Consider the following 55,531-nt stretch of genomic DNA (forward strand, 5'->3'; position numbering starts at 1 on the left):
CCCCCCCCCACTGTGAGAGGAATAAATACCTGACTGGCAACGGCTTTGACTACATCTTCCATGGTGTCGCGATTGTCATACGTTGCAGTGATATCCAGAAATGTCAGTTCATCGGCACCTTGCTCGTCATAACGCTTAGCAATTTCAACTGGATCACCGGCGTCTCGAATGTCAACAAACTGAACGCCTTTGACGACACGACCAGCATCGACATCAAGACAGGGAATAATGCGTTTTGCTAAAGCCATATCAGAATTGCATTGGTGGATTTAAACGATCAGCCAGCGCCTGACCCTCTGCCAAATCAATGGTGCCCTCATAGATTGCCCGACCAATGATTGCGCCCATAACACCCTCAGACTCGTAGTGACAAAGTGCTTTGATATCATCGTAATTTGTCACGCCACCGGAAGCGATGACCGGAATATTGATAGCGCGGGCCAAATCTCGGGTGGATTGTAAATTTACCCCTTGCATCATGCCATCACGGCTTATGTCGGTATAAATAATCGCTTCTACACCATCCTGCTCAAACTGTTTGGCAATATCTATCACATCGTGATTAGATAATTTTGACCAACCATCAATGGCCACTTTGCCATCTTTAGCGTCCAGTCCGACAATGATGTGCCCGGGAAATTCTGCACAGACATCCCCGACAAAATGCGGTGCATTAATGGCTTTAGTACCGATAATGACATAACGCACACCGGCATCAAGATATGTTTGGATGGTATCTTCATCGCGAATTCCGCCACCTACCTGTACATCGAGATCCGGAAAAGCGGCACAGATCCGATGAATTACGTCAGCGTTAACCGGATTACCAGCAAATGCACCATCCAGATCGACCATATGCAGACGTTTAGCGCCAGCTTCAACCCACTTGGTTGCTACTGCCAGCGGATCTTCTGAAAATACAGTGTTATCTTCCATGCGTCCCTGACGCAATCGAACGCAGTGACCCTCTTTAAGATCAATGGCAGGGATTAATAACATAACGCTTTCTCCATCAAACAAGTGTCAGGACTGACCGTCCCAGTTGATAAAATTTTTCAATAATTGCAAGCCAGCATGCTGACTCTTTTCAGGGTGGAACTGTACAGCAAACAGATTCTCGCGTGCCAAAGCGGCAGCAAAAGGCAATGCATAATGGCTGCGACCGGAAACGTGGTTTTGATCATCTGGTTGAACATAAAAGCTGTGCACAAAATAAAAACGGCTGTTCTGTGCAATATTCTGCCATAGGGGATGATTATAGGTTTGTTCGACTTCATTCCAACCCATGTGCGGCACTTTCAGACCCGCTTCAACCGCTTTATCAAAATACACCACATCACCATGAATAATATCTAAACCTTCGGACCCTTGGTTTTCCTGACTGTGGGTTAATAAAGCCTGCATACCCAGGCAAATTCCCAGAAAAGGTTTCTGCTGAGCCATTTCAATAATGATCTGGTCGAGTTCCAACCTTTTGAGCTCCGCCATGCAGTCCCGAATCGCGCCAACACCGGGAAAAACGATGTGATCAGCAGCACGGATTTCGATTGGATTAGCCGTTACCAGAATTTGGGTATGATTATCAGCCACGGCTTCCAGAGCTTTGGAGACTGAGCGTAAATTACCCATGCCGTAATCAATAACTGCAACGCAACGCATAAAACAAAGACCTGAGGTAGTAAGTGAGAATTATAAATCGTTAACCGATTATAATGCGCCCTTGGTAGAAGGCAATTGCTGCAAAGCGCGCTCATCCAACGAGACAGCCATTCGCAGTGCACGACCAAATGCTTTAAAAATGGTTTCGGCAATATGATGCGCGTTACGACCTTTCAGATTATCGATATGCAGTGTAATACCAGCATGATTAACTAATCCCTGAAAGAATTCATAAAACAAATCCACATCAAACTCACCGATTTTGTCGCGGGTGAATGTGACATCAAATTCAAAACCTGGTCGGCCGGACAAATCCAGTACCACCCGTGATAAAGCCTCATCCAGCGGTACATAGGAATGTCCGTAACGAATGACACCTTTCTTATCTCCCAGCGCCTTTTTTAATGCCTGACCAATAGTAATGCCAACATCCTCAACAGTATGGTGGGCATCAATATGCAGATCGCCTTTGGCTTGGATTTGCAGATCAAATAAACCGTGACGGGCAATTTGTTCCATCATGTGATCAAGGAAGGGCACGCCGGTTTCGGATTGAAATTTTCCGCTTCCATCCAGATTAATAGAAACCTCAATTTGTGTTTCGAGCGTGTTACGCGCAACAGTGGCGCTACGAACGGTCATTTGCTTTCCTGAAAACTGAAATAAAAACAAATAATAACTGTTTCAGTGGCCGGTTTGAAGCGTTATCATGTCATGTGACTTTTTTAGGGATAATAAAATGACACAAGCTCGGATGATAACGCCATTATTTGTGGACCTGGCCAAGGTTGAACATCATCATCAGCTTGCCTGTCAATCATGTGCTTTATATCGGCTCTGCTTGCCTTTGGGGCTGCATCGGGATGATTTATCCAAGCTCGATCAAATCATAAAACGCAGTGCAGGTTATAAACGCCATCAGATTCTGTTTGAACCCTCTTCTTCCTTTAAAACGATCTACATTGTTCGCTCAGGTTCTTTCAAAACGACTATTTCAGCGGCCGATGGACGCGAGCAGGTAACGAGTTTTTATTTTCCAGGTGAATTTATCGGTATGGATGCCATTTACCAGCAACGCTATTTATCTACAGCTCGGGCACTAGAAGCCAGCAGTGTTTGTGAATTGCCTTATGAACGTCTGCAGGATTTCAGTTCAAAAATACCAGAACTGCAAAATCAGTTAATGACGCGTTTGAGCAAAGAACTGTCATCAGATAAGAATCTGTTATTGTCCTTAGGTAAGAAAACAGCTCAGGAAAAGCTGATCAGTTTTTTACTGTCGATGTCACAGCGTTTCAGCGAACGTGGCTATTCCGCAACATCATTTCAATTAACCATGTCACGAGGTGATATTGCCAATCATCTGGGGTTGGCTATTGAAACTGTCAGTCGACTATTTACACAGTTACAAGAACAGCAATTGTTGACAATTCAGGGAAAGGAGGTCGCCATTTTAGACCTGTCAGCCTTAAAACAACGTTGCGGATAGCCTAGCCTTAACAACACTTTATTGACCTGGATCAATGTGTGAATCCAGGCACTCCGTATGATCTGAAGCCATGTACCACAACAGATCATTATTCGGAGTTGTCCTATGAAAAAAATCCCCCTGATTTCCTCTGTTCTGCTGGCTGCTGGTCTGGTCAGTCCTGTTTCTACAGTTATGGCCTATGAGGCTGGCGACTGGTTGATACGGGGGCGTGTAATCAATGTTAATCCTAATGATAGTAGTGGCACTCTGTCCATCAATGGTGTTGATCAAGGGACGAAAGGTGTAAAAGTCGATAGCGATACTGTGCCTGAATTAGACATTACCTATATGCTCAATCAGAATTGGGGTGTAGAGCTGATTTTAGGGTATTCCGAACACACAGTATCCGGCGAGAAATCCTGGGCTGTGTTAGGAGATGTTATTGATACAAAAGTCTTGCCGCCCACGTTGACCCTGCAATATCATTTTTTGCCGGATTCTAATATCCGTCCTTACATTGGTGCCGGGGTGAACTACACCTATTTCTTTGACGAGAAAGTACCCAGTAGTTCAGCTATAAGCAGCCCAGGCGATAAGGTAAAACTGGATAGTTCTTGGGGATGGGCAGCTCAGGTAGGAGTGGATATTGCGATTAACCAGGATTGGTTTGTGAATATGGATGTGAAATATCTGGACATTGATACCACCGCGAGTTTCAAAAACATTGCGGTTGGAACGGCAAAAATTGATGCCGATATTGATCCGTTTGTTTATGGTATCGGTATCGGTAGACGATTTTAGGCTCGAACGCTAATGTTCTGCCAGAAAGCCCTCCCTTATGGAGGGCTTTTTTATTGGTGACTGTTTGGTGAAACCAGTGTTCGCAGTCTAACTCCACAAAGTGTCAAAGTGATAAAGTAAGCCAAGGCTGATGCGGCAATAAGACCCATCAATACGCTAAATCGGTACCAGCCACTCCAGCTTATCCATTCACTGTTGATGGGAGTGAGCCATAACAATAATGCGACTAATACGAGATTGGCGATAATCATACGGATAAAAAATATGCCCCAGCCAGCAATCGGCTGGTAGACCGCTTTCTTACGTAACATGTAATAAAGCAAACCCGCATTCAGCAGCGCTGATAAGGTTGTGGCCAAAGCCAGACCGGCATGCGCCAGGGAAATCATTAACACAATATTCAGACCCATATTCGCTATCATCGCAATAATGCCAATTTTGACCGGTGTTTTGGTGTCTTGCCTGGCATAGAAGCCTGGTGCGAGTACTTTAATAAAGATAAACGGCAATAATCCCAACCCGTAAGCCATTAGGCTCAAAGATGCCTGGTGGGCATCATGAGGTGTGAACTCGCCATATTGAAACAGCGTCAGCAGTAATGGTTCGGCAAGAACAATCAATCCGATAGCGGCGGGTGTACCAATTAAAAATACCCAGCGTAAAGCCCAATCAATTGTATGAGAAAACTCTTCCATAGAGGCCGTGGCATGTTTTTTTGAAAGGTTAGGCAGAATTACAGTTGCCAGAGCTATTCCTAGTATTCCTAATGGAAACTCCACCAGCCGATCAGAGTAATAAAGCCATGAAATACTACCCGTGATAAGAAATGAGGCCAGTAAGGTGTCCAGTAACAGATTAATTTGGGACACAGACACCCCAAACATGGCCGGTATCATCAATCTCAGAATTTTTTGAACACCCTCTTCTTTCCAGCCCCAGCGTGGTGTCGGCAGACTGCCAATTTTCATTAAAAAAGGCAGCTGAAATAATAGTTGCACCACACCGCCAATAAACACACCCCAAGCTAACGCTTTCACCGGCTCATCAAGGTACGGTGCCAACCATAAGGCGCAGCCGATCATGGAAATATTAAGAAAAACAGGGGTAAATGCCGGCACAGCAAACTTACCAAAGCTGTTTAAAATTGAACTGGCAAGCGCGGTAAGAGAGACAAACAGAATATAGGGAAAAGTGATGCGTAATAACTCATTAGCCAGCTGAAGTTTTTCGGGTTGATCAATAAAGCCTGGTGCAAAAATGATGATGATGAGTGGGGCAGCTATCACGCCAATCAAGGTAACGAAAAATAATACGCCGGCAAGAGTGCCACTGGTTGCTGCGATTAGTTGTTTTAGATCCCGGTCTCCCCGTTCGCGAAACTCTGCGAGGACAGGAATAAAGGCTTGCGAAAAAGCGCCTTCCGCAAACAGGCGGCGTAGAAAGTTTGGAATTTTAAATGCTACAAAAAAGACATCTGCGCCCATGCCTGCCCCAAGAAATCTGGCAATAACAATATCTCGAACAAATCCCAAAATTCGGGATAAAAAGGTCATTAAACTGACAACCAGAGTAGACTTAAGCAATTTCTCTTTCATAGTCACTTTTATTAGTGAAAAAAACCGTTAGCGTGTCGCGGAGAGCAAACGATGCAGAATATGTTTAAAAATGTCCATTCTAAGCGTTTTTTACTGACATATCTTGGACTGGTTGCCTTATTGTTATTGTTTTTTTTAATGTTGAGCGAAGATCCGTCCCCTGTGGAATCGTCCACTGAGAATGAGTCGATGTTGACATTGTTTGAGCCGCCAATGGAAATACCTCAGCTCTTAGGGTATGACATGGATCATCAGGTATTCACTAATGACACATTTGCTGGAAAGTGGAGTTTTATTTTTTTCCACTCGGCAGATTGCATTGATTGTGAGGCTATTCTCAAAGTCTTAAGTAATTTAAAAGCAGGTCTGGCAAACCGGGCGGTGCAAGTTGTACTGGTTGAGTCTTCTACTCAGCATGCAGAGGCATTATTTTCTGTTAGCCAATCTTATAATTTAGATGCTGAGGTGGTGACGATTGCCGAGTCTGATTCTGACAAAAAAGCTTTGTTGGCTTTTTTTACCCGAAGCAGGGCATATCAAGCTCAGGACTTGGAGCATGCGGTCTTTTTAGTGAATCCAAAGGGAATGTTGACAGCGCGATTTCAAGCACCATTTACCTCCGTTTTAATGCGGCAAAGCTTTATTCACATTCGTTCTGAATATGCTCGTCAGAGTTAGAGACTTTCCTCCATTGCTGCGGTAAAACTTTGTGATAATGCTTCAAGCGTACTGGTGCGACGGAAACTGGGTCGCCACACTAATCCGATCTCTCGTTTTGCAAGTTCATCCTGTTTTAGCGGCAGTAGACTTATCTCAGCATGACGTACCATATCGGAATTAATTGCCATATGGGGGATCAGTGTTATTCCTAATCCACTGGCGACCATTTCAATTAAAGTATATAGACTTGTTGCTTGTACACTTCGACGTTGTGCAGAGGCGGGTAACTGGCAGGCACTGATTGCGTGTTCACGCATGCAATGTCCTTCAGCCAACAGTAACAGCTCATTAATAGGAAGTTGATGCGGCTGCAATGAGTCATTAGAGCTTAATGGATGATTTTTGGGTAATGCAACCCAGAAGGGTTCCTCTGCAATCACACGGTAATTCAGATTCCGCGTATTAAATGGAAAAGCCAGTATCGCGACATCAATACTGCCCTTTTCAACTTGCTCTAATAACCTCTCTGATTGTTCTTCTACGAGTAACAGCTCCAATTGAGGCAACTGTTTGCGGATACGTGGTAAAACTCGCGGTAAGAGAAATGGGCTTATTGTCGGAATAACTCCGATGCGAATTCTTCCGGCGAGAGGATTTTTTTCGGCTTGTGCTAAATCAACCAAATCATCACTTAAAGACAATATTTGTCTGGCACGTTCCGCAACCTCTTCCCCTATCGGTGTTGTGAGTACTTTTCTATTTGTGCGTTCTAACAGGCCAACTTCTAATAAATCTTCCAGATCCTGAATGCCGGCACTGAGTGTAGATTGAGTGACATGGCATTTTTCTGCGGCACGTCCAAAATGTTTTTCTTCTATAACGGCTGTAAGGTATTGGAGTTGGCGTAACGTCGGCAGTCTCATAATCGTTTCAGGCGCTTATTATCGGTTTAATGATTTGTTCTATAATCTATCATAGTTTAAATAACAAAACCTAAGCCTATAAAAAACTGGTTTGATGTAAGATGTCTTCATATTTCAACAATTTTCGCTGGAGAATTTATGCGTAAATGGCAATGTCTTGTTTGTGGTTTTATCTATGATGAAGCAAAGGGGTTACCGGAAGAAGGTATACCGCCAGGCACGTCTTGGGATGATATTCCAGACGATTGGGAATGTCCTGAATGTGGAGTTGGCAAAGAAGATTTTGAAATGATTGAAATTTAATTGCAGACGAAATTTGTCGTTCCAATAAAAGTTAAATCTGTGAAAGTAAGGCTGTTGTGTTGTTTACTAAGATCATAATCATAAAACGAAACGTTCTTATTGTTGTTTAATTTACGTGCTCACAGAACTGACGCTTACCCATTTTCGTAATATACGAAAAACAACTATATATCCTGTTTCCGGGGTGAATCTCTTTGTGGGCGATAATGGCTCGGGTAAAACCAGCTTGCTGGAAGGAATCTATTTGCTGGCTATGGGGCGTTCATTTCGTACTCGAAATTTAAAACATACAATCCAAACAAGCCAATCACAATGCCAGGTATTTGCAAGAATAAGTCCAGGTATTCCTGTTGGTTTGCAGTTTTGTTCGACTAGTGGCTTGCTTATCCGGCTTAACAACGCACCACTTAAAAAACTTTCGGAATTAGCCAGTCATCTTCCACTTCAATATATTCCAGCTAATTGTCATCAGTTTTTTGAATTAGGCCCCTCCTTTCGTAGAAAAGTCGTTGATTGGGGATTGTTCCACGTGGAACAAGATTTTTTGTTTCATTGGCAGGCTTATAAAAAAATATTATCACAACGTAATGCAGCATTAAGAAATGCAAAACCCATTAATGAAATTAAGATTTGGGATTCTTCCTTAGTAATGCATGGAATAAAATTATCTGAATATAGAAAAGATTATCTCGAACAATTATTTATTGAATTTAAGGGGTGGTTCAATAAATTGTGTCAAGATTTTGTAGATGCAAAATTTGAACTTCGATATCTGCCAGGCTGGCAAAAAGACAGCATTTTCTCAGAAGTCTTAGCATCAACGTTGGATAGAGATAGAGCACTGGGTTATACACGATCTGGTCCTCATGCAGCAGACTGGTCTATCCGCATTAATGGTCAGGATCCAGTAGAACTATGCTCAAGAGGTCAGCAGAAGTTATTTTATCTGGCTATCAGCTTGGCTCAAATATCACTCTTACATCAAACTCAGCAGAATAAAAGCGTGTTATTAATTGATGATATTAGTTCAGAACTAGATATTGTGCATCAGATCTCTGTTTTGAATGTGATTAAGAAACTCCAGGTACAAGCCTTTATTTCCACCACCAATCGGGGGCTTTCATCCGAAATTATGCACGAGGAAAATGACAAAATGTTCCACGTGGAACGTGGCGAATTTGAACCTTTATAGTCACGCTGTCAACCTGCGGCGATACATAGTAGAATGAACGATTGCATCACCTTGCTGTAAATGGATTAATTTATGACCACTGAAAATAATAGTTACGATTCTTCCAATATCAAAGTTTTGAAGGGGTTGGACGCAGTTAGAAAACGTCCAGGCATGTATATCGGTGATACCGATGATGGAACCGGTTTGCACCATATGGTCTTTGAAGTTTTGGATAATTCCATCGATGAGTCGTTAGCTGGACACTGTTCTGAAATTAACGTCCGAATCCACCCTGATGACTCAGTTTCTGTCGAAGATAATGGCCGCGGTATTCCGGTGGATTTGCATGAAGGTGAAGGTGTTTCAGCAGCCGAAGTTATTATGACTGTGCTGCATGCCGGCGGTAAATTTGATGATAACTCTTACAAAGTTTCAGGTGGTTTGCATGGTGTTGGCATTTCCGTTGTAAACGCATTATCTAAAAAACTCACTCTCGAAATAAAACGTAATGGTTTTGTTCATAAACAAAGCTATACACATGGCGTGCCGGATGCCCCGTTAACAGCATACGAAGAAACACAATCAACGGGTACAAAAATTCAGTTCTGGCCCAGCGAAGAAACCTTCACGCATATCACTTACGATTACAAAATCCTGGCGAAACGGATCCGTGAACTCGCTTTTTTGAACTCAGGTGTGCGTATCGTGCTGACAGATGAGCGCGATGAAAAAACAGAAGTATTTCATTACGAAGGTGGTATCAAGGCGTTTGTTACGCATTTAAATAAAAATAAAACGTTTGTACATGAGCACGTAATAAATATCAGCGGTACCCGTGATGATGTGGTAGTTGAACTGGCGATGCAATGGAATGATTCATACCAAGAAAACATTTATTGTTTTACAAATAATATTCCACAAAGAGATGGGGGTACCCATTTAGCTGGATTTAGAGCAGCGTTAACTAGAAGTCTTAATCAATACATTGAGAGTGAAGGGCTGGCCAAAAAGTCGAAAGTGGTCACCAGCGGTGATGATGCTCGAGAAGGACTGACAGCAGTTTTGTCAGTGAAAGTGCCAGATCCAAAATTTTCTTCCCAAACCAAGGATAAACTAGTTTCATCTGAAGTCCGGACAATTGTTGAGTCATTGGTAAATGAGCATTTTCAGGATTTTCTGATTGAAAACCCAAGTGAAGCAAAGCTTATCGCAAATAAAATGATTGATGCCGCGCGTGCTCGTGATGCCGCCAGAAAAGCGAGAGAGTTAACACGTCGTAAAGGTGTATTGGATATCGCAGGACTCCCCGGAAAATTAGCCGATTGCCAAGAAAGAGACCCCGCTCAATCAGAACTCTTCTTAGTGGAAGGGGACTCTGCAGGTGGCAGTGCTAAGCAAGGGAGAGATAGAAGAACACAAGCAATTCTGCCGCTGAAAGGGAAAATCCTAAACGTTGAACGAGCACGTTTTGACAAAATGATCGGATCAGCCGAAGTGGGTACGTTGATTACCGCATTAGGCTGTGGCATTGGTCGTGATGAATATGATCCAGAAAAACTTAGATATCATCACATTATTATAATGACGGACGCTGACGTTGATGGATCTCACATTCGTACACTGCTGCTGACATTTTTCTACAGACAAATGCCCGAATTAATTGAACGTGGACATGTCTACATCGCTCAGCCACCGCTTTATAAAATTAAAAAAGGCAAACAGGAGCGTTACGTAAAAGATGATGCTGAAATGGAGCGATATCTGACCGAAGTCGCTTTGACTAACGCGGTACTCTACCCAACCGCAGAAGCATCACCCATTGAAGGGAATGCTTTGGCGCAACTGGTTAACGAATATCAGACAATCAGAGCAATCATTACTCGCTTAGCCAATCACTATTACCCGGCTTTTCTTGATGAATTAATTTACCAAACGGCTATTCCAGATTTTGCTGATAGTTCAGCGATGAAAGAATGGTTGAAAGCAATTGAGTTACGAATGAACTCAATTATGCCAACAGGCACTTACTATGTGTTGGAATTACAAAAGCACGATAAAGAACCCATGCCGCATGTCAATATCAGCTTTACTCGCCATGGCATCAGTAACGACTTCCATGTGCCCGGAGAATTTTTTGCCAGCACTGAATATCAAAAAATTATGTCTTTTTCCAATAAAATCAATGGGTTGTTTGGCGTAGGCGCCCGAATTGAACGTGGTGAAAGAAATGAAAATGTCCAACACTTCTCTCAAGCGGTGAAATGGCTGATGGCAGAAGCACGTCGCGGTCAACATGTACAGCGGTATAAAGGACTGGGTGAGATGAACCCGGAACAGTTGTGGGAAACAACAATGGATAAATCCAAACGTCGTTTGTTGCAGGTCCGAATTTCGGATGCGATTACTGCTGATGAAACCTTTAATACATTGATGGGCGACAATGTTGAGCCTCGCCGCGAGTTTATAGAAACCCACGCGCTACAGGCATCAAATCTGGATATTTAAAACCGGGGAATTCTTCCCGGCACCAGCAGTCGTAAAAGCGGCTATTCAGGTATACCTGAATGGCCGTTTGTTTAATTTTCAGGAGAAAAAGATGTCGATGAATGGCGCTCGCTACAACCAGGGCCAGATAATATTGCATTGGCTCATAGCGGCGATGATTTTTTTTATGCTTGGACTTGGCTTATGGATGGTTGGCCTGCCACGTGAATCAGAGTTGCCCCCAGGGCAGGAAAGTGTTCGCGCCTTTTGGTTCTTATTGCATAAATCAATAGGTATCACAATTGCTGCATTCATCATCCTGCGCGTTGTCTGGCGATTATCATATACCGCTCCCCCGCTTCCAGAAAGCATTCCTGGCTGGCAACAGCGACTATCTGGAAGAGTACATTTTTTATTGTATGCACTCATGATAGCGATGCCGATAACCGGTTATTTGCAATCAATGTATAGTAAATACGATACAAAGCTTTGGGGAGTACCCCTCCCACGCTTAGCCGAAGCTGATGCGGTGGCAAGAGAAACTTTTACTGATATTCATCAAGCCTTAGCTTTTTTGTTCATTGCCACACTGGTTTTACATGTAGGTGCAGCAATAAAACATCGGCTGAAAGGCACTGAGGTGACCAGCAGGATGTCATTATGGAAATAATGCAATTGTGTTAATGATCAATAAAAAAAGGCCCTTAAAAGGGCCTTTTTTATTGCAAATCAATCAGTACAAATTAATGTAATTTGATTTTAGGGTGAACACTTCGGCGGAACAAGTGTGAAAGCGATAACATCACCACACGGAAAGGACCGAATAAAGCCATTTGATGCATCTTATACAATGATAAATACATAAGGCGTGCCATCAAGCCTTCAACTTTCATACTACCTTTGCTTAAGTTGCCCATTAAATTGCCTACTGTGCCATAGCGACCAAGTGACACCAGAGAGCCATAATCGTGATAGTGGTATTCAGGCAGTTCTTTGTCTTTCATTCGATTAATAATTGATTTATACACTAATGAAGCCATTTGATGGGCTGCTTGTGCCCGCGGAGGAACATTTTGATCCTGACCAATCCATTTACAGGCACAGCAATCGCCAATAGCATAGATATCGTCATCAAACGTGGTCTGTAATGTTTGTTTAACAACCAACTGATTCATCCAGTTAGTCTCAAGTCCATCGATATCTTTCAAAAATTCAGGAGCTTTAATACCCGCGGCCCAAACTTTAATAGCGGCAGGAATATCTCGACCACTCTGTGTTTTGATTGCGGATTCAGTCACTTCAATAACCCGCTCACCCGCCAGAATTTCTACGCCCAATTCATTAAGTTCTTCATGAGCTGCAGCAGAAATATTTTCTGGAAGACCAGGTAAAATGCGATCTGCAGCCTCGATAAGAGAAAGTTTAACGTCTTGTGGTTTAACTTCGTCCAAACCATAAGCATTAAGCAAGTGTGAGACTTCGTAAAGTTGCGCGCATAGCTCAACGCCAGTAGCGCCGGCACCCACTATGGCTATATTGAGTTGGCCTTCATCCAGAGGACGGCCTTGGGTATGAGCCCGCAAATAAGATTCAAGCAACTGATTCTGGAAAAATTCAGCTTGTTTAGTGGTATCTAAAAACAGGCAATGATCGCGTACGCCCTTTATTCCAAAGTCATGACTAACACTACCGACGGCAATAATCAGATAGTCGTAATCAAAAGTACGGCGAGGAATAATTTCCAGTCCATCTTCGTTATAGGTTGGGGCCACCATAATCTTTCTGTTTTGGCGGTCTAAACCATCCATCTTGCCAAGACGAAACCGAAAACCACTGCACATTGCCTGGCTGAGATATTCAATTTCATCTTCATGGGAATCGAGTGTGCCAGCCGCAACTTCGTGCAAAAGAGGTTTCCATATATGGGTATGTGTACTATCCACCAGAGTCACTTGAGCTTTCTTTTTCTTGCCCAGTTTTTTTCCCAGTTTGGTAACCAGTTCAAGGCCACCTGCCCCGCCACCAACAACAACTATTTTTGGCACTGCTTCTGACATAGATCTGCGACTCCCATCAATCCGTTGCAAAATATGTGGTTAATTTTAACTTATATATAGCAGCCGAACCTATCTAATTTTTACTACTAAGCCAGAGTCTGGCAAAATTCACAACTTATCTTGAAGTGAGATCATCAAATGCAATCACGGCCTGAAAAGCCAAAACTGGCCTGGGCAATCACCGGTTCAGGACATTATCTGGATGAATGTCTGGAGATTATTCGAGAACTACCCGATGTCGACTTGTTTTACAGCCGAGCTGGAGAAGAAGTGATCCGTATGTATGGTCATGATCCCAAGGCCTTAAACAACAGCGGGCATGTCTATCGCGATAGAGCTGCCAGTTCACCGCCAGTAGGATTATTTTATCGTGGTGATTACCATACTCTGGTTGTCGCGCCAGCAACCTCCAATACGGTCGCGAAAATGGTTATGGGATTATCGGATACACTTGTCACAAATGTCTATGCACAGGCCGGGAAATGCCGTATACCCAGTATTGTGCTCGCTTGTGATGCCATACCAGAAGTTGATACACCAGCACCGGATCGCATGGTGCGGTTGTGGCCGAGAGCCGTGGATCTGGCCCATACCGAAAAATTGCGAACCTTTGAAGCAACAACCGTTGTTGAATCAGCGGAAGCACTATACAAAACATTGAAAATGCGTCTGGAACACGTTAACGCCGACCATGGCTGAAACCATTCTTTTTCTCACCGGTAAACTTGCTCAACCCAGTGTTGAAAAAGTTTTGCGTGAAATGGCGCCGTTACCGTTTGAGTATAAAGTCCATCAACTGGGACTGTCGGTGGCTGCGTTGATGACGGACAAAATGATTGCGCGGCGTCTGAAACCTGAGGACTATGCCGGATTTAAACAAATCATTGTGCCGGGACGATGTCGTGGAAATTTGGCCGAATTGAGTAAGATTCTGGGAATTGAAGTGGTACGGGGGCCTGAGGAAATAAAAGATTTACCACTCTTTTTTGGCAAAGCCCGAAAAATTCCGGATCTCAGTCGCTACGATGTGAATATATTTGCCGAGATTGTTGATGCGCCACAACGAGACATTGATGGTATTCTGCAAAGGGCAAATTATTATCGTGAATCTGGCGCGAACGTCATCGATATAGGTTGCTTGCCAGAAGAGCAGTTTCCCTTGATGGAACAGGCTATCGCCGCACTACATGAAAATGGATTCAAAGTTAGTGTGGACTCACTTTCAATAGATGACCTGAGAAGAGCAGCTAAAGCCGGTGCAGATTATCTATTGAGTTTAACAGAAGAGACTATTGATCTCGCCAAAGAAACCGATGCGATTCCAATTCTGGTGCCTGCGGAACCTGGTTCACTGGCTTCACTCGAGCGGGCAATGGAAGCGATGGATAAAATAGGCAAGCCATGGATTGCCGATCCCATTCTCGACCCTATCCACTTCGGCCTGACGGACTCGATTGTTCGCTATCACACCCTCAGACAAAAGTATCCGGACGCTCCCATAATGATGGGAATTGGTAACTTGACCGAATTAACCGATGCCGATACCAGTGGAATAAATGCGCTACTGTTTGGCATTATTTCAGAGTTGAAAATTACCAATGTGCTTGCTACTGAAGTCAGTCCACATGCTCGTCGTGCTATCAAAGAAGCCGATGTAGCCAGACGCATGATGTTTGCCGCCCGTGACGACAATAGTTTACCCCGTGATTTCACCGCAGATTTATTGATTAGCCATGAACGCCGGCCTTTTACGGATACAGAGCAGGAAATTCTTCAATTATCAGAAAATATAAAAGATCCAAATTACCGTATTAAAACCGCTTCCCAGGGTATTTATGTATTTAATCGAGATGGTTTATTGCAGGACACCGATCCATTTGCTTTTTATCCAAAGCTTCAGGTGAAAGAAGATCCGGGTCATGCCTTTTATCTTGGCGTTGAATTGGCCCGAGCACAGATTGCCTGGCAACTGGGTAAACGCTATACCCAAGACGAGGATTTGCAATGGGGTTGTGCCGTTGAACAGGAACCAGAAGATCTGACTGAACAGAAAGCGGAAGGCACAACGATGAAAAAACGTAACGAACGTGCCTGTGGCACGGCGGATATTGAAAAAACTAAAAAACAGGAGCGCGCCTGTGGCACGGCTGACCAGTCGGATTCATGAAGTAATTGTGACCACGCTAGCTGAAAATGGCAAACCGCATTCAGCCCCAATGGGTATATCCGAAGTAAATGGTCACTTTCATATCAAACCCTTTAAACCCTCCAGCACGTATGACAATTTAATGCGGCATGGACAATGTTCGATAAACTTTGTTGATGATGTTCGAATTTTTGCTGGCGCCTTAACGGACCATCGGGATTGGCCGACTTCGCCATGTCAGCAAATTGAAGGCGAGTATATCAGCGATGCTTTATCGCATATTGAGCTGGAGATTGTTCGATTTGATGATACCGATCCCCGTGCCTGTTTTTATGGTGCAGTGATTTGTGACGTAACCCATAAACCGTTTAGAGGATTTAACCGAGCGCAAAGTGCGGTCATCGAAGCAGCCATTCTGGTAAGTCGTCTTGATATGCTGTCTGAACAAAAAATTCACGATGAAATTGCTTACCTCACCATCGCAATCGACAAGACAGCGGGTGAACGTGAATTAGAGGCATGGAACTGGTTAATGGAAAAAATAAAAGCAGCGGGTATGGAGTTGAATCATGAGTAAATGGTTGGCCAGCGTACAGTCGCTTGAGGAGGCTAAATCACTGGAGCAGCACCTTCCCGATATCCTCGATATGAAAAACCCGGCAGAAGGCGCTCTAGGAGCTTTATCGCATGGAAACGTCAGTAATATTATTGAGTGGGTTAATAATCGTTGCCTGTGCAGTGCCACAGTGGGAGATTTACCCATGCAAGCAAAGGTTATCGCTACGGCCATAACAGCCATGGCTGGAACCGGCGTGGATTTCGTTAAAGTCGGGTTATTTGATGATGAGCATCTAGAAAAGTGTATTGAGCAACTCGCAATCGATATCCATAACCTTAAAACACCGGTGATCGCTGTTTTATTTGCTGATCAACTGCCGAAACAGAACTTAATTCCGATATTGGCAAAAGCAGGGTTTAAAGGCGTGATGTTGGACACTGCCTATAAAAACGGTAAAGGTCTTCTGGATCATTTATCAGTAAATTTATTGGCAGACTTTATCAGCGAAGCAAAACAAACGGATCTTTTGTGTGGTTTGGCCGGGGCATTAAGACTGACCGATATAGCTGTTTTACAGCCTTTACAGGCTGATTATTTAGGCTTCCGTAGTGCGCTATGTCATCAGCACCGCCGTACAAATGGACTGGATCCTTATCTTGCCAGTCAAATCCAGGCTCAAGTTAATACGGCGGCGCCAAAGGCCCAGCCGACTAAGATATTAAGCCACGGTGCGTTTCACTAAAGCCATGACCATTGGGCGTACAAAAAGCACACAAACAAACGCGGCGGGCATCGCGACTTTATAAGCCATCAGAGCATCCAATACCAAGTGTTCGTTAAAGCCCTGGTGTACGGCAGTAATAATCAGACACATCAATGCTGCCATGATTGAAGACATATAAAAGGCAAATACAACAGGCATCAGTTTCGCTGGCAATTTGCCAAAGCGTTTTTCAGTCCTGTTTTTTCTCCGAATTGAATTATTTTTCATTTGCAGCCTCCTGCTCATTTAATGCGGCTACTTTACCGATGAAAAAAGTTAAACAGTAGTTACTAGACGCTATAAAGACTCATAAGCTAACCTTAATAAAAAGTCATATAAAAGGTATAAATAGCTTATGGATACAATGCGCGGTGTCGAAACTTTTGTACGTGCAGTTGAGCTGGGCAGTATTGCTGCCGCTGCACGCCGGCTGGGAATCAGTGCGGCAGCCGCCAGTCAGAATATTGCCCGGCTTGAAACGTCGTTAGGCGCCCGGTTATTAACCCGAACCACCCGTAGCTTGGCCTTGACCGATAATGGTGAGGTGTACTTTCAGCGGGTGAAAGGCTTGCTAAACGAATTAGAGCTTGCCAAACAAGCGGTATCTGCAATACAGGGTGAAGTCGGCGGGAAGTTGACCATTGCCTGCTCTGCCGCATTTTCCCGACATGTTTTGGCTCCACTAATACCGGGATTTCGTCAACGATATCCACAAATCAGCCTTGAGCTGCTGGCCACTGATCGACGAGTTGATCATCTTAAAGAAGGCGTTGATATCAGCATACGTATTCGTCAACAGTTACAGGATGGTTTGGTCGCAAGGCGAATTGCCACTTTGCCATTTGTCTTTTGTGCCTCCCCGGAATACCTGCAGCGTGCAGGGTATCCAGAAACGCCACAGGCACTTTTACAGCATGATTGTCTGATGTTCAGAATTCCGGTGGATGGACATATCTTTCGTTGGGCATTTATCCGAGATGGTCGTCGTTATGAGCCGGATATTAAAATTACAGCGGTGAGTGATGACATTGATATGTTGGCGAGAATGGCGGTAGCGGGAGCAGGTATTACCCGACTGGCTGCATTTGTTGCCGAGCCCTATCTGGCACAAGGACAGTTGCAGCAGTTATTTTTTGCGGGACACCAGCCAGAAGTGAAAGTAGAAGCGGAGCCTCTGGAATTTTATTTTTGTGTGGCAGATCGTTATGCCAAAACACCAAAAGTGGCCGCATTTTATGATTATCTTTATGAACACTTACCTGATAAATGGAATATAAAAGCCGGATAGAGAATTGAACCTCCTCTACCCGGCTCTATTTTATGCTGCCAGTTGCGCTCTGAGAGATCTGGCAGCTGAAACCATCGCTTTCAAAGCGGGTTCCACCTCCTCCCAGCGGCGTGTTTTCAGGCCACAATCCGGATTCACCCACAATTTTTGCTGATTTATCCGCTGTGCAGCCAGCTTTAATAACGCCACCATAGACTGCTCGGAAGGAATATTCGGGCTGTGAATATCATAAACGCCAGGCCCTATGGCATTGGGATATTCAAAGTCGCGGAACACGTCCAGCAACTCCATTTGTGAACGCGAGGTTTCGATGGTAATGACATCCGCATCCATTGCTGCGATAGCCTCAATAATGTCATTAAATTCCGAGTAACACATATGGGTATGAATCTGTGTTTTGTCACTAACGCCATTGGCAGTGATCCGAAAGCTTTCTATCGCCCAGTCCAAATAAGCCTGCCATTGAGATTGACGCAATGGCAAACCTTCGCGCAGAGCTGCTTCATCAATTTGAATGATTTTTACTCCAGCACGTTCCAAATCCATCACTTCATCGCGGATAGCCAAGGAGATTTGTTTACAAGTCTTACTGCGCGGCTGATCATCTCGTACAAATGACCAGTTGAGAATGGTAACCGGCCCGGTCAACATGCCTTTTACCGGCTTATCAGTAAGTGATTGAGCGTATTGAGTCCATTCAACAGTCATCGGACTGGGCCGAGATACATCACCAAAAATAATTGGTGGTTTGACGCACCGCGAACCATAAGATTGCACCCAACCGTTATCAGTAAAGGCAAAACCTTGTAGCTGCTGGCCGAAGTATTCCACCATATCATTACGCTCTGCTTCACCATGCACCAGTACGTCCAGATCCAGTTCCAGTTGTTTATGAATGGCAAAACGAATTTCCGCCTGCATCTGTTGCTGGTACTCGGCACGTTCAAGCTGTCCCAAACGATATTGTTTACGAGCCTGCCGGATACCATTTGTCTGTGGAAACGAGCCAATAGTCGTTGTAGGAAAGTCCGGCAGCTGTAAATAAGCCTGCTGAATGGCAGCACGCTTAGCGTAAACACTTTGGCGTTTTGACAGCTCTGGGCGGATAGATTCACAACGTTGTTTGACTGCAGTATTGTGCACCCGAGTAGAGTGCTGACGACGCATAATAGCCTGTGTATTCTCATCCAGTTGTGAGGCAACACTACTGCGACCAGCATTGAGCGCATGGGCTAAAACTTGCAGCTCATCGAGCTTTTGTACGGCAAACGCTAACCAGTCGCGTATATCATCATCTAAATTTTGTTCGGAATGTAAATCAATTGGTACATGCAATAACGAACAGCTAGGTGCCAGCCATAAGCGTTCTCCAAGCCGTTTGTGGACTGGCTCAAGTAAATCGAGTGCCTGGTTGAGATCGGTTTTCCAAATGTTTCGGCCATTGATAATACCCACCGAAAGGATTTTGTGTGAGGGCAGCCAATCCACCACACGAATGGTTTCATCTGCAGCATTAATGGCATCGATATGTAATCCGGCAGTGGGTAACTCGCAAGCCAGCTGCAGATTTTGCTGCAGTTGACCGAAATAGGTCGTTAACAAAAGCTTTACACCGGTCTTTGCTAACGAAAAATAGGCTTTTTGCAAAGCCTGTTGCCACTCTGGAGTCAATTCAGTAACCAGAATCGGTTCATCAATCTGGACCCATTCAATGTCCTGTTTCGCAAGCTCTTGCAGAATCCCGGCATAGACCGCTAATAAGTTTTCCAATAAAGCCAGCTTGTCCGTGTGATCTTTACTTTTTCCTAACCATAGATAACTGACCGGTCCGATCAGAACAGGTTTCACGTTATAACTCGCTGACCGAGCTTCAGTAACTTGTGCAATCAGTCGCTCAGGATGTGCCGAAAATGCCGTGTCAGCACTGAATTCCGGAACCAGATAATGGTAATTGGTATCGAACCATTTGGTCATTTCTGCTGCAGCAATTTGATGATCGCAGCATGATGAGCCAGCCTGACCCCGCGAGGCCTGAAAATACTGAGTTAATTTATCCGCATTTTTATCAACGCGTGCTGGCAGATTACCGAGCATTTGACTGGTATCTAATACATGGTCATAAAAAGAAAAATCACCCACTGGTAACCAATCTAATCCACTTTGTATTGTCCAATGTTGTAACCGTAGCGTTTTGCCAGCTTTTTCCAAAGCTTCAGCATTTATTTCTCCTCGCCAATAACGTTCTAATGCAAATTTTAATTCACGCTGGCCGCCGATACGCGGAAAGCCAAGATTATGTGTGCTGACCATTTATTCTTCTCTCAATCTGGTTTAAAGCCAGTCATTGTAATCAGCTGAAACGATGAGTAATAATGATGATTATTAACTTATTGATGAGATATATTCATACATGATCGAACGAGCACATTTACGTATCATTCACGCTCTGGCAGAAAATGGCAGTTTAACGGCTGCGGCCAATGCATTGTTTCTGACCCAATCAGCTTTATCTCATCAGATTCGTTATCTGGAGCAGAAACTGGAGGTCAGCCTTTGGCAACGTGATGGACGCAAGTTAAGACTGACTCAGGCAGGCGAACTGATGTTACAGGTTGCTCAACAGGTTTTACCGGTATTGGAGCAAACCGAACAAACCTTGCAGGCTTATGCTGAGGGTCGGGCAGGCATTTTGCGGCTGGGAGTGGAGTGTCATCCCTGTTATGAGTGGTTGAAAAAAATCCTGGCCGTGTATCTGCGAGAAATGCCACAAATGGATGTGGATATCGTGCATCAATTCCAGTTTTCCGGAATGGAGGGGTTGTTAAACCACCATATTGATTTGCTGGTGACCCCGGATGCGGTTAAGCAATTGGGCGTGATTTATCAGCCTATGTTTGATTACGAACTGGTTTTGCTGGTGGCTGCAGATCATCCATTAAGCAAAAAGACATACATAGATGCAGTGGCACTGCAGCACGAATTATTACTGACCTTTCCGGTCGCACATGAACGTCTTGATGTGTTTACACAGTTTTTAATGCCAGCAGGCATTCACCCACGAACAAAAGCAATGCAGTCGATGGATATTATGGTGCAGATGGTCGCTTTACAAAGAGGGGTAACCGTTTTACCCAACTGGTTGGCAATGGAGTTTTGCCAATCCTTACCGGTAAAAGCAATTCGATTGGGACAAAACGGCTTGGCCAAAACACTGTTTGCGGCCATCAGAGAAACAGATCAGGCTGTAGGCTATTTGCAAAAGTTTATTTTTCTGGGTAAACAGTCCAATTAAAAAATAATACTATCTGTTATTACTGTTCATCCAATACCCGGTAAAGGATCTCTCGAATAGATTGCGGCTCAAAAGGTTTATCCAAAATAGCAGATACCCCCGCTTGCTCGATTTGGCCGAGACGAGTCTGATTTTGCTCACTGGTGACCACCAGAATCGGCACAAAGGTATTGCCCATTTCGCGACGAATATGTTCAACCAGTGCCTGCCCATCCATTTCGGGCATATTTAAATCTGTGACCACCAAATCAACACTGTGATGTTTCAGCTTTTCAATGGCTTCAATACCATTTTCAGCCTGATGAATATGGTGGATGCCCATATTCTGAAACACCCGACAAAAATGATTACGTGACACTAAACTGTCATCTACCAGTAAAACTTCGAGCTGCTCTACTTCATAATTTTGTAACTCGATCTCGGTTGGATCAATATGCTGTAAGGTTGTGCGGATAGCCCTGTGCAAATTTGCATGATCAAAAGGCTTAGGAAGAATTGCTACAACACCTGATTGGCGTAAGGGTTCGAGCATTTCAATATTTGATTCACTGGAAATCAGCATAAAGTGCGTATTCTCCAGATTATCGATTCGGCGTATTGAGGTGAGTAACTCTGTTGCAGTCATATCAGGCAAATACATTGCGCTGATCACCAGATCGGGAGGATACTTTTGCATGGCGACAATGGCTTGAGCACCATCATGAACCCCGTCAATCTTGCTTACACCAGCCTGGCGTAATTCGCGCATGATAATTTTCAGCTGAACAGAAGAGGGTTCAACTAATAATATCGAGAGCTCTGACTCATTAAGTGAATACATGCTAATTCCGTTTTTAGCGAATAACGAGGCCGGTTTCAACTTTTCGGCGAGTCGTTTCATCCATCAATTTTTCAATAATCATCAATGCAAAGGCTATTGCTGTTCCAGGCCCCCGGGATGTGATGACTTTATTGTCACAGACTACAGCTTCGTTACTGAGTTTTATGGCTGGCCATTCAGCACCGTCAATTGCACCTGGGTAGCAACTGATTTTCAGACCGTCTAGTACACCACTTTGGGCTAAAACGATGGGAGCCGCGCAGATTGCACCTATCCATTTTCCGTCGTTATATAAACGTTTAATTAGCCTATGAATACGTGGATCAGCGTTCAAATTATTCGTGCCGGGTTGCCCACCGGGCAAAATCACCATATCAAACTCGTCAGCTATCACTGCCTCCAGTGTGGTGTCCGCTACTAATCGGACACCACGGCTGGCAGTAATTTGTAGATTTTGCGTTAAACTTGCAGCAATAACCTGTATCTCCGCCCTTCTGAGAATATCAATCAGAGTTACGGCTTCAAGTTCTTCACAACCCTCAGCAAGCGGTATGAGTACAGTTACCATAAAGAGCTAAGATTAACGGTTACTCATGATACTCATACCTTTCAGCAGGTTAAGTGCTTGAGAAAGCGGATAATCACGAAGTGCTAAAGGTTGTTTGTCTTCTTCCTCTGCAGAAGAGGTTTCACTTTTTTCTGCTTCTTCCAACAGACCATTTTCCAAATGACGGCTCAAATCCACTTCGCGCAATGGTTGGAAACCATTGTCTTCAGCGGCACTGATTTGTAGAGCATCCAATTTGATATCCGGTTCAATACCATCTGCCTGAATCGAGCGACCGGAAGGCGTGTAGTAACGTGCCGTTGTCATTTTGACAGCCGTTTCATTGGTCAGAGGCATAACCGTTTGTACAGAGCCCTTGCCAAAGGTTTTAGTACCCAAGATGACAGCACGTTTATGGTCTTGCAACGCGCCAGCAACGATTTCAGAAGCCGAGGCTGACCCACCATTTACCAATACAACAATAGGTGCGCCGTTCAGCATATCACCGGGCTTGGCATGGAATTTCTGGTCTGAATCTTCTATACGACCATCGGTATACACAATCATACCTTTATTCAAAAAGGCGTCAGATACCTCAACAGCGGCATCCAACACACCACCTGGATTATTACGCAAATCCAGAACCAGCCCGTTTAACTTGCCACCATTGTCTGTTTTTAGTTGATTAATCGCATCCCGCAGGTTTTCACCTGTTGGAGACTGGAAAGTGCTGATACGAACATAACCATAACCCGATTCCAGTGTCTCAGTACGGACACTTTTCACTTTAATAATCGCACGTGTTAACTCGAGTTTAAGCGGCTTGTCTGCGCCTTCACGAATGATGGTCAGCACGATTTTACTGCCGGGCTCGCCACGCATAATATCCACCGCTTCGGCCAGACTCAGGCCTTTCACAGGAGTATCGTCAAGACGAATGATCAAATCGCCAGATTTAACACCAGCCTCCGCAGCAGGTGTTTCATCAATTGGAGCCACCACTTTGACAAAGCCGTCTTCCATTGAGACTTCAATACCAAGACCACCAAACTCACCTGAAGTGCCTTCCCGCAAATCCTTGAATTCGCCTAGATCCAAATAGGCTGAATGCGGGTCAAGACCAGATAGCATTCCGCGAATAGCATTCTCGAGAAGCTCCTTATCCTCTACCGGTTCAACATAACTACTTTTGATGCGACCGAATATTTCAGAAAAAGCCCTGAGATCATCAATTGGCAAGTCAGGTTTTACGATAGGGTTCTTATCGGCTAGTACCATTTGGCCAAAAATCAATGTGATGCCGATAATGACACCCGCTGTTACCAGCGCAAAATCACGTTTCAAAAAGCGCATATAAACTTTATTCCTTATTTCTAATTAACCTTGCTTGCGCAGCCATTGCATAGGATTAGTCGGACTGCCTTTATGACGAACTTCAAAATATAACCCCGCGGTTTGTCTCACACCTTGATCCCCGCTTTGTGCTATCGCTTCCCCTGCCTTTACTGTATCTCCAGTAGTTTTAAGCAGACTATCGTTATTGCCATAAAGTGTCATGAATTGTTCACCATGATCGATAATGATTAATAAACCAAAGCCTTTCATCCAATCAGCAAAGACGATACGTCCATCGGCACTAGCTTTTACTGCGGTCCCTTTCTCAGAGGCTATCAGTATGCCCTTCCAGTTGAGTTTATCAAGATTACGTTGGCTACCATAGCTTGCCAGTATTTTTCCAGTTAAAGGCCATTGCAATTTCCCACTAAGACTTGAAAAACGTTGGTTTGGTTTCACAGAAGTAGCAGGCGGTGGTCTTTTTGCGGCTTTTTTGGCAAGTGAGTTCAATAATGCCTGCAAATCTTTCTCTTCTTCTTTTAAGGCGGAAAGCTGGGCATCTTGACCAGAAATTTTCTTATTCAATGCTGCTAACGTTTTTTGTCGCTCAGCAGTTTGTTGTTTTAACGCTTCTTGTTGAGCCAACTGTTGCGCTTCAAGTTCCCCCAGATTTTTCTTGACTGCGTAGATGGCTTTTTCCTGTTCAGTTAAATTTTGTAACGTCGCCTGCAATACTTTAATTTGTTCCTGGCGTGCACTATGAAAATAACGGTAATACGTATTACTGCGACTAACACGTTCTGGTGATTGTTCTGATAACAGTATCTTTAAATAGCTTGGCTGAGAATTGATAAACGCTGATCGAATCTGCGCATTCAGTGCCGCTAACTGTTGTTCCTGCTGCTGTTGAGTCTGACCCTGTTCTTGTTGAAGATTAAGTAATTCATCATCTTTAACAGCAATAGACTGTTTTATCTGGTTTAGTTCCCGATTAATTTCTGAAACTTTGAGGCTTTGCTTTTTTAATTGTTGTTGTAATTCAGCCTGGGTTTTTTTATTGAGGTTAATAGTTTTATCAAGCTCAGAAATTTCGCCACGAACCGCTTCCAGTTTTTTTGTTGATGAAGGTTCAGCCGTTAAAGTAAAAGGCAAAACAATTCCCAACAATAGAACGATAAAGCGCGTCATAAAACAGAGGTTCAGAGCAATTTTACCAATAGGTGATTGTTCATTTCAGCCGGGATCGGTAAATCCAGCAAACTCAGCATGGTGGGGGCAATATCCGATAAACCTCCCTGCTCCGCGATGGTAGCCGGACGGCCAGCATAAATAAACGGTACCAGGTTACTGGTATGTGCGGTATGAGCCTGGCCTTTTTGATCATCCAGCATTTTTTCAGCATTACCGTGGTCAGCGGTAACAACCATTTCGCCACCACATTCTTTCAGTGCTGACCAGATTTTACCTAAGCATTTGTCCAGTGTTTCAATGGCTTTGACGGTGGCATCAAAGTTACCGGTATGACCCACCATGTCGGCATTGGCAAAGTTGCAAATAATGACATCATATTGATTGCTTTGAATGGCTTTAACCAGTTGTTCAGCAACTTCTGGCGCATTCATTTCAGGTTGTTGATCGTAGGTATTAACTTTGGGTGATGGAATCAGAATACGATCTTCTCCCTCATAAGGCGCATCACGTCCACCATTGAAAAAGAAAGTCACATGCGCGTATTTTTCGGTTTCAGCAATACGTAATTGCTTTAATCCTACTGCAGAAATACATTCACCCAGTAGATTAGTGAGTTTTTCAGGTGGGAAAGCCACCGGAACAACAAAATCTTTTTTATACTCAGTTAACGTCACAAATTGCGACAATTTCGGCGTGCTTTGTTTCGGGAAACCTTCAAAGTCAGGATCAATAAAGCACTGTGTCATTTCACGAGCACGATCCGCACGAAAATTCATAAAAATAATGGCATCTCCATCTTCAATGGGAGCTGCCTCACCAATTACAGTAGGTTTAACAAATTCATCGGTCTCGCCGCGAGCATAAGCCTGTTCAACTGCTTCAATGGCATTGCTGGCGGTATAGTCGGCCTGAGCGTGGGCAACCAACTCGTAAGCCTGTTGAACCCGGTCCCAACGCTGGTCTCGATCCATCGCATAGAAACGCCCTACTACGCTGGCAAAACGTCCTTTGCCGGTTTCGTTGAAACATGCCTGCATCTTTTCGATATAAGATAAGGCGGATTTGGGAGAGGTGTCACGGCCATCAAGAAATGCATGTAAATATACTTTAGAGGCACCTCGTTCTGCGGCAAGTTTGACCATAGCTTGGATATGGCTTTCATGACTGTGAACGCCTCCATCGGAAAGCAAGCCAAAGATATGTAGTGCTTTATGATTGCGGACAATCTCGTCCACGATATCGGTCAGTGTCTGGTTAGAGAAAAATGAGCCAGTCTGAATAGCACGGCTAATCCGGGTAAACTCCTGGTAAACCACTCTGCCTGCGCCCATGTTGAGGTGACCCACTTCTGAGTTACCCATTTGTTCACCTGGTAAGCCAACACCGGCTCCAGATGCGTTAATCAATGTATGCGGGTAATCATTCCATAGCTGATCCCACACGGGGGTATTGGCAGCCATGATGGCATTATGCTGTGCCTCTTCACTATAGCCCCAACCATCCAGAATGATTAGCGCAAGTGGGCGATGCATTTGGCTCATGGAAATATCCTCTTGTAACGGGTTATGACGGCCTCCGGCTGTCAAAAACAGTGATCACTGCAAATCAACAACAATGCTGTGTATTATATGGGCTTTTGTAATCAATTACAGTTGCAATCGTATTGGCAAACACCATTTCACAAGCCGGAAGCATTCAAATACACGCTATGGACGCAGATATTGAACGTGCTGCATTTGCGTTGAAAGCAATGTCAAATCCCTTGCGGTTAAAAATTCTGTGCACTTTAGGCGATAAAGAATTGTCAGTACAGGATATTGTTGAACATGTTGGTACGACACAAAGTAATGTGTCTCAGCACCTTGCCAAGTTAAAAGAAAAAAACATTTTGGCAGCAAGAAGAGATGCAAACCGAATATTTTACCGTGTTAAAGATGATCGTCTGTTACGGTTGATAAGTATGATGTGCGAAGTATTTTGCGCAAAATAAGCATTGTTAATTATTTATAAATTTAGGGTTGTTTAATGGAAAATCTGGGCGAATTTATTGTTAATCATTGGATACTGTCCAGCTTGTTTGTTGTGCTGCTATGGTTGGTCTTCTCTGACTCATTAACGCGAAAACTCAGTGGATTTAATACTGTCGATGTCACAACAGCAGTTAATTTAGTCAATCAGCAAAAAGGCTGTTTTGTTGATGTCCGTGATAAGGCAGCGTTTGAAAGTTCACATATTGTTGATTCAGTTAATGTGCCGTTGGCAGATATTGATTCGAATCTCAAATTATTGAAAAAGAAAGAACAACCTTTGGTCTTGGTCTGTGACAGTGGTCAACGAGCCAAGTCCGCCGCAAAAAAATTCAAAGCGAATGGCTACACCAATATTCATGTGATGTCAGGTGGCTTGCATGCATGGCGAGATGCCAAGTTGCCGCTGTTCAGCTAAAAACGTGGAGCGTGTTATGAGCAAAATCATCGTTTATTCATCTGCACATTGTCCATATTGCACTATGGCCAAGCAGTTGTTAGATCGTAAAGGTCTCAGTTATGACGAGATTCGGGTTGATCAGCATCCAGAAAAACGTGAAGAAATGATGCAAAAAAGTCAGCGCCGCACAGTGCCACAAATATTTGTTAATGGTAACGCTGTGGGGGGATTCACCGATTTGGTGGAAATAGACCGTTCAGGTCAACTCGATGCATTACTAGCAAAAAATTAAATTTTAACGAGAGGGAAAATCATGGCTGAAGAAAACGCAGCATCAACAGAAGAACAACAACCCAAGTTCATTATTCAAAAGATCTATACCAAAGATATTTCTTTTGAAACTCCTAATTCACCAACGATTTTCCGTGAAGAATGGAAGCCGAAACTGGACCTGCAATTAGGTAATGAATATACCAGACTGGATGAAGATACCCATGAAATTATTCTGATTGTTACGGTCACTGCCAAGGTAAATGATCAAGTTGCCTTTCTGGCTGAAGTGAAACAAGCCGGTATTTTCACATTAACGGGTTATAGCAAAGAAGAAATGGGCCCGCTGATTGGCAGCTATTGTCCGAATACCATTTTTCCATTTGCCCGCGAAGTCATTTCTGATGTGGTTATCAAAGGTGGTTTCCCACAATTAGTATTGGCTCCTGTGAATTTTGATGCCGTTTACAAGCACCAAATCGATCAAGCACGTCAGCAAATGGAAGCAGCACAAGCTACACATTAAATCTGTACAAACGGCAATGACCGCTTCTAACTTAATGCCAACATTAGTTCTCGGTGCGGGTGCCTGGGGCACTGCACTAGCGATTGCTATGGCAAGAAACGGACATGAAGTTTGGCTTTGGGGTCGGGATAAAGAACAACTCTCGCGGATAGCGGCTGAACGGATGAACAGCCGCTATTTACCAGAGATACGTTTTCCTGAGACATTGAAAATTCAAATGGATCTGCAAAGTGCCTTGGAAAGTTGCCGTCATGTCATGATTTCGGTGCCCAGTGTGGCATTTAGCGAAATACTGCATGACATTAAACCTTTTCTTGGTGAAAACATCCCTATCAGCTGGGCGACCAAAGGGTTAACCCCTCACAATGGCCAGTTTTTGCATGATACGGCAATTGAAATACTTGGTCCTTCACATGCTTTGGCAGTGGTGTCAGGGCCCTCATTTGCTGCAGAAGTCGCTGCCGGATTACCCACCGCTTTAACGGTCGCTTCCCGCGATACAGTATTTGCCAAGGCATTGGCAAATGCGCTTCACGGGCCTGCATTGCGTGCCTACACTACCGACGATGTGCTGGGTGTTCAGATTGGCGGCACAGTGAAAAACGTACTGGCTATTGCTGCTGGGATTTGTGACGGTTTAGGCTATGGTGCGAATGCGCGGGCTGCATTGTTGACCCGCGGTATGGCCGAAATTATGCGTTTGGCCATGGTGTTAGGGGCAGAACCTGAAACCATGTTCGGATTATCTGGTATGGGTGATTTGATCCTGACATGTACCGATAATCAGAGTCGCAATCGGCAACTGGGTTTGGCGATTGGCTCTGGCCTTACAGTAGAAGAAGCTGTTCTAAAAGTCGGTAAGACGGTAGAGGGTATGCATGCTGCCAGAGAAGTATTATTGCGTGCTCAACAAGCCGGTATTGAGATGCCAATTGTAGAACAGGTATGCAAAATCCTGTTTGAAGGGTACGATCCGCGCAAATCAGTTCAGGCATTATTATGTCGCGAACAAAAAGCAGAATCTCCGGTAGTCGGAAAATAGTGATACGAATTAAATTGAGGAAAATTATATGCAAGGCATTGTGAAATACAGCAGCATCATTGCACTCAGTATGGCAATGACTGTCGGCTTGTCTGCCTGTGGCAACCCATTCAGTAAGAAGTCATCAGATGATGATGAAGTCGTTATGTCACAAAGTGGTCCGGTACTGTGGGAATCAAATCTGCAATATGTGCGCATGGTAGAGCGTGATCAGCCGGGGACCAATCAGCATCCTTTACCCATTAATCAGGATGAAATGCGTGATGTACTTTCATCACTTTATGTGAATCAGCGTGTATTAATGAGAACACAGCAGGTCCCTTTATTTTCTCCAGGTGAACTACAAATTTTAAGTTCAACATTAGCACAAGGTTTAAACCGTGCTCAGCCAAATGAAGATATTACCTTTGTCACTTTAGGCGTCCATGCTGGTGCCATTGCCGCAGAGCGTAAAACGAATAGTGGTCGGGTATTTGTCGACAATAATGGCCGTTTGAATATTATTTTTGGTCTGCTGCATCAGGAATATCGTGATAAAGATCAATATACTGGTCAAGAGATTGATCGCCGGGTAAATCCATTATTACCGGGCAACCGCAAATCTGATTCTGAGCCTGCCAGCAAAGTAGTTTTAGATAATGGTATTTCCTATCATCAAGAAGATGGTTCAGAGCGTTCAGACTGGCTGGTAATTGATATACCTACCGTATTAGCAACCGCTGCAGAACGCAAAGGACAGGATACTGGCGCTTTGACTCCTGAAATGCGTGAAGAGATTGCCAGAACCAAACGTCAAACAGATAACTTGACAGACGATGTCGCCAACATCAAAGAAATTCTGTTTGAAATGTCGGAGCAATTAGAGCAGCTCAAACAACAAATGGAAGATAAACAGTAATCCCTCCTCAGGATTGATAAATTAGGCGCTTCGGCGCCTTTTTTATTACATTCTCTTAAAGTCGATAACGCTGATCGGCCGATTTGGAACGAGGCATCTCGACATTTTTTGACAAACTGAGCACCTTGAACAATTCACCCATTTGTTCTGGCAGTAATAAGCGTTTTAATGCCGCAGCCTGCTGCATTTGCTGAAAGGGATCTGGCGCTCCTTGCTGACTAAGGTTGAGAATGTCGCCAGCCACCAGAAAATCACTCTGCCGCTGATACCCTTCTACCCGTAGTCCTTTTTGGTGGGCGGTTTCAGCTAACGCAGTAAAGTCGACATGTGCCGTAATATCCTGCAGGCCGATTAATATAAATGGATCATTATGTACCTGATGTTGATAATGACATCGAAGAGTGCCTTTGTGGCGCATGGGATGGTAATAATCATTGGCCTCATAGCCATAATCAATCAGATAAATGGCGCCTTGCTCTAGCAGATCAGCCAGGGTACTAAGCCAGGCCGTTGCCTGCACTGCAACTTCTGTCTGGTAAGGAGTGTATTCCAACAACGGCAGGATCTGTTCACAACGCGACATCAATAAAGTATCTGTCACAGGTTTTGTAAGCCAGACCAATTGATTATCTGTATGTCCTACTCCGAGCTCCACAAACTCTTCCTGCTCGAACTGTATGCGATGCACTGGCATGGCATCACAAACTTCGTTTGCCAGGATAATGCCACTAAATTTTACTGGCAGCTGATCGAGCCAGATCACAAGATTTTGATTGGCTCCAAAATGTTTAATGATTAATTGACGTTGCTTTTCACGTAAGTAGGCACTTGCTTCAATGATGTAATAATGACTGGGCAGGCGGTCGATTTTCTGTAGATATTGCAAAATAGCCACTGCCATTTGTCCGTTACCAGCACCAAATTCAAGGCAATCAGCGTGAGGTAATTGTTTCAGCACATCCGCTAGATGGTTGCCCAGCGCTCTGGAAAATAACGGGCTGATCTCCGGTGCCGTAGTAAAATCCCCTGCTTTGCCGATTTTGCTCAAGCCATTACTGTAATAACCGAGGCCGGGTTGGTATAAAGCCATTTGCATAAATTCGGCAAAGCTCAACCAACCACGGTGATTTTTTATGGTCTGAAAAATCAGTTGCAGCAGTTTATCGCTATGCTGTTGCGCTATGGGGTCAGGTGCAGGTAACTTGGCGGTATGTTTCATTTAGTCGGTAAATTTCAGTGAATAATCCCATTTTAGTAACAGGTGCCGGTAAGCGAGTCGGGTTTCATATCGCTTCCAGGCTAAAACAGGATGGTTATGATGTATTGGCACATTACCGCACTGAAACAGAGGATGTCCAAAAACTAAAACATTTAGGCATAGAAACCATTCAGGCTGATTTGCAGGATACCAGCAGTATCATGGCCTTTATTGGCAAACTGCAGCAACTCAGTCCTTCATATCGAGGTATCGTACACAATGCCTCTGCATTTACACCTACTGCAGAAGATTTAGTTGAAGCGGCTGAGCAGTACCAACATTTCTTCACAGTGCATATGCTCGCGCCATTTCTTATCAATCAGGCGTTATCAACGTGTTTAAAAGGGCCTGGAAATGATCCGGCTGATATAATCCATATCACTGACATTAACGTTGAAAACCCCACGCCACGTTTTGATATTTATGGCACAACCAAAGCAGGACTGCATAACCTGTCAGTGGTATCAGCTAAAAAGCTTGCACCACATATCAAAGTGAATTCAGTCGCCCCTGGTCCTGTTTTATTTACCGAATCCCATAGCCAGGAAGTCAGACAGAAAATGCTGGCTGAAACCCCGTTAGCCCGGGAAGGTGGGGCGGAGCCGGTTTATCTTGCTATTAAGAGTTTATTAGAAAACCCCTTTATCACCGGCGCGACTATTCCAGTGGATGGTGGTCGCCGTCTCTCCAAAGCGTAATTCAGTGGTTTCTATCAGAACGCCCGGAGGCGGACTAACTTCTGTAGTGTTGTTCAGATAACCAAGTAGCTCACGAATAATGGGATAAAGAAAATACTCATCAGTAATGCTGCTGACCGCAATATCAGCTTCATCTGGTATAACCAGCGGCCGCAATATATCTATATCCGCCGGCCGATCTTTGGTTTTGCTTAATGGATCGTCGCGATCCCGGCCTAAATTAATCTCAATCTGATTACAGAAATGTTTTAGCGCGACTTCGGATAAATCGGTTTCAACGAATACGATGCTATTGAGAAAATCGCGATGACTATTCATCCCGACGGGTGGGATTTTTAATACACGGCTGACACTCAGCTGTTTGAATTCACTCAACAGAGCGGTCATCATTGCCGTTATATTCTGCAGTGGCTCTATATTACTCCCTAGGCCGAGAAGATAACCTTGACGCTGGGTCATGAGTTTGTGCGTTCAATCACGATTTGTGCCTGATTTTGCCCATGCAACTGAACGGGTTTGGTTAATGTGAGTTTAAGTCTGGGAATAGCAAATGACTTAAGTACAAGTTGCGCGACTTCCTCGGCAAGGGTTTCAATTAACAAATATCGACTGTTAGAGACAAAGTCGACGACGACGTTGGCAACGGCACCATAATCCAAGGTGTTACTAATATCATCGGATGCTGCCGCTTTACTGATATCCCAATCCATTTCAAAATCAAAACGCAATGTTTGCTGTATTTCACGTTCCCAATCATAGATACCGATAATCGTGTCAATTTTCAGATCATTTAGAAAAATTTTATCCATGTTGTCGCTTCAATGTTGGCAAAAATAGTGGTGGTACTGAATAATACCGCTACATTTTTAAAGGTCGCATCATAACATGCCTGAATTAACTGTCATTGCGCTGCTTGCATTGCTCGGCGCTTATCTCATTGGCTCATTATCGAGCGCAGTAATACTCTGTAAGGTTTCCGGATTACCGGATCCGAGGACTCAGGGGTCGGGAAATCCCGGCGCAACCAACGTTTTGCGGATGGGCAGCAAAAAGCTTGCTGCCTTGGTGCTGTTGATTGATGTTTTAAAAGGCGTCGTACCATTATTAATCGGGCGGATGTTAGGTTTTGATATCACCATTCTGACCTTAATCGCTTTCTTTGCTTTCCTGGGCCATTTATACCCGATCTTTTTTCAGTTTAAAGGCGGTAAAGGGGTCGCGACAGCTTTGGGTGCATTTCTCGCTTTATCACCTATGTTAGCGGGTGCGGCCTTATTAACTTGGATAGTGATCTTTATTCTGAGCCGAATTTCCTCGCTATCAGCCATCACTGCCGCCGCTTTGACACCGGTTTATGCGCTTTGGTTAATTGAAGCACCCATTGCTCGCTGGATGATTTTATTTATTGCCCTTCTCTTGCTTTGGCGGCATCGCAGCAATATTCAACGGCTATTGGCAGGTGAAGAGAAAAAATCAGGTTAATAGCGGCGGCGTTAACTCATCTAACGGCCAACGCGAACGTACATTAAAAGCTGCTTCAGCTTCGAGTGTCATCGCTTGATGACGCATGGCCCCGGCGAAGGCAATCATCGCGCCGTTATCACTGCAGAATTGCAATTGAGGATAATAGACCTGCACTTTGGGTATAGCATCCAAAGCTGAACGCAAAGACTTATTAGCGCTGACGCCACCCGCCACAACCAGGCGCTTATGACCACTTTGTTTTAATGCTCGACGACATTTAATCACTAACGTTTCGACCGCTGCGGTCTGAAATGCCAGCGCAATATCTGCTTTCGCCTGTTCAGTTTGTTCACTGTTATGCCAGGTATTTAACGCAAAAGTTTTTAAACCACTGAAACTAAAATCCAGCCCAGGGCGATTTGTCATCGGCCTTGGAAAGACATGGGCACCCTCATGGCCTTTTTCAGCCAGGGCAGCTAAAGCAGGCCCACCGGGATAACCCAGCCCTAGCATTTTGGCTGTTTTATCAAATGCTTCGCCTACAGCGTCATCAATGGATTCGCCCATTAATGTGTATTGTCCTACTCCCTTAACATCAACCAACAAAGTATGGCCGCCAGAAATCAATAGAGACACAAAAGGAAATGCCGGTGGATTGGTTTCCAATAAAGGTGACAGCAGATGTCCTTCCATATGATTGATTGGCAAGGCTGGAATATTTAACGCCCAGGCCAGACTGCGGCCAATTGCGGCGCCCACCAGTAAAGCGCCTACCAGACCCGGACCAGCCGTATAAGCCACCGCATCAATATCTTTACGTTGCAGACCAGCCTCATCCAAGACCTGTTGCATTAAGGGCAAGGCCTTCTGAATATGATCACGGGATGCCAGTTCCGGCACCACACCACCGTATTCCGCATGCATTGCTATCTGGCTGAAAAGCGTATGAGCTAACAGCCCTTTTTCGGTATCATAGAGGGCAATTCCGGTTTCATCACAGGATGACTCAATTCCTAAAACACGCATAAATATATTCTGACTGGATTATTTAGTGCTGTTTATTATGCCTTGATGAGAGCTTTCTCATCCAACTAATTAGCATTTGGTCTTTTCTTTCCTAAATAGATCTCATACAATTAAGGGCTTTTCCGTCATTGTCTGTTTAGGAATGTATTGAATGCCATCTGTTAAGGTAAAAGAAAACGAACCATTTGACGTAGCTTTACGTCGTTTTAAACGTGCTTGTGAAAAAGCCGGTACTGTTGCTGAAGCTCGCGCTCGCGAAGCTTATGAAAAGCCAACAACCGTTCGTAAACGTGCAGCAGCTGCCGCTGTTAAGCGTCACCAAAAGAAACTGTCTCGTGAAAACGCTAGCCGCGTTCGCATGTACTAATTGCTGATTAGAATCCCATTCTAATGCCTCAAGAAGCCAGTCCACTCAAAGCTCGAATTCAAGATAGCGTAAAAGACGCAATGCGCGCCAAAGACAAAGATCGTCTGGCGACCTTGCGGCAAATTACAGCCGCCATCAAGCAGGTTGAAGTCGATAATCGTCAGGATATGTCAGACGATGACATTATTGTTGTGCTGACCAAAATGACCAAGCAGCGTAAAGACGCTTTATCGCAATTCGAGCAAGCTGGCCGTGATGATTTAGCGATTATCGAAAAAGCTGAGTTGGCCATTATCGAAGAGTTTTTGCCAGCAGCCTTGAGCGAAGCAGAATTGCAGGCAGCGATTGCTGATGCAATTCGAGAAACCGGCGCGAGTAGCCAGAAAGATATGGGTGCAGTGATGAATGTGTTACGTCCTAAAGTTCAAGGACGGGCTGATATGGGCGCAGTGAGCAGCCAAGTTAAGGCCGCACTCAGTTCCTAAGCTAGCCATGCCAGGTCTTTTTTCAGACGTGGTTAACATTCAAGACAGACTTCGGCCATAATTGCATTATGGCCGGACAAATCCCTCCACAGTTTATTGACGAATTGCTCTCACGAGTCGATATCGTTGATATTATTGATGCGCGAGTACCGCTGAAAAAAGCCGGTAAAAATCTGCACGCCTGCTGTCCATTCCACAACGAGAAAACCCCATCTTTTACTGTCAGTCCAGATAAACAGTTTTATCACTGTTTTGGTTGTGGTGCTCACGGTACGGCGATTGGTTTTCTGATGGAATACGACCAGCTCAGCTTTCCTGAATCGATTCAAGAGCTTGCGGACACAGTCGGGATGCAGGTGCCCGTTACGCAACAAGCTGCACTCACCCCCGCCAGACAAAACCTTTACGACCTGATGGATAAAGTCAGTCATTACTACGTACATCAGTTGCAAAACCATCCACAGCGCCAGGCTTTTCAGGATTATATCCAGCAACGTGGTCTTAGCCCGGAAACCGTGGCTGCTTTTGATATTGGTATGGCACCGGATGGCTGGGACAATGTATTACGTACTTTTGGCAATAACCAACAAAGTCAGGACCAGTTGTTTGAAGCCGGAATGTTGATTAAAAACGATAAAGGTCGAACCTATGATCGTTTCCGTGATCGACTAATGTTTCCAATTCGCGATCGTCGGGGCCGCGTTATCGCTTTTGGTGGTCGTGTTATTGATGCCGAGGGTACACCTAAGTATCTGAACTCACCAGAAACCCCCATCTTCCACAAAGGCCAGGAATTGTATGGCTTGTATCAGGCCCGTAAAGCCAATCGTCGACTGGAAAAAATTCTGATCGTTGAAGGATATATGGATGTTATCGCTTTGGCGCAGTTTGGAATTAATAATGCAGTGGCCACATTGGGAACGGCGACAACCTCGGAACATTTACGATTATTAACGCGAAACGCACCAGAAATTGTTTTTTGTTTTGATGGAGATAGAGCGGGTAAAGAGGCAGCATGGCGGGCAGCCGAAAATGCGTTACCCATACTTGGGGGCAATTTTGAATTGAAATTTATGTTTCTACCGGAAGGTCAGGATCCTGACACGATGGTTAGAGAGCAGGGGGCGGAAACATTTCATCAATTAGTTCGGCAGGCCCAGAGTTATTCCGATTTTTTCTTTGCGACATTGCTTTCCCGCGTAGACAGTCAATCGATGGATGGCCGCGCCAGACTGGTAGAAATCGCCAAACCATATCTGCGCCATATTCCTGCTGGATTATATCGAGATATGCTGGAGCAGCAGTTAGCAGATTATGCAAAAACCAATCTGGCAACATTAAACCGGCATTTGGATAAGCCGGCACCAGCACCAAGCGCTAGGAAAGTCAAACAAAATGCGATGGCGAATATGACGCCGGTAAGGATGGCAGTGATGATTCTACTGCAGCACCCGCAATTACATGAAGCTGTTCCAGATACTGCTAATTTACATCAGCTGGATATGCCCGGTTTAGCGATTTTAATTCAGCTACTTGAAACCATGCGTGCGCATCCCCATCTTAAAACAGCACAGCTTTTGGAGCGTTGGCGAGATACCCAACAAGCCCCATACATGGAAAAGCTCGCAATTCAACCTTTGAATTTGTCGCCAGAACAACTGGAGCATGAACTCATTGGAATTGTGAGTCGTCTAAACAAGCAAGCAAGAGATGAACGTTTAACTTATCTGATGAGCAAACCTCTTAGCCAACTGAGTGAGGCAGAAAGAATGGAAGTGAAATCCTTTAAGTAAGTGTTCTGTAATCAAAAATGATGCAATAACGAAGTGCTTTCACTATAATATAGTGTTACCGCCAAAAACAGCGTCACCATGCATAAAGAGGCCGAATGAAAGATCAGCAATCACGCGTTAAAGAACTTATCGCCCTTGGAAAGGAGCGCGGTTATCTCACTTACGGCGAGATCAATGACCACCTTCCAGAAGATTTAGTCGATGCGGATCAGGTCGAAGATATTGTCAGTATGTTCAGCGACCTGGGTATCATGGTTCATGAAGATGGCATGGATACCGATGAGATGGAACGTCTTGCCGAAGCGGTTTCATCCAATGACGAAGTCTCTGATGAAGAAGCCGCAGCTGTCCTGGCAAGTTCCGATGGTGAGTTTGGTCGTACAACCGATCCTGTGCGCATGTACATGCGCGAAATGGGATCAGTTGAGCTATTGACCCGCGAAGGCGAAATAGTCATTGCCAAACGCATTGAAGCTGGTCTGCGCGAAAGCCTGTTAATGCTGTCTACTTATCCACCGGTAATTTCTTCATTCCTTGAATTCTATGATGCAGTTGAAGCAGGCGAAATGCGTCTGAATGAACTGATCCGTGGTTTTGTGGCACCTGAAGAGCTTGTTGCCAGTGATGATGACGATGAAGATATCACCAGCACAACGGATTCTGATGACGCTGACAGCGACGATGATGACGATGATGATGTGGGTGGCGTAAGTGATGATGAAGATGATTCTGGTGAAATTGATCCAGAAGAAGCTCGGGTTCGCTTTACCGCATTACGTGAAGCATACAACAAGGTTCTAGCGACTGAAGGCGAGGCGATGATTGAAGCTCGTGAACAGGCCAGTAACCTGTTTATGGAATTCAAATTAACTCCCAAAACATTACTTTTCTTGAACGATTTGATGGCAGAGACCATCGCGGAAGTTCGTAAACAAGAAAAAATTATTATGGATATCGTGGTCGAGCAGGCGGGTATGAATCGTCGTGACTTTATCGACGCGTTCCAAGGCAATGAAAGCAACCTTGAATGGTCTGATAAGTTCGTTCGAGCTAAAAAACATTATTCATCCACTATCAAGAAAAATCTTGATGACATTTTAGCTGCACAAAGCAAACTGGCCGAAATTGCTGATGACCGTGGTTTGAACATTGCTGATATCAAAGAAATCAGCCGTCAAATGTCGATCGCAGAAGCCAAAGCCCGCCGTGCCAAAAAAGAAATGGTAGAAGCTAACCTGCGTCTGGTTATCTCAATTGCCAAAAAATACACTAACCGTGGTCTGCAATTCCTGGATTTGATTCAGGAAGGCAACATTGGTCTGATGAAAGCGGTAGATAAATTCGAATATCAACGTGGTTACAAGTTCTCTACCTATGCAACATGGTGGATTCGTCAGGCGATTACTCGTTCTATTGCCGACCAGGCTCGTACCATTCGTATACCGGTACATATGATTGAAACCATCAACAAACTCAATCGTGTTGCCCGTCAAATGCTGCAGGAAATGGGCCGTGAACCGACACCTGATGAATTGGCAGAACGTGTCGAAATGCCGGAAGACAAAGTACGTAAAGTACTGAAAATTTCGAAAGAACCAATTTCCATGGAAACGCCAATTGGTGATGATGAAGATTCACATCTGGGTGATTTCGTTGAAGATATCAATGTGATGTCACCAGCAGACTCGGCTATAATTGAAGGCCTGAGAGAAGCCACCCAGGGCGTTCTAAACGGCCTGACCGAACGAGAAGCAAAAGTACTGCGCATGCGTTTTGGTATTGATATGAACACCGACCACACCCTTGAAGAAGTCGGTAAACAGTTTGACGTTACCCGTGAACGTATTCGTCAGATTGAAGCCAAAGCCTTACGTAAACTGCGTCACCCATCACGCTCGGATCAACTGAGAAGCTTCCTCGACTCAGACAGCTGATTACAAAATCGGGCCTATAGCTCAGTTGGTTAGAGCAGGGGACTCATAATCCCTTGGTCCCAGGTTCGAGTCCTGGTGGGCCCACCATACAAAACAAAGCCTCCGCGTATGTTTCATGCGGAGGCTTTTTGTTTATTTATCTCTTGATACCAGCACTCATATGAAGTTCAAGCTAAAACTCAGCGCTCGGACAATAATCTCATACTGTCTTGCGCATTCATTGACTGGGCCAGGCTCATAGCTGTCATACCATCTGCTGTTTTACTGTTGGCATTAGCTCCATACGAAAGCAGTAGAGCCATAATTTCTGTTTGATTGAACATGGCGGCAAACATTAATGGTGTTTTTCCATCAGGTGTTGTGGCGTTGACGTCGGCTCCATGTTCGAGAAGTATTTTGGCGATATGGGTATAGCCTTTAAAAGCAACTCCAGCCAAAGGTGTTTGGTGACGGAGATTGGCTAGTTCAGGATCTGCACCATATTTTAATAAAAGCTGAGTCATCGCTTCCTGGCCATTATAGGCGGCCAACATGAGAAGGCTGTTACCATTGCTGTCCCTGATATTGGGCGCGAGTCCCATTTCCAGAGGTATAATTAATGCATCGATATTACCTTGCCTCACCAATTCAAAGATCTGTTGTGCAAGGGCTAACGTCTCATCATCGAGTGAGGGTTTTTGATTATCTTCAGAATGGTCCACGCATTTTCCTGATTAATTTCATGAATTAAAGATGCATCTATTTGAGTTTAGCGCTAACAGGTAATCAGCCTGTGTTATGGTTAAACACAGGTTAATGTGGACTAATGCCGTCTGTCTATAATTGATCTAAATAAATATTTAACGAACCAAAACAAAGGAACTCAATATGGCTTTTACTGCGACCGATCCCATCAAAATCCTGTTTGCTATTTTACTGCCACCTTTGGGAGTGTTTCTGGAAGTCGGTTTTAAAGGCCATTTTTGGCTAAGTATTTTGCTGACCCTATTGGGATTTATCCCAGGCATTATTCACGCACTGTATGTCATTCTGAAACATTAATATCACCCAACAAAAAAGCCCTGCTAACAGAGAGTTAGCAGGGCTTTTATTTGATTTACCAGGGAGTTAAGCCCAAAAGCCTATCCTTAGTAATTTTTATTCTCTCTAGCAGAGTCTTCAACAGCATCACCTGCTGCTTCCACGTCTTTACCTGCACCTTCCATAGTGTTGCAAGCTGCTAATCCAAAGACAAAAAACAAAGACAAAAATACAGCTGTAATTTTCATGCTAATTCCTTAGTAAATGAGTTTGTAAAAAGATCAAGCGAACCTCAACCTTCAAAATCAGAGTCTGTAGTCGTAATTGCTAAGTAAAATTTATAGCGAATTAAAACTGCTTTTTCTGAGGACCTACATTTTCTTATTGTATTTTTTCTTCACCCAATACTATTTATGCCGATAATTTTGTAAACAGTCAAACGAAAGAAATGATTATCAGACAGGAACGGGGTTAAGGTTTACCAAGAAATTGATTTCAGAACATTTTTACTTTTAGATATGGTCAAGTGGAAAAAAGTATGACAGAGTTCACATTGTAATGGTGTTGGTATTTTCATAATGCATAATCACACGAGCTTTATGATTTATCTACTGTTGAATGTGCTCACTGTAATTAGGTTTAAAAACAAAATTTAATTTCAGCTTTACCAGCTCGAACCAATGGATGGTTGCGATGAATATATCTTTCAAAACGCTTCTTGTTGCTCAATTATTTTGCAGCTTTATATTTGCCTCTACTGGTTATGCTCAAACAGTGGGTATCGTAAAAACATTGAGTGGTAATGTGCAAATAATGCGCGCTGGAGCAACGGTTAATGTAGTCTTGGGGGATAAGCTCTTTAAGGCGGATAAACTACAGACTGAAAGCAATAGCAGTGTGGGTATATTGTTCAACGATGATACCCGTGTCGGAGCGGGTCCTAACACAGCTTTTTCTATTGAAAGCTATCATTTTGATATCAAATCACAACAAGGGCAGGCTGATATCTCAATAACGAACGGAACGCTCGCACTGGTTGGTGGCAAATTAACAGCCAACAATCTTGACGCGGTAAAAGTCCATACACCAACGTCTACGCTGGCGGCGACATGTTCAACCTTATCAGTAAAAGTCGATCCCATTTTTAAAGAAGTGCCATGATGCTGAAAAAACAATTTCAAATTTTAACTGTGCTGCTCATTACGCAGCTTATATCAGGTTGTAGTGGTTATAGCAGTGCTGTGAATTCATTAGGACCAGAAACCCCGACTTCTGAAATGCGGGCGCAAATTGAAGCGCCAGTTGATGTTGCTGAGGGGCAGTCACCTTTCTGTGTCAAACCTGTTGAGGCAGATCCTGAAATGGAACCCGCGATGGCAGCATTACCGCCGGAACCATATCGTGCTCGTCTCTATTTCATCTTTGATACCAGTCAATTTACTGCAGAATCCGAAGTGGCTGCGAAACAGGTGTTTGATGAAATAAAATCCAGACAAATTGCTGAGGCGATTGTTATTGGCCATACTGATACTATGGGCTCTGAACAATACAATATCGGATTGTCAGAACGTCGCGCTGAACGGGTTCGTCAAGAACTTATACGCCGTGGTATTCCAGAGAATATTATTATAACCAAGGGTATGGGCGAATCAGAGTTATTGGTCGATACGGCTGATGAAGTGGTTGAAGAAAAAAATAGACGTGTTGAAATAGACGTTCGCTGACGGAGTGTTAGACAAATGAAAAGTAACTACAAATTATTAGCGCTTTGTGGCTCCATTTTGACCGGCTTAACGACATATCATGCACCGGTGATGGCTCAGAGCCTGGTTCAAGCCGTCGAGCAAACGATTCAAAGTAATCCCGAAATCCTTGCAGAAGCTAATCGTCGGCTAAGTGTCGATAAAACCATTGATCAGGCTCGTGCCGGATATGCGCCAACAGTGGACCTCAATCTGGGCTACGGACGCGAATATACTAAAAATCCGGCGACTCGCCCTGGCAGTGAAACACTGACTCGAGGCGAGGCAAGCATCACAGCCAAGCAGATGCTTTATGATGGATTTTATACAAAGAGTGAAGTAGACCGTACAACAGCATCTTCCGAGTCTGCCGGCTATGCCGTGACAGATATTTCGGAGCGTACCAGCTTGCAGGCTATCGGTGCCTATCTGGATGTATTACGCCGGCAGGATCTGTTGGAACTGACACGGGTCAATCTGCAATCGCATGAAACGATTTTTTCACAAATCGAACAACGCTCCGAAAGCGGAGTTGGTCGGCGAGCAGATGTTGACCAGGCACAGGCACGTTTGGCGTTATCGAAATCCAATCTTGAGTCACAGCTTGGCAATGTTGAAGATGCCAGAACCGATTTCCAACGGGTAGTTGGCTCCATGCCTGAAAATATCACTAATCCCGGTGATGATTGCTGTAACAACGCCCCCGCCACAGTAGAAGATGCGATTAAAATCGCTTACAACCAACATCCAACCTTGCGCACAGCCTTGGCAAACCATGAAGCATCGTTGGCCCAGGAAAATTCCGCAAAAGCGGCATTTCATCCTCGTGTTGATTTGGATTTAGGTGCCTCAGCAAATAATAATCTTGATGGTGAGCCGGGCCAGGACAAAGGTCTCTATGCGATGTTTCGCCTGCAATATAACTTATTAAATGGTGGAGCGGATAAGGCACGGGTTGAACAAATTGAGTTCTTGAGTGAGCAGCAAAAAGAGCTGATTAATCACGCAAAACGCGAAATTGAACTGGATGTTCGGTTGGCCTGGAATGCTCTGGAAAATGCCGAACGGCGGTTGCCGGGTTTACAACAACGTGTTGAAGCAGCAGAAAAAACTCGTGAGGCATATGCCGCTCAATTTCGTGTAGGGCAGCGCACGTTGCTGGATTTGCTGGACAGTGAAAATGAATTGCTCAGTGCTGGTATTGCCTATACTGATGTTTACTATGACCGGATATATGCGTGTTATTGGTTAATGCAAGCCATGGGTAAATTGCTGGAGACCATGGCGATTGAGCAACGTGAAGAGGCATTGACGGTAGCCAAGCAGGAAAACAAATCAGACGCTGAGGAGAACACGGATATCCAGTAGCAGGATATCCGCTTTTAGTCCCTCTAGCTTAGCGACACAGCTCCACTTGAACCAGATTATCAGTAAAAGTCGGGGCATGACCCATATCAACAAACTCTGCTGAACTGACACAATTTACGGTGCCATTATTACGTTGACGCCAATATCCCAAAGTCGCGACAACGATACCCGGGGAGACATCTTCAGTAATTTGCGCTTTGGCATCGAACCCACCACGGTCATTAAATACTCGAACAGCATCACCTTGCTGGATCTGCCTTACATCGGCATCAGCAGCACTTATCATCACAAATTGCTCGCCCTGGGCTTTGAGTTTGTTATCCATATTGGCGTAACAAGAGTTCAAAAAACCATGGCTTTTCGGTGAAATAATATTGAGTGGGAAGCGTTTAGCCAGCTCAGGGTTAGTCTGTGGTGTCTCTCTGGAAGCCACATAGTCAGGCAGGCTATCCAGCGCTTCACCAGGCTGAAAGCCATCATACATTTGTCTGAACGGACCAGCGACAAAGTTTGTTGCATCATCAATTCGGAAATGACACTTACCAGTTGCGGTTGGAAATTGACCATTTTTATGGGGAGCTCGATTATCGCGAGTACCGACGTTAAGCCGTGCATAACCGTGTTCCCGAAGATATGCTAGATCAATGCCTTCACATGCTGGTGAGTCCCAGTCCACATAGTTTTCCAGGCATTCACTATCAGTCCATTTGAAATTTTCTTCTTCATAGCCCATTTTGGCGGCAAGCCGGCGAAAAATTTCGTTATTGGGGATGGCTTCCCCTGGGGATTCAACACATTTTTCGTTATAAGTAAGGTAGAGATGTCCCCAGGACAACACCATATCTTCCATTTCCGCGCCCATCGATGCTGGCAGAACAATATCAGCAAACGAAGCGGTATCTGACAGGAAATGTTCTGCCGAAACCAAAAACAGATCTTCTCGCATCAGACCCGCGACTATTTTGTCGGTTTCAGCCGCTTGGGTGACAGGGTTGGCATTCCAGCACATCATAGATTTGATGGGAATATCCAAATCCATTTCATTAGTTAAGGCGCGGCCGATTTGAATGGCATTAATAACACGCGTGCCTTCTGGAATTAAATCCGGTCGACAAATAACATCAAACTTGTAAGGGTGCTCCCACACCGGAAACTGTAATGCACCTCCGCCAACATGGCGCCATGCGCCGACCAATGCAGGTAAGCAGCTAATCGCTCGGATAGCCTGGCCACCGCCATAGTTACGTTCCAATGCTACGCCAAGCCGGATGGCAGCAGGCTGAGTCATCGCAAATTCGCGTGCCAGCATGCGAATATCGTGAGCGCTTACTCCGGTTATTTCCTCTGCCCACTCAGGAGTTCTTTGTTTTGCTCTTTCTGCTAAGTCGGCATACCCCACGGTATAGCTGTCGACATAATCCTGATCTACCAGACCTTCTTCTATAATGGTATGCATCATTGCCATGGCGAGGGCACCATCAGTGCCTGGGCGGGGGGCGATGTGCCAGTCTGCCTCTTTAGCCGTTTTCGATTTGTAAGGATCTATCACAACAACCTTAGCACCACGCTTCTGAGCATCTTTCACAATATGCCAGTGGTGGAGATTGGTGCTGACAGAGTTGCAACCCCAAATAATGATGTACTTGGAGTGGATAAAGCTTTCTGGATCCACGCCTGCTGTCGGCCCCACCGTTAACAGCCAGGCAGTACAGGATCCTTCACCACAGAATGTACGTTCGCAAACGGTAGCCCCCATTTTGTTAAAGAAGGCATCACCGCCATTTAAACCATGAACTAATCCTTGGTTTCCGAGATAACTGTAGGGAATAATGGCTTGAGGACCATACTCTTCAATAATCGCTTTCCAGCGATCAGTGATTTCTGTAAGTGCTTCATCCCAGCTGATGGGCTCAAATTGTCCACTGCCTTTGGGACCCACTCGGCGAAGCGGATGCAGAACCCGTTCGGGATGATAATGCCTTTTTTCGTAGTCTTTGAGTTTGACGCACAAACCGCCTCGGGTCATCGGATGGTCTGGATTACCGCGAACAGAAATTAATTGACCGTTTTCGACTTCATACACCATCGAACAGGTATCAGGGCAGTCATGTGGACAGCCGCCGTGGTGGGTGGTTTTCATAAAACTGGCCATGGTAATTTGCCTCCTGACATCGACATCAATAATTTTTGACTATACACCACTCGGTCACGGGAATTTTGCCCGCTATTTGTGCGATTAACCTGAGCATACACCCTATTGTTTATATTGAAAATTTAAACATTTTCTGGGAGTCGAATAGGACCCGATGTGAACCATATTGTTGTGTTACGGCCAACGCTTAAACCAGATTATCGACTGTAATGTCTGATCAATGAGATTCGCGGGCATAAAGAGGATAAGACATAAAATTATTAACAAAGGTTAAAGACAGTCAGACGTTATCCGTCTACGCTGAAATTGATAAAAGAACGCCAGACCTAAACGTGCTTTAGCTCGATTTCAGTATGTTAGGATTTCTCGGTAGTATCAGTCTGCATTTGACTTATTACCGCTTGGGTGTAGGCTCGCTAATCTATTTAATAATCAGTAAGGAGCAATATTATGGCAACCGTCACGTTGAAAGGTAATCCATTTGAAACGGTGGGAAATTTGCCAAAAGTGGGTGACAAAGCACCGGACTTTTCGGTGGTAAAAGATGACTTATCCGATTTGAAATTGAGTGACATAAAGGGTCGTGTTGTATTAAATATTTTTCCATCAATTGATACCGACACCTGTGCCATGTCTGTTCGCCAGTTTAATCAAAAAGCAACAGCGCTTGATAACACCACTGTCGTTTGCATTTCAAAAGATCTTCCCTTTGCTTTAGCTCGTTTTTGTGGCGCTGAGGGATTGCACAAGGTTGAAGTCGGCTCAGCCTTTCGCTCTAGTTTTGGTGAAGATTACGGTGTGACAGTAAAAACCGGTCCGTTAAAAGGTCTGTTATCGCGTGCCGTAGTGGTGATTGATGAGAATGGTAAGGTGATTTATACCGAACAAGTGGCTGAAACAGCTGATGAACCAAATTATGAAGCAGCATTAAAAGTTTTAAATTAAGCGAACCAGCTCCCTTGATAAACAAAGTCCCGGCAGTTTTCTCCGGGACTTTTACAGCTAATGAAGCAAAAGTAGAACATTTTTTGTCTAGATAATGGATAAGTTCACTCAGACGATGAATGGATGATATGGATACGTTAGATCAGCTTTTTGCATCAGTCGCCGTGATAGCGGAGTTTCATCCGAAGTTGAAGGCGATCCGTTTTTGGCAAGATAGCAAAACTCTGCAATATCATTCAGCCGTCATTTTTTATGAGAGAACCTTGGCACCGCGTGAAGAGTTGGAAGCAGATATTGCCAACATTGCTACGCAATTAGCTTCAGCCGCCCTGCCTGATTATCATGCTTTTTGTCTGGATCTTGAGCACTTGTTTAATGGTGCTCAACCTTCGGGGCCGATAAAACAACTCACTGAAGTGGACTGGCGAACCTTCCGTAAGATTTCAGCTTATGCTCAGTACTGGAAGCAACGTAATCCTCTTGAAGTGAATAAATTAATTACATTTGTTATGGCGGTGCCAGTTTTCAGCCGGCTGGCAGGTCAGTTGATTGTGCAAAATCATAGCGTCACCCAAAAACAGATTATTGAACAAATAACTCAACAACAGAGTTCGTTTATCATGGGTGGAAAGCGTTTTCGAGAACTTTTCCGTCAGGAAATTGATACCGCCTATAACGAAGCCAAGCTTTTAGTCTCAACCTACCGGGGCACCAAAACTGAAGGTGCTGCCCGTATTGTGAACGGCATGGTTGATTCAATTGTGAATAAATCTTGGTGCAAGTTAGAATAAATGTTTTGGTCATTTTTTCTAAAATGACATTATCCTTAATCAAACAATAATCTTTAGCTGATAGTATCGTTACTTATACAAAGACCGATGTAGGTCTTCCAGTTTTAGATCACAACAGGAAATTCACCATGAAATTATCGATCAATGGCGAAAGTCATGAAGTCAATTTGCCTGAAGAAATGCCGATTCTCTGGACACTACGAGATGTGTTGGGAATGACGGGAACTAAATTTGGTTGTGGGAAGGCACTGTGTGGGGCGTGTACAGTCATGCTTGACGGTCAGCCTATTCGATCATGTTCCACTCCCATCAGCGCTGCAAAAGGCAAACAGATCACCACCATAGAAGCGGTAAGTGAAGATAAAATTGGCCGAGCAATTCAACAGGCCTGGGTTGAGCTGGGCGTACCGCAATGTGGTTATTGTCAGCCAGGGCAAGTGGTCTCTGCAACGGCTTTATTACGTGATAATGCTAACCCGACTGACACAGATATAGATAACGCAATGAGTGGCAATATCTGTCGATGTGGAACCTATAACCGTATCCGTGATGCTATCAAACTGGCGGCTACAAACAGTGGGGGTAAACAATGAATAAACCACTCAAAAATGAAAGTCTGCAAACTGAAATTACTAATATCAGCCGTCGCAATCTGCTCAAAGGTTTTGCCTTAACGGGTTTAGTATTAGCCGTGGGCATGCCATTTACCGGATTTGCAGAAGATGAAGAAGCGCCAAAATATGGACGGGATGCCATGCCACATGGATGGGTGGATAATCCATTGGTCTTTGTGGCTATTGCAGAAGATGGCAGTGTAACCATTGTCAGCCACCGTTCTGAAATGGGGCAGGGGGTACGGACCAGTCTACCAATGGCCGTTGCCGATGAACTTGAAGCTGACTGGGATAAAGTCAAGGTGGTTCAGGCTCCGGGTGATGAAGAACGTTATGGTAACCAGGATACGGATGGCTCTCGCAGTGTAAGACATTTCTTTATGCCGATGCGTAATGTCGGCGCCGCGGCCAGAATGATGCTGGAAGCGGCTGCCGCAGCCCACTGGGGTGTTGCTGTTGAGGAAGTCTTTGCTGAAAACCATCAAATCAAACATCGGTCTTCGGGCAAGGTATTGGGATACGGTGAGTTGGCAAAAGCCGCCGCAGCACTGGATGTGCCTCAACGAGAAAATTTACGGTTAAAAACCCCTGATCAGTTCCGTTATATTGGTAAGCAATCTACGAAATTGATTGATGGTGAGGATATCGTTACCGGTAAGGCTGTTTACGGTATTGATGTGCAAGTCGACGGTATGTTGCATGCCGTGATTGCTCGTCCTCCTGTATATGGTGGCAAAGTAAAATCATTTGATGACTCAGAAGCTCTGAAAGTCCCTGGTGTTATTAAAGTTGTGACATTGAAAGGAAGTCCGCCCCCGGCTGTTTTTAATCCTTTAGGGGGCGTTGCTGTTATCGCTGAAAACACCTGGGCAGCTATGCAAGGGCGTGAAAAGCTGAAGATCGAGTGGGACCATGGCGAAAATGCCAGCTACAACACCGAAGAATACCGACAGCAAATGATTGAAGATGCTTCAACTGCTGGCGGGAAAGTCTTGCGTAGCACTGGTGATGTCACAAAAGCCATGGAAACCGCGGATAAGACCTTTAAAGCAGACTACTACATTCCCCACTTGTCTCAGGCACCGATGGAACCTCCCGTTGCAACTGCGCGTATTCAGGATGGTAAATGTGAAGTCTGGGCACCTACTCAGGCACCACAAGCCAGTAGAGACACAGTGGCTAAATGGCTGGAAATGTCTCCAGAAGATGTCACGGTTCATGTCACTTTACTGGGCGGTGGATTTGGTCGTAAATCCAAACCGGATTATCTGGTCGAAGCAGCTTTACTTTCCAAAGCAATTGATGGCCGTCCCGTTCAGGTGACCTGGTCCCGAGAAGACGACATACATAATGGCTATTTACATACGGTGTCGATCGAGCATCTTGAAGCCGCAGTAAATACCGATGGAAAAACTACGGCTTGGTTGCATCGTACGGTGGCTCCGTCGATATCGTCTACTTTTGATGCTTCTTCAGTGCATCAAATGCCGATTGAGTTAGGAATGGGTGTAATGAATATCCCGTTTGCTATCGAAAATATTCAAATAGAAAATCCTGAAGCCAAAGCTCATACCCGTATTGGCTGGTTCCGGTCGGTGGCAAATATTCCGCGAGCTTTTGCCATCCAGTCATTTATTGCTGAAATGGCACATGAAGTTGGACAGGAACATAAAGCGTTTTTGCTCGATCTGATTGGACCTGCCAGAAAAATTGATCCTATCGATTTAAATGATGAATGGAATTATGGTGAGTCACCTGAAAAATATCCGCTAGACACAGGCAGATTACGTCGAGTAGTTGAAACAGTATGTGAAAAAGCCAATTGGGGCCGTGACTTACCGGCTGGTCGAGGACTCGGTCTGGCAACCCATTACAGTTTCGTAAGCTATACCGCAGCCATAGTAGAGGTTGAGGTGTCGGAAGACGGTGAACTGACTATCCCGAGAATGGATATCGCAGTTGATTGTGGGCCACAGGTAAACCCTGAACGTATTCGTTCACAGATGGAAGGTGCCTGCATTATGGGGGTCAGTCTGGCGACAGTAGGTGAAATCAGTTTTAAAGATGGTGCTGTTGAGCAGGATAACTTTGATACCTATCAAGTGACAAGAATGAATGGAGCACCACGCGAAATTCATGTGCATCTGCTACCAGCAGATGATTTTAATACGCCGTTAGGCGGCATAGGTGAACCAGGATTACCTCCGATTGCTCCGGCACTATGCAATGCTATTTTTGCAGCTACCGGAAAGCGGATACGTAATTTGCCCATTCGTTATCAACTGGAAAGTTGATTATGGATAGTGTCGATCTGTCGGTCTTCAAAACATTGGAAAAATGGTTGGAAGCGGATCTGACGGTATGGCTGGTGACTGTGGTGAAAACTTTCGGCTCCAGCCCTCGACAGCCCGGAGCCATGCTGGTTTTACGCGATGACGGGGTTTTAGTTGGTTCGGTGTCTGGCGGATGTATTGAAGATGATCTGGCAGACAAAGCCCGGTCTGGTGAACTTTCAACGGCCCGAGCTGTATTAAAAGTTTATGGCATGACCCAGGAGGAAGCCCAGCGTTTTAATTTGCCCTGTGGCGGTACATTGGAGCTGGTGATTGAACCCGTCAAGTCACTCGAATGGGTGAGCGAAATACGCAACGCGATAAATAGTCATCGTTTGATTAAACGGGAATTAAATCTGGCCTCACTGCAAAGTCATTGTAGTGATGCCAGATCAACCGATATACCAATACAATTCACCGAGCAGCACCTGTCAATTGTCTACGGCCCTAGATGGCGAATATTAATAATCGGGGCAGGACAGACCTCCGTTTACTTGGCGGATATGGCCAAGGCACTTGATTATCAAGTGACGGTTTGTGAACCTCGGGATGCCATGCGTGCAAGCTGGGAGATTAAAGAGGTAACACTGCTCAATATGATGCCCGATGATGCTGTAATGGCAATGCAACCTGATGCTCATACAGCGATTATTGCTTTAACTCATGATCCTAAACTGGATGATATGGCTTTATTGGAAGGGTTAAAATCAGCTGCTTTTTACGTTGGTGCATTAGGAAGTCAAAAGAATAATGCTAATCGGCGTAAACGTTTGGCGATGTTTGATTTATTAACTATGGAAATAGAACGTTTGCACGGTCCGGTAGGATTATCCATTGGTAGCCGAACTCCCCCCGAAATTGCTATTGCGATATTAGCAGAGCTCATTGAACTGCGACGTAATGGCATTGCCAATAAAAACAGCATTAAGGCTGAAATTCCATTAGTTTGTAGTTGAACGATGCATAACACGGGCTCTGTTGCTGCCATTATTCTGGCTGCCGGCAAATCAGCACGATTTGGTGCAGATAAATTATTATTTGAGTTCAACCACGCTGGTGTTCGGCAGCCACTTATTCTCCATACCTTACTACCATGGTTTGCCGTATTCGATGAATTATCAGTGGTGATTGCTGAGAATAAGATTTTATTACACGAGACGATTTTAAATTTTGCAGAATTACATCATAAAAAAATCAGTGTGATTGAATGTAAAAGTGCTGAATTGGGGATGGGGCACAGCCTGAAGGCTGCTATTGAAGTTCAGCAAGAGGCAAAAGGATGGGTGGTCGGCTTAGCGGATATGCCCTTTATTCCAGTTAAAGTGTTGAAGCAGATTAGTCAAAACATAAAACTGGGCGCCGACATAACGGCGCCCTATTGTGATGATAAGCGTGGTCATCCAGTAGGATTGAGTTATCGTTATAAAGATGAGTTAATGGCTCTGAAAGGGGATTCCGGTGCCAAAAAAATACTTTTGCGAGATGCTGAAAAAATTCAAAAAATCAATATTGAGCACCACGGTATTTTAGTTGATATTGATTATGTTGAGGATTTGGCCGTGATTGAAAAGTTTAATTAAGCCTTAGTCTTGTCTGGCCCAGTTAGAGTGGCTGTCGAGATAATTTCGATCAAATCCGGATATTTCGATTAAACCTTCCAGATCCAGGATACGAATATCCCCATTGCAGGATTCGAGTAAACCTTCATCTCGTAACACTTTAAACGTGCGACTGACATGCACCGAGGACAAGCTTAAGGTGTCCCCGATAATCGTTTGATTCATCGGCAACTGAAAATGATCAGCATCCACATTCAGTCTGACTTTCATTTCAACAATAAAGTGAGCCAGGCGCTCTACCGCAGTACGACGACCAATGTTGATAACCCGTTCGATCAACATGGATTGTTCACGAGCAAGTATCAGGAAAAATAAATCCGTTAGACGTGGGGCCTGGTCAAAAATCTCTGTTAAGCGCTGGCGTGGAAACGGACAGGCTTTTACTTCTGTTAGTGTACGAAACTCGGAAAGATTTCGATCAAAACTGATTTCTCGCAGTCCCAGAATCTGTCCCGGCAGAAAAATATCCAGTACTTGACGCTGCCCATCAGCAAGCGTTCGTGTCGCACATGCCCAACCTGACTGGAGAGTGAAAAAGCGTTCGGCTTTTCCCCCTTCAATAGCCATAGGCTGATCCGCTGCGTATTCCCGAGGATCTTTTTCCAATGCCTTTAATAAGTTGATTTCATGTTCATTTAGATCTGCAAATTTCAGAAACTGGTGAACAATACAACTATCAGGCAAAGATGAACTCATAAGCTTCCCTCATGTATAAGAAGAAATCGTGATGGAAAATATACCCTTGAAAAATACTAAGTCAATCGAAATATATAGTGAGATGACCCCCCAAAAAAAAGACACCACCCGAGGAGCAGGTAGTGTCAAAAGATACCATTCATGTGATTAATCAGTGTTGCTGATCAATAACAAAAATGGTTGGGGTGACTTATATTTCATTTCGTTCGAGGACCAATAAGTCAATAAAGGTTTATAAGCTAACTAATTTCTTGTAATTGTTGATTTAAAATTTTTAGAAAAAAAGACAATTTAAATTAATCAGAGAGGTGGTCTACGCCCGGTAATAAAAAATATCAAGGCGAGGACTAGGCCCACTACAAATAGAATCCAAGCAATACTGCTCGCTGTGCCAGCAACACCTGACAATCCTAATGCACCCGCGATTATCGCGATAATCAGAAATGTTAACGCCCAACTAATCATGGTATATCCTTGTTAAAGTTGATGGAAGTTATACCTTATGGCGATTGTAAAAAAAGCTCCTTAACACAGGTTAAAGCAAAATTTAAGTCAAAAAGATACGTTGGGAGTACACTTGAAAAGGTGCCGTAATAAATGTTTCACTTAAGTGTGTTATTAATACATTGATGGCATTTACACATCCATATTTATTTTTTTAATGAGGTAATTGATTATGTTGAACAATACTGATTCAAATCCATTTCGCCTTCTATGCAAAATTTTACTTATGACTTTTGTCTTATCAAGTGTCGGTTTTATTACGGCGTGTGAAAATCAAGGCCCCGCTGAAGAAGCAGGCGAAGCTGTTGATGAAAGTGCTGAAGAAGCTGGTGATGCTATGGAAGAAGCTACAGATTAAAAATTGAAGTAATCAGCTTAACCAAGTTGTCACATTCATTGCTGCCCTTACATTGAGCAGATAACTTTATACAAGGAGATTGTTAAATGGCAACAGCTCAAACTAATCAAGAACTCCAAGAGCAATTGGATACATTGCGTAAAGATTTCGCAGAAGTGACCAAAACATTAAGAGAAATGACCACTGCTTATGCGAAAGAAAGCCAGGATCGTGTCAAAGTGGCTGCAAGTCACGCACAGGATCAAGTAAAAGAATCTTTTAGCAAGGTTCAAGGCGAAGTGGAAAGCCATCCTTACAGCAGCATGGCCGTTGCTTTCGGTATCGGTTTAGTGATTGGTAAAATTCTTGATCGCTAAGTTGAACTGGGTTTGTATATGGAAATAAGTAGGAGATAAACATGGGCTGGCGTTCAAGAGTACAAATTAATACCGTAGCATTAACCATTGCGACGCTGCTGGGCTTATTTGCGCTCGGGTTTGCTGGCTTTGCTGTTTATCTGGCATTGTTGGTTCATTATCCACCGAATATTGCTGCCGTTATGACGGCAGCAGGATATGTCTTGGCAGCAATTTTAGTGATGCTCATAGCAAAATTTGCTGTATATCGAACTAAAGTTGCTTCTCCGGGTTTGGACCGCTCAAGCACTCTAGATGCAGATGATTTAGAAAATGTTCTGCAATCTGTGATTACGCCGGCAATAACCAAAATGATACATCAGCATCCTGGTAAATCAGTCATGGCTACTTTACTAGCCGGATTGGTTGTCGGTTACAATGATGAGTCACGTAATGCCGTAAAAAATGTTTTAAAACGTTTGTTCGAAGAAAAATAATGTGACTAACTCCCGGTATTATTGCCGGGAGTTAAATCACATTAGCATTCAGTTCATTGACATCAGGCAGGTGTGCTGTGGGAAAAAAACTGAATCGTACCGCTGGAAAATTGCGGATTGAAGCTTTACAAAATCAGCGAAAAGAACGGATCGTGAAAGCAGGACTTTTGCTAGAGCGATGGGGACAGCAGGAGAGGGTACCTGTAATCGGTGATGTGGAGTCAAACGAGACTGATTCAGAATTTATTGAAGATCAAATGACTGCTGAAGTGGTGAGTTCGTTGACGGCAAATCAAAAGCATATCGTCAGCCAGCATTGGTCTCAGGGGCATTCTGCAGCGGAAATCGCTGAAATGGCCAATCAACCAAGAAATGAAATAAGGCAGACCCTGGCATTTGTTATCGAACAAGTCGCCGATAAAGTTTTGAAATAAACTACCGATATATAAATAGATCAAAGAAATTAAGGAGCTGAATGATGGAAACCACAAATGTTGCTGCAATGGCAACCCAGTTGTCGGTTCAACAATCTGCTCAGCAACAAATGGTTGCTACGCTTAAATTGACCAATGATCAAATTGAGGCACAAGGACAGGCAGTATTGAAATTACTGGAGGCCGTTCCAATGCCACAAGGTAATTTGGGTAATCTGATCAATGTGAAAGTCTGAAGATAATTTAACGCAATACAGAACAAATTAACTAAAACCACCCCAGCATTTTGCTTGGGTGGTTTTTTAATACCTGAAAAACACGTAAGCTTTGACATGGCCTTTATGCATTCGGACAAACTAAATATATGGAAACATTGGTTGTAATTGTCTATCTGATTTTTGTTTTACTCATCGGATTATGGGCAGGGCGCGGTATCAAAACCATGCATGAATATGCCTTGGCTGGAAAATCGTTTGGCACGCTGGTGATTTTTGCCACTTTATCGGCATCATTTATCGGTGGTGGGTTTTCCATGGGAAATGCCGAAAAAGTCTTTCTGGTTGGTATCAGTAATATTGTTGCGTTATGGGGCTTTAGCATAAAAGAAATTCTGGTCGCCCGATATATTGCTCCCCAAATGATGCGTTATCCAAATGCCATTTCAGTGGGCGATATTATGGATCAACATTATGGTAAGGGGGCCCGGCTATTCAGTGGTGTATTTTCGCTCGTTCTGTGTGCTGGGATCCTCGGTGCCCAGATTGGTGCCATGGGTTATGTGTTTAACCTGTTTCTTGATGTAGATCGGGTGTGGGGGGTGTTAATTGGTTGCGGCATCGTTATCGCTTATGCAACAGTTGGTGGTAT

General features: G+C 44.2%; 64 protein-coding genes and 1 tRNA gene (1 of these 65 cut by a window edge). 42 read left to right on the forward strand and 23 right to left on the reverse strand.

Annotated features, from left to right (window positions below; translation table 11 throughout):
• The 4 genes from LGT40_RS14575 to hisB all read right to left on the reverse strand — a co-directional run.
• A partial coding sequence (locus tag LGT40_RS14575) for a HisA/HisF-related TIM barrel protein (protein WP_264177926.1) occupies positions 1-248 on the reverse strand: 248 nt, incomplete at its 3' end.
• A gap of 1 nt (position 249) precedes the next feature.
• Positions 250-999: a 1-(5-phosphoribosyl)-5-[(5-phosphoribosylamino)methylideneamino]imidazole-4-carboxamide isomerase gene (gene hisA, locus LGT40_RS14580; RefSeq protein WP_226075887.1), complete on the reverse strand. Its 750-nt coding sequence runs from the start codon at positions 997-999 to the stop codon at positions 250-252.
• 24 nt (positions 1,000-1,023) lie between these two features.
• Complete coding sequence (gene hisH / locus LGT40_RS14585; RefSeq protein WP_226075889.1) at positions 1,024-1,659, reverse strand: imidazole glycerol phosphate synthase subunit HisH; 636 nt, start codon at positions 1,657-1,659, stop codon at positions 1,024-1,026.
• Positions 1,660-1,707: 48 nt separating this feature from the next.
• A complete protein-coding gene (gene hisB, locus LGT40_RS14590; protein WP_226075891.1) occupies positions 1,708-2,301 on the reverse strand; it encodes an imidazoleglycerol-phosphate dehydratase HisB in 594 nt (197 codons plus the stop codon).
• Positions 2,302-2,398: 97 nt separating this feature from the next.
• Between hisB and fnr the strand changes: the two genes are divergently transcribed.
• Together fnr and LGT40_RS14600 are read left to right on the forward strand one after the other, a co-directional pair.
• A complete protein-coding gene (gene fnr, locus LGT40_RS14595) occupies positions 2,399-3,148 on the forward strand; it encodes a fumarate/nitrate reduction transcriptional regulator Fnr (protein ID WP_226075894.1) in 750 nt (249 codons plus the stop codon).
• A 105-nt stretch (positions 3,149-3,253) separates the two neighbouring features.
• The gene (locus LGT40_RS14600; RefSeq protein ID WP_226075897.1) at positions 3,254-3,931 is read left to right on the forward strand and encodes an OmpW/AlkL family protein; all 678 of its coding nucleotides are present in this window, start codon (positions 3,254-3,256) and stop codon (positions 3,929-3,931) included.
• Between the two features lie 50 nt (positions 3,932-3,981).
• On the opposite strand, the gene murJ is transcribed toward LGT40_RS14600, so the two are convergent.
• Positions 3,982-5,526: a murein biosynthesis integral membrane protein MurJ gene (murJ, locus tag LGT40_RS14605; RefSeq protein ID WP_226075903.1), complete on the reverse strand. Its 1,545-nt coding sequence runs from the start codon at positions 5,524-5,526 to the stop codon at positions 3,982-3,984.
• A 51-nt stretch (positions 5,527-5,577) separates the two neighbouring features.
• Here murJ and LGT40_RS14610 point away from each other — a divergent pair, with 51 nt between their 5' ends.
• Positions 5,578-6,204: a peroxiredoxin family protein gene (locus LGT40_RS14610; protein ID WP_226075906.1), complete on the forward strand. Its 627-nt coding sequence runs from the start codon at positions 5,578-5,580 to the stop codon at positions 6,202-6,204.
• On the opposite strand, the gene LGT40_RS14615 is transcribed toward LGT40_RS14610, so the two are convergent.
• Positions 6,201-7,109 carry a hydrogen peroxide-inducible genes activator gene (locus LGT40_RS14615; RefSeq protein ID WP_226075909.1) on the reverse strand — a complete coding sequence of 303 codons (909 nt, stop codon included), beginning with the start codon at positions 7,107-7,109 and terminating at the stop codon, positions 6,201-6,203. The genes LGT40_RS14610 and LGT40_RS14615 overlap by 4 nt on opposite strands.
• A 138-nt stretch (positions 7,110-7,247) precedes the next feature.
• Between LGT40_RS14615 and LGT40_RS14620 the strand changes: the two genes are divergently transcribed.
• The 4 genes from LGT40_RS14620 (at position 7,248) to LGT40_RS14635 (ending at position 11,740) form a co-directional block, all read left to right on the forward strand.
• A complete protein-coding gene (locus LGT40_RS14620; protein ID WP_226075912.1) occupies positions 7,248-7,412 on the forward strand; it encodes a rubredoxin in 165 nt (54 codons plus the stop codon).
• A 115-nt stretch (positions 7,413-7,527) separates the two neighbouring features.
• Positions 7,528-8,604, forward strand: a complete 1,077-nt coding sequence (gene recF, locus LGT40_RS14625) for a DNA replication/repair protein RecF (RefSeq protein WP_226075915.1) — start codon at positions 7,528-7,530, stop codon at positions 8,602-8,604.
• A gap of 72 nt (positions 8,605-8,676) precedes the next feature.
• Complete coding sequence (gyrB, locus tag LGT40_RS14630) at positions 8,677-11,091, forward strand: DNA topoisomerase (ATP-hydrolyzing) subunit B (protein ID WP_226075923.1); 2,415 nt, start codon at positions 8,677-8,679, stop codon at positions 11,089-11,091.
• A gap of 91 nt (positions 11,092-11,182) precedes the next feature.
• Complete coding sequence (locus LGT40_RS14635) at positions 11,183-11,740, forward strand: cytochrome b (RefSeq protein WP_226075931.1); 558 nt, start codon at positions 11,183-11,185, stop codon at positions 11,738-11,740.
• 73 nt (positions 11,741-11,813) lie between these two features.
• On the opposite strand, the gene LGT40_RS14640 is transcribed toward LGT40_RS14635, so the two are convergent.
• Positions 11,814-13,127 carry an NAD(P)/FAD-dependent oxidoreductase gene (locus LGT40_RS14640; protein ID WP_226075934.1) on the reverse strand — a complete coding sequence of 438 codons (1,314 nt, stop codon included), beginning with the start codon at positions 13,125-13,127 and terminating at the stop codon, positions 11,814-11,816.
• Positions 13,128-13,265: 138 nt separating this feature from the next.
• Here LGT40_RS14640 and LGT40_RS14645 point away from each other — a divergent pair, with 138 nt between their 5' ends.
• From LGT40_RS14645 to LGT40_RS14660, 4 genes are read left to right on the forward strand one after another with little or no spacing between them, the layout of a single operon-like run.
• Complete coding sequence (locus tag LGT40_RS14645) at positions 13,266-13,826, forward strand: flavoprotein (RefSeq protein WP_226075937.1); 561 nt, start codon at positions 13,266-13,268, stop codon at positions 13,824-13,826.
• Positions 13,819-15,294 carry a DUF6513 domain-containing protein gene (locus tag LGT40_RS14650; protein WP_226075946.1) on the forward strand — a complete coding sequence of 492 codons (1,476 nt, stop codon included), beginning with the start codon at positions 13,819-13,821 and terminating at the stop codon, positions 15,292-15,294. The genes LGT40_RS14645 and LGT40_RS14650 overlap by 8 nt, the downstream gene beginning before the upstream one ends.
• Positions 15,266-15,850, forward strand: coding sequence for a DUF447 domain-containing protein (locus LGT40_RS14655; protein ID WP_226075948.1), 585 nt, complete (start codon positions 15,266-15,268; stop codon positions 15,848-15,850). The genes LGT40_RS14650 and LGT40_RS14655 overlap by 29 nt, the downstream gene beginning before the upstream one ends.
• Positions 15,843-16,574, forward strand: a complete 732-nt coding sequence (locus LGT40_RS14660) for a (5-formylfuran-3-yl)methyl phosphate synthase (protein ID WP_226075951.1) — start codon at positions 15,843-15,845, stop codon at positions 16,572-16,574. Before LGT40_RS14655 ends, LGT40_RS14660 begins: the two co-directional genes overlap by 8 nt.
• On the opposite strand, the gene LGT40_RS14665 is transcribed toward LGT40_RS14660, so the two are convergent.
• On the reverse strand, positions 16,551-16,823 hold the full coding sequence (locus LGT40_RS14665; RefSeq protein WP_226075954.1) for a DUF2798 domain-containing protein: 273 nt from the start codon (positions 16,821-16,823) through the stop codon (positions 16,551-16,553). The genes LGT40_RS14660 and LGT40_RS14665 overlap by 24 nt on opposite strands.
• A gap of 127 nt (positions 16,824-16,950) precedes the next feature.
• On the opposite strand from LGT40_RS14665, the gene LGT40_RS14670 reads away from it, so the two are divergent.
• A complete protein-coding gene (locus tag LGT40_RS14670) occupies positions 16,951-17,883 on the forward strand; it encodes a LysR family transcriptional regulator (RefSeq protein ID WP_226075957.1) in 933 nt (310 codons plus the stop codon).
• A gap of 30 nt (positions 17,884-17,913) precedes the next feature.
• Here the strand turns inward: LGT40_RS14670 and metE are convergent, their stop codons facing one another.
• On the reverse strand, positions 17,914-20,193 hold the full coding sequence (gene metE / locus LGT40_RS14675) for a 5-methyltetrahydropteroyltriglutamate--homocysteine S-methyltransferase (RefSeq protein ID WP_226075967.1): 2,280 nt from the start codon (positions 20,191-20,193) through the stop codon (positions 17,914-17,916).
• 100 nt (positions 20,194-20,293) lie between these two features.
• On the opposite strand from metE, the gene LGT40_RS14680 reads away from it, so the two are divergent.
• Positions 20,294-21,175 (forward strand): LysR family transcriptional regulator, encoded by an 882-nt coding sequence (locus tag LGT40_RS14680; RefSeq protein ID WP_226075970.1) that lies wholly within the window; start codon positions 20,294-20,296, stop codon positions 21,173-21,175.
• Positions 21,176-21,194: 19 nt separating this feature from the next.
• On the opposite strand, the gene LGT40_RS14685 is transcribed toward LGT40_RS14680, so the two are convergent.
• Genes LGT40_RS14685 through gpmI form a run of 5 tightly spaced genes read right to left on the reverse strand, consistent with a single transcriptional unit; the run spans position 21,195 to position 26,609 of the window.
• Entirely contained in the window at positions 21,195-21,995 is an 801-nt protein-coding gene (locus LGT40_RS14685; RefSeq protein ID WP_226075973.1) for a response regulator, read from the reverse strand.
• 13 nt (positions 21,996-22,008) lie between these two features.
• On the reverse strand, positions 22,009-22,563 hold the full coding sequence (locus LGT40_RS14690; RefSeq protein WP_226075976.1) for a DJ-1 family glyoxalase III: 555 nt from the start codon (positions 22,561-22,563) through the stop codon (positions 22,009-22,011).
• A gap of 12 nt (positions 22,564-22,575) precedes the next feature.
• Positions 22,576-23,895 carry a S41 family peptidase gene (locus LGT40_RS14695; RefSeq protein WP_285229315.1) on the reverse strand — a complete coding sequence of 440 codons (1,320 nt, stop codon included), beginning with the start codon at positions 23,893-23,895 and terminating at the stop codon, positions 22,576-22,578.
• A 24-nt stretch (positions 23,896-23,919) separates the two neighbouring features.
• A complete protein-coding gene (locus LGT40_RS14700; protein ID WP_226075978.1) occupies positions 23,920-25,065 on the reverse strand; it encodes a murein hydrolase activator EnvC family protein in 1,146 nt (381 codons plus the stop codon).
• An 11-nt stretch (positions 25,066-25,076) separates the two neighbouring features.
• Complete coding sequence (gene gpmI, locus LGT40_RS14705; RefSeq protein ID WP_285229314.1) at positions 25,077-26,609, reverse strand: 2,3-bisphosphoglycerate-independent phosphoglycerate mutase; 1,533 nt, start codon at positions 26,607-26,609, stop codon at positions 25,077-25,079.
• Between the two features lie 167 nt (positions 26,610-26,776).
• Here gpmI and LGT40_RS14710 point away from each other — a divergent pair, with 167 nt between their 5' ends.
• Genes LGT40_RS14710 through LGT40_RS14735 form a run of 6 tightly spaced genes read left to right on the forward strand, consistent with a single transcriptional unit; the run spans position 26,777 to position 30,231 of the window.
• Positions 26,777-27,058 (forward strand): ArsR/SmtB family transcription factor, encoded by a 282-nt coding sequence (locus LGT40_RS14710; protein WP_226076775.1) that lies wholly within the window; start codon positions 26,777-26,779, stop codon positions 27,056-27,058.
• Between the two features lie 35 nt (positions 27,059-27,093).
• Positions 27,094-27,513: a rhodanese-like domain-containing protein gene (locus tag LGT40_RS14715; RefSeq protein ID WP_226075982.1), complete on the forward strand. Its 420-nt coding sequence runs from the start codon at positions 27,094-27,096 to the stop codon at positions 27,511-27,513.
• Between the two features lie 16 nt (positions 27,514-27,529).
• Complete coding sequence (gene grxC, locus LGT40_RS14720; RefSeq protein WP_226075985.1) at positions 27,530-27,787, forward strand: glutaredoxin 3; 258 nt, start codon at positions 27,530-27,532, stop codon at positions 27,785-27,787.
• Positions 27,788-27,808: 21 nt separating this feature from the next.
• A complete protein-coding gene (secB, locus tag LGT40_RS14725) occupies positions 27,809-28,291 on the forward strand; it encodes a protein-export chaperone SecB (RefSeq protein WP_226075996.1) in 483 nt (160 codons plus the stop codon).
• 16 nt (positions 28,292-28,307) lie between these two features.
• Positions 28,308-29,333, forward strand: coding sequence for an NAD(P)H-dependent glycerol-3-phosphate dehydrogenase (locus LGT40_RS14730; RefSeq protein ID WP_226075998.1), 1,026 nt, complete (start codon positions 28,308-28,310; stop codon positions 29,331-29,333).
• 28 nt (positions 29,334-29,361) lie between these two features.
• A complete protein-coding gene (locus tag LGT40_RS14735) occupies positions 29,362-30,231 on the forward strand; it encodes a hypothetical protein (RefSeq protein WP_226076000.1) in 870 nt (289 codons plus the stop codon).
• 55 nt (positions 30,232-30,286) lie between these two features.
• Here LGT40_RS14735 and LGT40_RS14740 read toward each other — a convergent pair whose 3' ends face one another.
• A complete protein-coding gene (locus tag LGT40_RS14740; protein ID WP_226076003.1) occupies positions 30,287-31,450 on the reverse strand; it encodes a class I SAM-dependent methyltransferase in 1,164 nt (387 codons plus the stop codon).
• Between the two features lie 17 nt (positions 31,451-31,467).
• Here LGT40_RS14740 and LGT40_RS14745 point away from each other — a divergent pair, with 17 nt between their 5' ends.
• On the forward strand, positions 31,468-32,187 hold the full coding sequence (locus LGT40_RS14745; protein WP_226076005.1) for an SDR family oxidoreductase: 720 nt from the start codon (positions 31,468-31,470) through the stop codon (positions 32,185-32,187).
• Here the strand turns inward: LGT40_RS14745 and LGT40_RS14750 are convergent.
• A complete protein-coding gene (locus LGT40_RS14750) occupies positions 32,119-32,646 on the reverse strand; it encodes a 2-amino-4-hydroxy-6-hydroxymethyldihydropteridine diphosphokinase (protein WP_226076009.1) in 528 nt (175 codons plus the stop codon). The two genes, LGT40_RS14745 and LGT40_RS14750, sit on opposite strands and share 69 nt — an antisense overlap.
• Complete coding sequence (folB, locus tag LGT40_RS14755) at positions 32,643-32,996, reverse strand: dihydroneopterin aldolase (RefSeq protein ID WP_226076012.1); 354 nt, start codon at positions 32,994-32,996, stop codon at positions 32,643-32,645. Before folB ends, LGT40_RS14750 begins: the two co-directional genes overlap by 4 nt.
• 76 nt (positions 32,997-33,072) lie before the next feature.
• On the opposite strand from folB, the gene plsY reads away from it, so the two are divergent.
• On the forward strand, positions 33,073-33,669 hold the full coding sequence (plsY, locus tag LGT40_RS14760) for a glycerol-3-phosphate 1-O-acyltransferase PlsY (protein WP_226076038.1): 597 nt from the start codon (positions 33,073-33,075) through the stop codon (positions 33,667-33,669).
• On the opposite strand, the gene tsaD is transcribed toward plsY, so the two are convergent.
• Positions 33,661-34,677, reverse strand: a complete 1,017-nt coding sequence (gene tsaD / locus LGT40_RS14765; protein ID WP_226076041.1) for a tRNA (adenosine(37)-N6)-threonylcarbamoyltransferase complex transferase subunit TsaD — start codon at positions 34,675-34,677, stop codon at positions 33,661-33,663. The genes plsY and tsaD overlap by 9 nt on opposite strands.
• Positions 34,678-34,828: 151 nt before the next feature.
• Between tsaD and rpsU the strand changes: the two genes are divergently transcribed.
• The 5 genes from rpsU (at position 34,829) to LGT40_RS14790 (ending at position 39,343) form a co-directional block, all read left to right on the forward strand.
• Complete coding sequence (gene rpsU / locus LGT40_RS14770) at positions 34,829-35,044, forward strand: 30S ribosomal protein S21 (RefSeq protein ID WP_014705573.1); 216 nt, start codon at positions 34,829-34,831, stop codon at positions 35,042-35,044.
• A 23-nt stretch (positions 35,045-35,067) separates the two neighbouring features.
• Positions 35,068-35,529: a GatB/YqeY domain-containing protein gene (locus LGT40_RS14775; RefSeq protein ID WP_226076044.1), complete on the forward strand. Its 462-nt coding sequence runs from the start codon at positions 35,068-35,070 to the stop codon at positions 35,527-35,529.
• 68 nt (positions 35,530-35,597) lie between these two features.
• Positions 35,598-37,322, forward strand: coding sequence for a DNA primase (dnaG, locus tag LGT40_RS14780; RefSeq protein ID WP_226076047.1), 1,725 nt, complete (start codon positions 35,598-35,600; stop codon positions 37,320-37,322).
• Between the two features lie 95 nt (positions 37,323-37,417).
• Positions 37,418-39,256, forward strand: a complete 1,839-nt coding sequence (gene rpoD, locus LGT40_RS14785) for an RNA polymerase sigma factor RpoD (RefSeq protein ID WP_226076050.1) — start codon at positions 37,418-37,420, stop codon at positions 39,254-39,256.
• A 10-nt stretch (positions 39,257-39,266) separates the two neighbouring features.
• A tRNA-Ile gene (locus LGT40_RS14790) sits at positions 39,267-39,343 on the forward strand.
• A gap of 92 nt (positions 39,344-39,435) precedes the next feature.
• On the opposite strand, the gene LGT40_RS14795 is transcribed toward LGT40_RS14790, so the two are convergent.
• A complete protein-coding gene (locus tag LGT40_RS14795) occupies positions 39,436-39,957 on the reverse strand; it encodes an ankyrin repeat domain-containing protein (RefSeq protein ID WP_226076053.1) in 522 nt (173 codons plus the stop codon).
• A 166-nt stretch (positions 39,958-40,123) separates the two neighbouring features.
• Between LGT40_RS14795 and LGT40_RS14800 the strand changes: the two genes are divergently transcribed.
• Complete coding sequence (locus LGT40_RS14800; protein WP_014705602.1) at positions 40,124-40,297, forward strand: YqaE/Pmp3 family membrane protein; 174 nt, start codon at positions 40,124-40,126, stop codon at positions 40,295-40,297.
• A gap of 86 nt (positions 40,298-40,383) precedes the next feature.
• Here LGT40_RS14800 and LGT40_RS14805 read toward each other — a convergent pair whose 3' ends face one another.
• The gene (locus tag LGT40_RS14805; protein ID WP_226076063.1) at positions 40,384-40,524 is read right to left on the reverse strand and encodes an entericidin A/B family lipoprotein; all 141 of its coding nucleotides are present in this window, start codon (positions 40,522-40,524) and stop codon (positions 40,384-40,386) included.
• Between the two features lie 445 nt (positions 40,525-40,969).
• On the opposite strand from LGT40_RS14805, the gene LGT40_RS14810 reads away from it, so the two are divergent.
• Genes LGT40_RS14810 through LGT40_RS14820 form a run of 3 tightly spaced genes read left to right on the forward strand, consistent with a single transcriptional unit; the run spans position 40,970 to position 43,386 of the window.
• Positions 40,970-41,437, forward strand: a complete 468-nt coding sequence (locus tag LGT40_RS14810) for a FecR domain-containing protein (RefSeq protein ID WP_226076074.1) — start codon at positions 40,970-40,972, stop codon at positions 41,435-41,437.
• The gene (locus LGT40_RS14815; protein ID WP_226076076.1) at positions 41,434-42,000 is read left to right on the forward strand and encodes an OmpA family protein; all 567 of its coding nucleotides are present in this window, start codon (positions 41,434-41,436) and stop codon (positions 41,998-42,000) included. The genes LGT40_RS14810 and LGT40_RS14815 overlap by 4 nt, the downstream gene beginning before the upstream one ends.
• Before the next feature lie 15 nt (positions 42,001-42,015).
• Entirely contained in the window at positions 42,016-43,386 is a 1,371-nt protein-coding gene (locus LGT40_RS14820; protein ID WP_226076080.1) for a TolC family outer membrane protein, read from the forward strand.
• Positions 43,387-43,414: 28 nt separating this feature from the next.
• Here the strand turns inward: LGT40_RS14820 and LGT40_RS14825 are convergent, their stop codons facing one another.
• On the reverse strand, positions 43,415-45,538 hold the full coding sequence (locus LGT40_RS14825; RefSeq protein ID WP_226076084.1) for a molybdopterin-containing oxidoreductase family protein: 2,124 nt from the start codon (positions 45,536-45,538) through the stop codon (positions 43,415-43,417).
• 450 nt (positions 45,539-45,988) lie between these two features.
• On the opposite strand from LGT40_RS14825, the gene tpx reads away from it, so the two are divergent.
• The 6 genes from tpx (at position 45,989) to LGT40_RS14855 (ending at position 51,801) form a co-directional block, all read left to right on the forward strand.
• Positions 45,989-46,483 carry a thiol peroxidase gene (gene tpx / locus LGT40_RS14830; RefSeq protein WP_226076089.1) on the forward strand — a complete coding sequence of 165 codons (495 nt, stop codon included), beginning with the start codon at positions 45,989-45,991 and terminating at the stop codon, positions 46,481-46,483.
• A gap of 128 nt (positions 46,484-46,611) precedes the next feature.
• The gene (locus LGT40_RS14835; protein ID WP_226076092.1) at positions 46,612-47,274 is read left to right on the forward strand and encodes a hypothetical protein; all 663 of its coding nucleotides are present in this window, start codon (positions 46,612-46,614) and stop codon (positions 47,272-47,274) included.
• A 128-nt stretch (positions 47,275-47,402) separates the two neighbouring features.
• Positions 47,403-47,867: a (2Fe-2S)-binding protein gene (locus LGT40_RS14840; protein WP_226076095.1), complete on the forward strand. Its 465-nt coding sequence runs from the start codon at positions 47,403-47,405 to the stop codon at positions 47,865-47,867.
• Entirely contained in the window at positions 47,864-50,182 is a 2,319-nt protein-coding gene (locus LGT40_RS14845) for a xanthine dehydrogenase family protein molybdopterin-binding subunit (RefSeq protein WP_226076097.1), read from the forward strand. Before LGT40_RS14840 ends, LGT40_RS14845 begins: the two co-directional genes overlap by 4 nt.
• A gap of 2 nt (positions 50,183-50,184) precedes the next feature.
• On the forward strand, positions 50,185-51,177 hold the full coding sequence (locus tag LGT40_RS14850) for an XdhC family protein (protein WP_226076100.1): 993 nt from the start codon (positions 50,185-50,187) through the stop codon (positions 51,175-51,177).
• 3 nt (positions 51,178-51,180) lie between these two features.
• Complete coding sequence (locus tag LGT40_RS14855; RefSeq protein ID WP_226076102.1) at positions 51,181-51,801, forward strand: nucleotidyltransferase family protein; 621 nt, start codon at positions 51,181-51,183, stop codon at positions 51,799-51,801.
• A 3-nt stretch (positions 51,802-51,804) separates the two neighbouring features.
• On the opposite strand, the gene LGT40_RS14860 is transcribed toward LGT40_RS14855, so the two are convergent.
• The gene (locus LGT40_RS14860) at positions 51,805-52,536 is read right to left on the reverse strand and encodes a Crp/Fnr family transcriptional regulator (protein ID WP_226076104.1); all 732 of its coding nucleotides are present in this window, start codon (positions 52,534-52,536) and stop codon (positions 51,805-51,807) included.
• A gap of 300 nt (positions 52,537-52,836) precedes the next feature.
• Positions 52,837-53,001: a DUF1328 domain-containing protein gene (locus LGT40_RS14865; protein ID WP_226076108.1), complete on the reverse strand. Its 165-nt coding sequence runs from the start codon at positions 52,999-53,001 to the stop codon at positions 52,837-52,839.
• 211 nt (positions 53,002-53,212) lie between these two features.
• On the opposite strand from LGT40_RS14865, the gene LGT40_RS14870 reads away from it, so the two are divergent.
• The 6 genes from LGT40_RS14870 to LGT40_RS14895 all read left to right on the forward strand — a co-directional run.
• Entirely contained in the window at positions 53,213-53,398 is a 186-nt protein-coding gene (locus LGT40_RS14870; protein WP_226076110.1) for a hypothetical protein, read from the forward strand.
• 86 nt (positions 53,399-53,484) lie between these two features.
• Positions 53,485-53,754, forward strand: coding sequence for an ElaB/YgaM/YqjD family protein (locus LGT40_RS14875; RefSeq protein ID WP_226076118.1), 270 nt, complete (start codon positions 53,485-53,487; stop codon positions 53,752-53,754).
• A gap of 41 nt (positions 53,755-53,795) precedes the next feature.
• Positions 53,796-54,230 (forward strand): hypothetical protein, encoded by a 435-nt coding sequence (locus tag LGT40_RS14880; protein ID WP_226076121.1) that lies wholly within the window; start codon positions 53,796-53,798, stop codon positions 54,228-54,230.
• A 77-nt stretch (positions 54,231-54,307) separates the two neighbouring features.
• Positions 54,308-54,664: a hypothetical protein gene (locus LGT40_RS14885; protein ID WP_226076124.1), complete on the forward strand. Its 357-nt coding sequence runs from the start codon at positions 54,308-54,310 to the stop codon at positions 54,662-54,664.
• 41 nt (positions 54,665-54,705) lie between these two features.
• The gene (locus LGT40_RS14890) at positions 54,706-54,900 is read left to right on the forward strand and encodes a hypothetical protein (RefSeq protein ID WP_226076127.1); all 195 of its coding nucleotides are present in this window, start codon (positions 54,706-54,708) and stop codon (positions 54,898-54,900) included.
• A gap of 128 nt (positions 54,901-55,028) precedes the next feature.
• A protein-coding gene (locus LGT40_RS14895; protein WP_226076129.1) for a sodium:solute symporter family protein crosses the window boundary here: on the forward strand, positions 55,029-55,531 show its start. Its footprint extends 898 nt past the window's final position; the window shows 503 of its 1,401 coding nt (coding positions 1-503); it begins with the start codon at positions 55,029-55,031; the stop codon falls past the right edge of the window.

Origin of the sequence: Methylophaga pinxianii, assembly GCF_020447225.1 — a bacterium.
In the GTDB taxonomy this organism is placed as follows: Bacteria; Pseudomonadota; Gammaproteobacteria; order Nitrosococcales; family Methylophagaceae; genus Methylophaga; species Methylophaga pinxianii.

Coding starts and splice junctions, on each gene's coding strand:
- LGT40_RS14730 (WP_226075998.1), top strand. CDS start 28,308: ATGACCGCTTCTAACTTAATGCCAACATTAGTTCTCGGTGCGGGTGCC.
- LGT40_RS14690 (WP_226075976.1), bottom strand. CDS start 22,563: ATGGTAACTGTACTCATACCGCTTGCTGAGGGTTGTGAAGAACTTGAA.
- hisH (WP_226075889.1), bottom strand. CDS start 1,659: ATGCGTTGCGTTGCAGTTATTGATTACGGCATGGGTAATTTACGCTCA.
- LGT40_RS14600 (WP_226075897.1), top strand. CDS start 3,254: ATGAAAAAAATCCCCCTGATTTCCTCTGTTCTGCTGGCTGCTGGTCTG.
- LGT40_RS14650 (WP_226075946.1), top strand. CDS start 13,819: ATGGCTGAAACCATTCTTTTTCTCACCGGTAAACTTGCTCAACCCAGT.
- hisA (WP_226075887.1), bottom strand. CDS start 999: ATGTTATTAATCCCTGCCATTGATCTTAAAGAGGGTCACTGCGTTCGA.
- folB (WP_226076012.1), bottom strand. CDS start 32,996: ATGGATAAAATTTTTCTAAATGATCTGAAAATTGACACGATTATCGGT.
- tsaD (WP_226076041.1), bottom strand. CDS start 34,677: ATGCGTGTTTTAGGAATTGAGTCATCCTGTGATGAAACCGGAATTGCC.
- hisB (WP_226075891.1), bottom strand. CDS start 2,301: ATGACCGTTCGTAGCGCCACTGTTGCGCGTAACACGCTCGAAACACAA.
- LGT40_RS14880 (WP_226076121.1), top strand. CDS start 53,796: ATGGGCTGGCGTTCAAGAGTACAAATTAATACCGTAGCATTAACCATT.
- LGT40_RS14645 (WP_226075937.1), top strand. CDS start 13,266: ATGCAATCACGGCCTGAAAAGCCAAAACTGGCCTGGGCAATCACCGGT.
- LGT40_RS14660 (WP_226075951.1), top strand. CDS start 15,843: ATGAGTAAATGGTTGGCCAGCGTACAGTCGCTTGAGGAGGCTAAATCA.
- LGT40_RS14670 (WP_226075957.1), top strand. CDS start 16,951: ATGGATACAATGCGCGGTGTCGAAACTTTTGTACGTGCAGTTGAGCTG.
- LGT40_RS14640 (WP_226075934.1), bottom strand. CDS start 13,127: ATGTCAGAAGCAGTGCCAAAAATAGTTGTTGTTGGTGGCGGGGCAGGT.
- grxC (WP_226075985.1), top strand. CDS start 27,530: ATGAGCAAAATCATCGTTTATTCATCTGCACATTGTCCATATTGCACT.
- LGT40_RS14610 (WP_226075906.1), top strand. CDS start 5,578: ATGCAGAATATGTTTAAAAATGTCCATTCTAAGCGTTTTTTACTGACA.
- LGT40_RS14665 (WP_226075954.1), bottom strand. CDS start 16,823: ATGAAAAATAATTCAATTCGGAGAAAAAACAGGACTGAAAAACGCTTT.
- LGT40_RS14735 (WP_226076000.1), top strand. CDS start 29,362: ATGCAAGGCATTGTGAAATACAGCAGCATCATTGCACTCAGTATGGCA.
- rpsU (WP_014705573.1), top strand. CDS start 34,829: ATGCCATCTGTTAAGGTAAAAGAAAACGAACCATTTGACGTAGCTTTA.
- LGT40_RS14870 (WP_226076110.1), top strand. CDS start 53,213: ATGTTGAACAATACTGATTCAAATCCATTTCGCCTTCTATGCAAAATT.
- LGT40_RS14700 (WP_226075978.1), bottom strand. CDS start 25,065: ATGACGCGCTTTATCGTTCTATTGTTGGGAATTGTTTTGCCTTTTACT.
- gpmI (WP_285229314.1), bottom strand. CDS start 26,609: ATGAGCCAAATGCATCGCCCACTTGCGCTAATCATTCTGGATGGTTGG.
- LGT40_RS14775 (WP_226076044.1), top strand. CDS start 35,068: ATGCCTCAAGAAGCCAGTCCACTCAAAGCTCGAATTCAAGATAGCGTA.
- LGT40_RS14820 (WP_226076080.1), top strand. CDS start 42,016: ATGAAAAGTAACTACAAATTATTAGCGCTTTGTGGCTCCATTTTGACC.
- LGT40_RS14890 (WP_226076127.1), top strand. CDS start 54,706: ATGATGGAAACCACAAATGTTGCTGCAATGGCAACCCAGTTGTCGGTT.
- LGT40_RS14740 (WP_226076003.1), bottom strand. CDS start 31,450: ATGAAACATACCGCCAAGTTACCTGCACCTGACCCCATAGCGCAACAG.
- LGT40_RS14680 (WP_226075970.1), top strand. CDS start 20,294: ATGATCGAACGAGCACATTTACGTATCATTCACGCTCTGGCAGAAAAT.
- LGT40_RS14855 (WP_226076102.1), top strand. CDS start 51,181: ATGCATAACACGGGCTCTGTTGCTGCCATTATTCTGGCTGCCGGCAAA.
- LGT40_RS14710 (WP_226076775.1), top strand. CDS start 26,777: ATGGACGCAGATATTGAACGTGCTGCATTTGCGTTGAAAGCAATGTCA.
- LGT40_RS14715 (WP_226075982.1), top strand. CDS start 27,094: ATGGAAAATCTGGGCGAATTTATTGTTAATCATTGGATACTGTCCAGC.
- murJ (WP_226075903.1), bottom strand. CDS start 5,526: ATGAAAGAGAAATTGCTTAAGTCTACTCTGGTTGTCAGTTTAATGACC.
- dnaG (WP_226076047.1), top strand. CDS start 35,598: ATGGCCGGACAAATCCCTCCACAGTTTATTGACGAATTGCTCTCACGA.
- LGT40_RS14835 (WP_226076092.1), top strand. CDS start 46,612: ATGGATACGTTAGATCAGCTTTTTGCATCAGTCGCCGTGATAGCGGAG.
- gyrB (WP_226075923.1), top strand. CDS start 8,677: ATGACCACTGAAAATAATAGTTACGATTCTTCCAATATCAAAGTTTTG.
- LGT40_RS14635 (WP_226075931.1), top strand. CDS start 11,183: ATGTCGATGAATGGCGCTCGCTACAACCAGGGCCAGATAATATTGCAT.
- LGT40_RS14695 (WP_285229315.1), bottom strand. CDS start 23,895: ATGCGCTTTTTGAAACGTGATTTTGCGCTGGTAACAGCGGGTGTCATT.
- metE (WP_226075967.1), bottom strand. CDS start 20,193: ATGGTCAGCACACATAATCTTGGCTTTCCGCGTATCGGCGGCCAGCGT.
- LGT40_RS14845 (WP_226076097.1), top strand. CDS start 47,864: ATGAATAAACCACTCAAAAATGAAAGTCTGCAAACTGAAATTACTAAT.
- LGT40_RS14615 (WP_226075909.1), bottom strand. CDS start 7,109: ATGAGACTGCCGACGTTACGCCAACTCCAATACCTTACAGCCGTTATA.
- tpx (WP_226076089.1), top strand. CDS start 45,989: ATGGCAACCGTCACGTTGAAAGGTAATCCATTTGAAACGGTGGGAAAT.
- LGT40_RS14865 (WP_226076108.1), bottom strand. CDS start 53,001: ATGATTAGTTGGGCGTTAACATTTCTGATTATCGCGATAATCGCGGGT.
- LGT40_RS14620 (WP_226075912.1), top strand. CDS start 7,248: ATGCGTAAATGGCAATGTCTTGTTTGTGGTTTTATCTATGATGAAGCA.
- LGT40_RS14685 (WP_226075973.1), bottom strand. CDS start 21,995: ATGTATTCACTTAATGAGTCAGAGCTCTCGATATTATTAGTTGAACCC.
- LGT40_RS14750 (WP_226076009.1), bottom strand. CDS start 32,646: ATGACCCAGCGTCAAGGTTATCTTCTCGGCCTAGGGAGTAATATAGAG.
- LGT40_RS14805 (WP_226076063.1), bottom strand. CDS start 40,524: ATGAAAATTACAGCTGTATTTTTGTCTTTGTTTTTTGTCTTTGGATTA.
- LGT40_RS14800 (WP_014705602.1), top strand. CDS start 40,124: ATGGCTTTTACTGCGACCGATCCCATCAAAATCCTGTTTGCTATTTTA.
- LGT40_RS14860 (WP_226076104.1), bottom strand. CDS start 52,536: ATGAGTTCATCTTTGCCTGATAGTTGTATTGTTCACCAGTTTCTGAAA.
- LGT40_RS14810 (WP_226076074.1), top strand. CDS start 40,970: ATGAATATATCTTTCAAAACGCTTCTTGTTGCTCAATTATTTTGCAGC.
- LGT40_RS14815 (WP_226076076.1), top strand. CDS start 41,434: ATGATGCTGAAAAAACAATTTCAAATTTTAACTGTGCTGCTCATTACG.
- fnr (WP_226075894.1), top strand. CDS start 2,399: ATGACACAAGCTCGGATGATAACGCCATTATTTGTGGACCTGGCCAAG.
- LGT40_RS14825 (WP_226076084.1), bottom strand. CDS start 45,538: ATGGCCAGTTTTATGAAAACCACCCACCACGGCGGCTGTCCACATGAC.
- LGT40_RS14850 (WP_226076100.1), top strand. CDS start 50,185: ATGGATAGTGTCGATCTGTCGGTCTTCAAAACATTGGAAAAATGGTTG.
- plsY (WP_226076038.1), top strand. CDS start 33,073: ATGCCTGAATTAACTGTCATTGCGCTGCTTGCATTGCTCGGCGCTTAT.
- secB (WP_226075996.1), top strand. CDS start 27,809: ATGGCTGAAGAAAACGCAGCATCAACAGAAGAACAACAACCCAAGTTC.
- LGT40_RS14875 (WP_226076118.1), top strand. CDS start 53,485: ATGGCAACAGCTCAAACTAATCAAGAACTCCAAGAGCAATTGGATACA.
- rpoD (WP_226076050.1), top strand. CDS start 37,418: ATGAAAGATCAGCAATCACGCGTTAAAGAACTTATCGCCCTTGGAAAG.
- LGT40_RS14840 (WP_226076095.1), top strand. CDS start 47,403: ATGAAATTATCGATCAATGGCGAAAGTCATGAAGTCAATTTGCCTGAA.